A 50026-nucleotide genomic window follows, 5' to 3' on the forward strand; every position below is an offset into this window, starting at 1 on the left:
GAAATGGTGATGCCTGGCGACAACGTCTCGATCACGGTCGCGCTGATCCAGCCGATCGCGATGGAAGAAGGTCTGCGCTTCGCGATTCGCGAAGGCGGCCGTACCGTCGGCGCCGGCGTCGTGGCAAAGGTTATCGAGTAATTAAACCAGCCGCGGACCTTGGTCCGTTGCACCGCTCTTTGGATAAAACATGCAAAGTCAAAAAATTCGTATCCGCCTGAAGGCGTTTGATTATCGTCTGATCGATCAGTCTGCGCTGGAAATTGTGGAAACCGCAAAACGCACTGGTGCCGTGGTTAAAGGCCCCGTTCCTTTGCCCACCCGTATCGAGCGTTTTGATATTCTGCGTTCGCCGCATGTCAACAAGACCTCGCGTGACCAATTGGAAATCCGCACTCACCTGCGTCTGATGGACATTATCGACCCTACCGACAAAACGGTAGACGCACTGATGAAGCTGGATCTGCCAGCTGGAGTGGATGTAGAAATCAAGCTGTAATTCGGAATAGTAACCAGAAGAGCAGGTAAAATTGATGCGGTTAAACAAACGGTGTATACTTCACCGTTTTTTTAACCGTGCTTTTCTGCACCAAATGGCACCCCCCGACTTTCAATGCGCTAAAGCGCATGAGAGATCGTTTGCTGTTAAAACCGCCGGTCAATCGTAACCGGCCTTGTAAGAAGGATAATTGTGATGAGCTTAGGACTTGTCGGTCGCAAGATTGGCATGACCCGCGTGTTTACCGAGGACGGAACTTCCGTGCCGGTGACCGTTGTGGACGTGTCCAACAATCGCGTGACCCAGATTAAAACTCCCGCAACAGATGGTTATACCGCTGTTCAAGTCGCATTCGGCACACGCCGCAAGAGCCGGGTAACTCAACCTCTGGCTGGGCATTATGCCAAAGCAGGTGTTGCGGCTGGCCGTGTTCTCAAAGAATTCACGGTGACCGGCGAAGATGCTGCCAAGGTGAGTTTGGGCGGCGCTGTGGGTATTGACCTGTTCCAGGTCGGTCAAATGGTGGATGTAACCGGTACCACACAAGGTAAAGGGTTCACTGGCGCGATCAAGCGTCACCACTTCAGCTCGAATCGTGCCACTCACGGTAACTCGCGTTCCCATAATAGCCCAGGGTCGATTGGTCAGAACCAGGATCCCGGTCGTGTGTTCCCCGGCAAGCGGATGGCAGGCCACTATGGCGCCGTGAAGCGTACTACGCAAAACCTTGAAATCGTCCGTGTCGATACCGAGCGCCAGCTGCTTCTGATCAAGGGTGCGGTTCCCGGCTCCAAGGGTGGCGATCTGATCGTACGCCCGAGCGTAAAGGCAGGTGCATAATGGAATTGAAACTAATCAATGACCAAGGACAATCGACCGCCAGCGTCACCGCTTCGGATGATTTGTTCGGCCGCGAATTCAACGAAGCGCTGGTTCACCAGGTTGTAACCGCCTACATGGCTAACGCCCGCAGCGGTAACCGCGCCCAAAAAGACCGTAGTGAAGTCTCCCATAGCACCAAAAAGCCATGGCGTCAAAAGGGTACCGGCCGTGCACGTGCGGGTATGGCCTCCAGTCCTTTGTGGCGTGGCGGCGGTCAGATTTTCCCGAACAGACCTGATGAGAACTTCAGCCAGAAGGTCAACAAGAAGATGTTCCGTGCCGGCATCAGCTCGATTCTTTCCGAGCTGGCCCGACTGGGTCGGCTCTCGGTGGTGGAGAGCTTCTCCGTCGATACGCCGAAGACCAAGGCATTGGCTCAAAAGATCAAGAGCATGGGGATGGACAAGGTGCTGATCATCACCGACGAGATGGATGAAAATCTTTACCTGTCGGCCCGGAATTTGCCTCATGTGCTGGTGCTGGAGGCGCATCGCGCTGATCCGGTGAGCATGGTGCACTACCCGAATGTGTTGATGACCCGCAGTGCGGTGAAAAAATTTGAGGAGATGTACGCATGAACGCGCCCAAATTTAATCAGGAACGCCTGATGCAGGTCATTCTGGCTCCCCAGATCTCCGAGAAGAGCACCATGATTGCGGACAAGCATGAGCAAGTGGCTTTCCGTGTGGTGACGAACGCCACCAAGCCGGAAATCAAGGCTGCAGTGGAGTTGCTGTTCAAGGTGGAAGTGGACAGTGTCCAAGTGATGAACGTCAAGGGCAAGGTTAAGCGGTTTGGTAAAATTTCAGGCCGTCGCAAGGACTGGAAAAAGGCATACGTCGCCCTGAAGCCTGGCCAAGAAATCAATTTCGCAGCGGGCGAGTAGGAGAGCAACGATGGCAATTATCAAAGTTAAACCGACATCCGCGGGCCGGCGCGCTGTAGTAAAAATCGTCACGCCGGAACTGCACAAGGGTAAGCCTCACGCACCGTTGCTGGAAAGCCAGTCGCGCAATGCGGGCCGTAACCATCATGGCCGCATTACCGTTCGGCATCAGGGTGGCGGACACAAGCAGCACTACCGTGTGGTTGATTTCAAACGCGACAAGGATGGTATTCCGGCTAAAGTCGAACGGCTGGAGTATGATCCAAACCGCAGCGCGCATCTGGCACTGCTGTGCTACGCCGACGGTGAGCGTCGTTATATTATTGCGGCCAAAGGTGTGGGCGTGGGCACGCAGGTGGTGAGCGGTTCGGATTCTCCGATCAAGCCGGGCAACACGCTGCCCCTGCGTAACATTCCGGTGGGTACCATCATTCACTGTATCGAAATGCAGCCCGGCAAGGGTGCTCAGATGGCCCGCTCTGCCGGCGCTTCCGTGCAGCTGATGGCCCGTGAGGGAGCTTACGCCCAGGTGCGTTTACGCTCCGGTGAGGTGCGCAAAGTGCACGTGGATTGCAAGGCGACCATTGGTGAAGTCGGCAATTCCGAGCATAACCTGCGTTCCATCGGCAAGGCCGGTGCGATGCGCTGGCGCGGCGTTCGCCCGACAGTGCGCGGTGTTGCGATGAACCCTGTTGACCACCCGCACGGTGGCGGCGAAGGCAAGACTGCTGCAGGTCGTCATCCGGTCAGTCCGTGGGGCACGCCGACCAAGGGCTACCGTACTCGGAGCAACAAGCGCACATCCGGCATGATTGTGAATCGCCGTCCGTCGAATAAGAGGTAACAGATATGGCACGTTCTATTAAAAAAGGTCCATTTGTTGATGCGCACCTGATCGCCAAGGTGGATGCGGCACGCGCAACCCATGACAAGCGTCCGATCAAGACCTGGTCGCGTCGTTCCACGGTGATGCCGGATTTCGTTGGTTTGACGATCGCTGTACACAACGGCAAGCTGCATATCCCCGTATACATTTCGGAGAACATGGTCGGCCACAAGCTGGGTGAGTTTTCGCTGACACGTACCTTCAAAGGGCATGCGGCGGATAAGAAAGCCAAGAGATAAGAGAGGCTATGATGAGAGTTAGTGCTGTATTACGCGGTACCAGGCTGTCGGCGCAAAAAGGCCGACTGGTTGCCGATCAGATTCGTGGACTGCCCGTTGACCGCGCGTTGAACATCCTGACCTTCAGCCCGAAGAAGGGTGCGGTGATTATCAAGAAAGTGCTGGAGTCCGCGATAGCCAACGCCGAGCATAATGAGGGCGCTGACATAGATGAACTCAAGGTTGCGACCATTCTGGTGGACGAGGGCTCGACGATGAAGCGTTTCCGTGCACGTGCGAAAGGTCGAGGCGCGAGAATTCTCAAGCCTACCTGCCATATCACAGTCACTGTCGGAAACTAAGAGGAAAGAACATGGGACAGAAGATTCATCCAATCGGTTTTCGACTGAGTGTGCTCAAGAACTGGACATCGAAGTGGTATGCCAATAGCAAGAATTTTGCAGGCATGCTGGCTGATGACATCAAGGTGCGTGACTTTCTCAAGAAAAAACTTGCGCATGCTTCAGTGGGCAAGATCGTTATTGAACGGCCAGCTCGTAACGCCAGAATCTCGATCTTCAGTGCCCGCCCGGGTGTGGTGATCGGCAAGAAGGGTGAGGATATTGAGGCATTGAAATTCCAACTGCAGAAGTTGATGGGCGTGCCGGTGCACCTCAATATTGAGGAAATCCGCAAGCCTGAGATCGATGCGCAATTGATCGCCGAAAATATCGCGCAGCAGCTTGAGAAACGCATCATGTTCCGCCGTGCAATGAAGCGTGCGATGCAGAATGCCATGCGTCTGGGTGCTCAAGGTATCAAAATCGAAAGCGCCGGCCGCCTTAATGGTGCCGAAATCGCACGTACCGAATGGTATCGCGAAGGCCGTGTGCCGCTGCACACCCTGCGTGCCGATATCGACTACGGTACTGCCGAAGCGAAAACGACATACGGTATTATCGGGATCAAAGTCTGGGTCTACAAAGGTGAGACACCGGCCAAGGGTGAGACTCCTGTAGTTGCAGCGGTCGAGCCGGAACGCAAACCAAGAAAGTCGGGAGCAAAACATGCTACAGCCAGCTAGAAGGAAATTCCGCAAGGAGCATAAAGGCCGCAATACCGGCATTGCGACTCGCGGTAACAAGGTCAGCTTCGGTGAGTTCGGCCTGAAGGCAATTGGTCGCGGCCGTCTGACTGCACGCCAGATTGAGGCTGCTCGTCGTGCCATGACGCGTCATATCAAACGTGGTGGCCGGATCTGGATCAGGATATTCCCTGACAAACCGATCTCCCAAAAACCTGCTGAAGTGCGGATGGGTAACGGTAAGGGCAACCCGGAGTACTACGTGGCCGAGATTCAGCCAGGTAAAGTGCTCTATGAAATGGATGGTGTGGAAGAAACACTGGCGCGCGAGGCGTTTCGCCTGGCTGCTGCCAAGTTGCCGATCCAAACCACTTTCGTAACCAGACAGTTAGGTGGTTAATCATGAAAGCCAGCGAATTAAGAGCCAAGTCAACTGAAGAGTTGAGCAAGGAGATGGTGGAACTGCTGCGCGCCCAGTTTGGCTTGCGCATGCAGATTTCCACACAGCAGAGTACCAAAGTGGATCAGCTGGGCAAGGTACGCAAGGATATTGCGCGCGTACGCACGCTGATCAGTGAGAAGGCGAGACAAGCATGAGTGAAGATAAAGTTACACGCACGCTGACCGGGCGTGTGGTCAGCGACAAGATGGACAAGACCGTGACCGTGCAGGTTGAGCGCAAGGTCAAGCACCCCTTGTACGGCAAGGTGATTAGCCGTTCCAAGAAGTACCATGCCCATGACGAGAGCAATGAGTACCATGAGGGTGATCTGGTGACCATCGAGGAATGTCGTCCAATCGCAAAAACCAAGGCATTTCGTGTGACCGCCCTGGTTGAGAAGAGCCGCTTGGTATAAAGTGCTTGCGTTTCCCTCCGGGAAGCGCTAACATCTCGCTCTTTTTGGGCGAGCGGTCCGAATAATCGGGCCGAAGCCAAAACTGACCGTCGACTATCGCTGCGCTGATTTTACTTAGTGCAGCTGCAGGGCGGATTAAGTTGGAGAGATAAAATGATACAAATGCAATCTGTGCTGGATGTCGCAGATAACACTGGTGCACGCCGCGTTATGTGCATCAAGGTTTTGGGCGGCTCCAAGCGTCGTTACGCCGCCATCGGCGATGTCATCAAGGTCAGCATCAAGGATGCCGCTCCGCGCGGCCGCGTCAAAAAAGGCGACGTCTACAACGCAGTTGTAGTCCGTACCGCCAAGGGTGTACGCCGTCCTGATGGATCCCTTATCAAATTCGACGGCAATGCCGCCGTTCTGCTGAATAATAAATTGGAACCCATCGGCACCCGTATCTTCGGACCGGTGACTCGCGAACTTCGTACCGAGCGCTTCATGAAGATCGTGTCGCTGGCTCCAGAAGTTCTGTAAGGAGAATCGAGATGCGCAAAATTCGCAAAGGCGACGATGTCGTTGTGATCACTGGCAAAGACAAGGGCAGGCGTGGCCTGGTCCTGCGCATGCTGGACGATGGTCACCTTGTCGTTGAGGGTGTCAACAAGGTTAAGAAGCACATGAAACCTAACCCAGTTAAGGGCGTGACCGGTGGCATCGTCGAAAAGGAGATGCCGCTTGATATCTCCAATATCGCGCTGTTTAACCCCGCTACGCAAAAAGCTGACCGGGTTGGCATCAAGGTGCTGGAGGATGGACGTAAAGTCCGCTATTTCAAATCCAACGGCGAAGTGCTGGACGCGTAAGGAATGAACATGGCTCGTTTACAGCAGTACTACAAAGATACCGTGGTCAAGCAGATGATGGATCAGTTTGGCTACAAGTCGGTGATGGAAGTGCCGCAAATCAATAAGATCACGCTCAATATGGGTGTGGGCGAAGCGGTGGCGGACAAGAAGGTGATGGAGCATGCCGTCGGCGACATGAAGAAAATCGCTGGTCAGAAACCGGTGGTGACGATGTCCCGCAAGTCGATCGCGGGCTTCAAGATTCGTGACAACTACCCGGTTGGCTGCATGGTGACTTTGCGCCGCACTCATATGTATGAGTTCCTGGATCGCCTGGTTTCAATCGCGATTCCGCGTATTCGTGACTTCCGCGGCATTTCCGGCAAGGCATTTGATGGCCGTGGCAATTACAACATGGGTATCAAAGAGCAGATTATTTTCCCGGAAATCGATTACGACAAAATTGACGCGTTGCGTGGCATGAATATCTCGATCACGACGACCGCCAAGACCGACGAAGAGGCGCGTGCGCTTCTCGCCGCGTTTAAATTCCCCTTCAAGAACTGAGGTTGGCATGGCTAAGTTATCCTTGATTAATCGTGATAAGAAGCGCCGCGAGATAGTGAAGAAATACGCCGCGAAACGTGCGGAACTGGCAGCGGCGATGAACAATGTGAAGCTCAGCGACGAAGACCGCTATGCGGCCCGCCTCAAGTTTCAGCAGTTGCCACGCGACTCCAGTCCGGTGCGCTTGCGTAACCGTTGCGCCCTGACTGGACGGCCACGTGGTGTGTTCAGAAAGTTCGGCATGGCGCGTACCAAGGTGCGTGAATATGCAATGCGCGGTGAAATTCCCGGCGTAATTAAAGCCAGTTGGTAGCGGGAGAATAGTATGAGTATGAGTGATCCGATCGCCGATATGCTGACGCGTATCCGGAATGGTCAAAGTGCCACAAAAGTGAGCGTCAGCATGCCTTCCTCCAAGCTCAAGATGGCAATTGCCAAAGTGCTGAAGGACGAGGGTTATATTGATGATTTCGCAGTTCGCGACGAGTCCGGCAAGCCTTCGCTGGAAGTGCGCCTGAAATACTACGCAGGTCGTCCGGTGATCGAAAGAATCGATCGTGTAAGCCGCCCTGGATTGCGTATTTATAAAGGCAATGGCGAAATTCCAAAAGTCATGAACGGATTGGGTGTGGCGATTGTTTCCACCTCCAAGGGCGTGATGACTGACCGCAGTGCGCGTGCAGCCGGTATCGGCGGCGAAGTGCTGTGCGTAGTGGCATAGTGAGGTAAGCGATGTCCAGAATAGCTAAGAATCCGGTGATCGTGCCGGCCGGCGTGGAAGTGACACTAAGCGCCGATGAAATCACAGTCAAGGGGCCGCTCGGCACACTGAAGCAGCGGCAGAGCAGCGATGTGTCGGTGGTAAAAGAAGGCGACCAGTTGCAGTGCAAGGCAGCTAACGATTCGATGCAGTCCAATGCAATGTCCGGCACTATGCGTGCTCTGCTTGCAAATATGGTTCTTGGCGTGTCGAAAGGTTTCGAGCGTAAGCTGACCCTGGTTGGCGTGGGTTACCGCGCGAATGCCAAGGGAGATATGCTGGGTCTTTCGTTGGGATTTTCCCATCCAGTCGACCATAAAATGCCTGAAGGCGTCGTAGTTACTACGCCGACCCAGACTGAAATCGTTTTGAAGGGCGCTGACAAGCAGCGCGTTGGTCAGGTTGCCGCTGAAATTCGTGCGTATCGTAGTCCAGAGCCTTACAAGGGCAAGGGTGTGCGTTACTCCGATGAGGTGGTGATCCTGAAAGAGACCAAGAAGAAATAGGGGCAATAGTCATGGATAAGAAACAGTCACGCCTGCGTCGGTCACGCAAAACCCGTGCCAAAATCGCAGAACTGAAGGTGGTGCGTTTGTTGGTGCATAGAACCAATTGCCATATTTATGCCCAGATCATTGATGCGAGCGGCAGCAAGGTTTTAGCCAGTGCATCTACTGTTGAGCCAGAGGTGCGCAAGGATCTGCCGAAAGGTGGCAACAAGGATGCGGCCGCTTTGGTTGGCAAGCGAATCGCTGAAAAAGCGAAAATCGCTGGCGTAGAAACCGTAGCGTTTGACCGCTCAGGCTTCCACTACCATGGTCGTGTTAAAGCGCTGGCTGAAGCTGCGCGCGAAAACGGTCTGAAATTCTAAGCGGGGTTGATGATGGCTAAATTTGAGAAAAACCAGCAAGAAGATCGCGGCGACGGCCTGCAGGAAAAAATGATTGGCGTCAATCGTGTGACCAAAGTGGTCAAGGGCGGCCGGATCATGGCCTTCGCAGCCTTGACTGTCGTTGGTGATGGTAGCGGTAGTGTTGGCATGGGCAAGGGCAAATCGCGAGAAGTGCCGGTTGCCGTTCAAAAGGCAATGGAAGATGCGCGGCGCAACTTGATCAAAGTTAACCTGAAAAAGGGTACTTTGCACCACGCCGTGATCGGTCGTCATGGCGCTGCCAAGGTTTACATGCAGCCCGCTTCCGAAGGTACCGGTATTATTGCTGGTGGCCCAATGCGTGCGATTTTCGAGGTGATGGGCGTGCATAACGTTCTCGCCAAGTGCATCGGCTCGACCAACCCGTACAATATTGTGCGCGCCACCCTCAACGGCTTGAAGCAAATGAATACGCCGTCCGAGATTGCTGCCAAGCGCGGCAAGACTGTCGAAGAGATCATGGGGTAAGTGATGGTAAAGGCAAAAAAATCTACCAAGGTGAAGGTTACTCAGATCAAGAGTGTGATCGGCACCATAGAGTCTCACCGTGCTTGTGTGCGCGGTTTGGGATTGAAGCGCATTGGTCATACGGTTGAAGTTGAAGATACGCCATCGGTTCGTGGCATGATCAACACCGTTTACTATCTGGTGAAGTGCGAGGGCTAAATGCAACTGAATACTATCAAGCCTGCCGATGGCAGCAAAAAAGCAGCGAAGCGAGTGGGTCGCGGCATTGGCTCTGGCACTGGAAAAACCTGCGGTCGCGGGCATAAGGGTCAGAAATCGCGTTCTGGTGGCTTTCACAAGGTGGGTTTTGAAGGCGGTCAAATGCCTTTGCAGCGTCGCCTGCCTAAGCGTGGCTTCGTTTCTCTGGCCAAGGTCCGCGGCGAAACCGCCGAAGTGCGACTGTCGGAAATCAACAATCTGCCGGTAGACACGATTGATCTGTTGGTGCTGAAGCAAGCCAACGTGATTTCGGGTTCCGCGCTGAGTGTTAAGGTATTTCTGTCCGGTGAAATTACGCGTGCTGTAACGCTGCAGGGTCTGCTCGTCACCAAGGGTGCACGTGCAGCGATTGAAGCCGCTGGCGGCAAGATCGCGGAATAAGGGATACGATTTTGGCTCTTGGCAACCCAATGCTTAATGCAGCAGGCAAGTTTGGTGACCTGAAGAAGCGGTTGCTCTTCGTGCTGGCTGCGCTGGTCGTTTATCGTATCGGCGCCCACATTCCAGTGCCCGGTATCGATCCGGTGGCGCTGGAGTCGCTCTTCAAGTCCCAGTCGGGCGGCATACTCGGCATGTTCAACATGTTTTCGGGTGGCGCGTTGTCTCGTTTCACGGTGTTCGCGTTGGGTATCATGCCGTACATCTCGGCCTCGATCATCATGCAGTTGATGACGGTCGTGTCGCCTCAGCTTGAACAGCTGAAGAAGGAAGGCGAAAGCGGGCGCAAGAAAATTACCCAATACACCCGCTACGGCACGGTGTTTCTGGCCCTGTTTCAGGGTTTGGGAATTTCCATCGCGCTGGAATCCCAGCCCGGACTGGTGATTGATCCCGGCCTGCTGTTCCGTCTCACGGCGGTGGCAACACTGGTATCCGGAACGATGTTCCTGATGTGGTTGGGTGAGCAGATCACCGAACGCGGTATCGGCAACGGCATTTCGCTGATTATTTTCGCAGGTATCGCGGCCGGTTTGCCGCATGCGATTGGCGGCACGCTGGAGTTGACTCGTACTGGAGCCTTTTCTATACCGCTGGTGTTGCTGCTGTTTGTTGGCGCGATTGGAGTAACGGCCTTCGTGGTTTTCGTTGAACGCGGCCAGCGCAAGATATTGGTGAATTACGCCAAGCGCCAGGTGGGTAACAAAATTTATGGCGGCCAGAGCTCGCATCTGCCGTTGAAGCTGAATATGTCGGGTGTGATACCGCCGATTTTTGCCTCCAGCATTATCTTGTTTCCCGCGACGCTTGCCGGCTGGTTTGGCAGCAGCGAGGGGATGAGCTGGCTCAAGGATATCGGTTCGACATTGTCGCCCGGTCAGCCGTTGTACGTGATGCTGTATGCGCTTGCGATTGTGTTCTTCTGCTTCTTTTATACGGCGTTGGTGTTCAACCCGAAGGAGACTGCGGATAACCTGAAAAAGAGCGGCGCATTTGTACCCGGCATCCGCCCAGGTGAACAGACGGCGCGCTATATAGATAAGATCATGTCTCGGCTTACCCTGTCGGGCGCGGTGTACATTACGGCGGTATGTTTGCTGCCCGAGTTTTTGATTGTGAAGTGGAATGTACCGTTTTACTTCGGTGGCACCTCGCTATTGATTATCGTGGTGGTGACGATGGATTTTATGGCTCAGGTTCAGTCCTATCTGATGTCGCATCAATACGAGAGTTTGCTCAAAAAAGCGAGCTTCAAGGGCGGGATGGCCGGCCGCTAAGCATGTTGATAACAGGATAGAAATGTCGAAGGAAGAAACGATTGAAATGCAGGGGGAGATTCTTGAAACCCTCCCCAATGCAACCTTCCGAGTGAAATTGGAAAACGGCCACGTGGTACTTGGCCATATCTCTGGAAAAATGCGTATGCACTATATTCGCATTTTGCCGGGTGATAAGGTGACTGTTGAGCTCACCCCGTATGATTTATCCCGTGCACGGATCACTTTCCGCGCCAAGTAACAAAGCTTTATCAGGAGAAAACGATGAGAGTTCGAGCCTCAATTAAACGGCTGTGCCGCCACTGCAAAATGGTTAAACGCCATGGCGTGCTGCGCGTCATTTGTACAGATCCTCGCCATAAACAACGTCAAGGTTGATTGTGGCGCTCGAAACTGTTAAAATTTCCGACTTTTTCTAAATCAGTCATTTGCTGGGAGTAAGTGCATGGCCCGCATCGCTGGGGTAAATATCCCGAACCATCAACACACCGTTATCGCATTAACTGCGATTTACGGCATTGGCCGTACCCGCGCACAGAAAATTTGTGCGACGGCAGGCATCATTACCTCGACCAAGATCAAGGATCTTAGCGACACCGAGATGGAAAAACTGCGCGACGAGGTGGGTAAGGTTACGGTTGAAGGTGACTTGCGCCGTGAGGTTTCCATGAACATCAAGCGATTGATGGATCTTGGTTGCTATCGTGGTGTGCGCCATCGTCGCGGTTTGCCGGTTCGCGGTCAGCGCACTCGCACCAATGCTCGCACTCGCAAGGGTCCACGCAAAGCTGTTCGTGCAACCAAATAATATGGTTGCCACACGAGGAATAAATCATGGCTAAGACAAACGTCCGGATACGCAAAAAAGTTAAAAAGAATGTGGCTGAAGGAATTGCCCACGTTCACGCGTCCTTCAATAACACCATCATCACCATCACCGATCGTCAGGGCAATGCCTTGAGCTGGGCAACATCGGGTGGTGCCGGTTTCCGCGGTTCGCGCAAGAGCACGCCGTTTGCTGCGCAGGTTGCGGCTGAGGCTGCAGGTAAAGCAGCTCAGGAATACGGAGTGAAGAACCTTGAAGTCAAAATCAAAGGACCTGGACCAGGGCGCGAGTCTGCTGTGCGCGCACTGAATGCGGTCGGCTTCAAGATTACCTCCATTGCCGACGTAACCCCCGTTCCCCATAACGGTTGCCGTCCGTCCAAGAAGCGCCGCATCTAACCGCAGCGCCGTTAATATTTAGCAGGAGAGAAACCTTGGCTGTCAATCTTGATCCCAAATGCCGCCAGTGCCGCCGCGAAGGCGAAAAGCTGTTTCTGAAAGGCGAGAAGTGCTTTACCGATAAGTGTGGCATTGAACGCCGCAGCTACGCGCCAGGCCAGCATGGTCAGAAACAGGTGCGCTTGTCGGACTACGGCGTGCAATTGCGCGAGAAGCAGAAAGTGCGCCGGATTTATGGCGTGCTGGAGCGTCAGTTCCGCGGTTATTATGCGATTGCTGACCGCAGCAAAGGTGTGACCGGCGAAAGCCTGCTGCAGCTTCTGGAATGCCGTCTGGACAACGTTGTACATCGTATGGGCTTCGGCGTGTCCCGCCGCGAGTCGCGCCAGATCGTGCGCCACAACGGCATTTTGGTAAACGGCCGCCGCGTGAATATCCCGTCTTATCAGGTCAAGGCTGGCGACGTTGTTGAAGTTGCCGAAAAGTCGAAGACTCAGCTGCGCATCAAGGCTGCGGTCGAGGCCGCCGAGCAGCGTGGTTTTCCGGAATGGATCGAAGTGGATGTGAAGGCGCTGAAGGGCGTGTATAAAGCCAAGCCGCAGCGTGCCGAGTTGCCCTCAACCATCAACGAGCATCTCGTGGTTGAATTGTACTCGAAGTAATCACTGAACCACTTTTAAATAGAGGATCCAGCATGCAAAGCAGTGCTACCGAACTTCTGAAGCCACGTGTTGTAGATGTTGAAGCGGCGTCGCCCGTTCGCGCCCGTATTTCCATGGAGCCGTTTGAGCGTGGCTACGGCCATACTCTGGGCAACGCCCTGCGCCGCATTTTGCTGTCTTCGATGCCAGGCTATGCCATCACTCAGGTCAAGATCGAAGGTGTGGTGCATGAGTATTCGACCATCGACGGTGTGCAGGAAGACGTGGTCGACATCCTGCTCAACCTTAAAGGCATTGCACTGAAGCTGCATAATCGCTCCGAAGCCACCCTGATTCTGTCGAAAAAGGGTGAAGGCGTGGTGACGGCGGCTGACATCGAAACCGGTCATGATGCAGAGATCGTCAACCCTGATCATGTGATTGCTCACATTACCAAGGGTGGCAAGCTCGACATGGAAATCAAGATCGAGCAGGGTCGCGGCTATCAGCCCGTCACTGCACGGCGTGTCGCCGAAGAGGAGCGCAGTATCGGCACGATCCTGCTGGATGCTTCATTCAGCCCGGTTCGCCGCGTCAGTTATGCAGTGGAAAGCGCCCGCGTCGAGCAGCGTACCGACCTGGACAAGCTGGTTGTCGACATTGAAACCAATGGCGTGGTCGATCCCGAAGAGGCGATTCGTTATGCTGCGCGTATTCTGGTCGATCAGTTATCCGTGTTTGCCGAGCTGAAAGGCACGCCGGCCGAGATCGAGGCGCCCCGCGCACCGCAGGTTGACCCGATTCTGCTGCGTCCGGTGGACGATCTTGAACTCACCGTGCGTTCTGCCAATTGCCTGAAGGCGGAAAACATTTATTACATCGGTGATCTGATCCAGCGCACCGAGAACGAGTTGCTGAAGACCCCTAATCTGGGACGCAAGTCGCTGAACGAAATCAAGGATGTACTCGCCTCCAAGGGCCTGACGCTGGGCATGAAGCTGGAAAACTGGCCGCCTGTCGGTCTGGGTGAGCGTGCATAAATTAGTTCGTGGAATACGAAACACCACAAGGGTACTCCAACTTTCTATGCGCTAAAGCGCATGAAAGATTGTATGCAAAGGAAGGATAGATCATGCGTCACCGTTTAGGACTTAGAAAACTCAATCGCACCAGCAGCCACCGTTTGGCGATGCTGCGCAACATGACCAACTCGCTGTTGCGTCACGAAGCCATCACCACCACGCTGCCCAAGGCGAAGGAACTGCGCCGCGTCGCCGAGCCGATGATCACGCTGGGCAAGAAGCCTTCGCTGGCCAATCGCCGCATGGCGTTTGACCGTCTGCGCGACCGTGAAATGGTCGTCAAGCTGTTCGATACGCTCGGTCCGCGCTACCAGAACCGCAACGGCGGCTATCTGCGCATTCTCAAGTGCGGCTTCCGTCAGGGCGACAATGCCCCGATGGCGATCGTTGAGCTGATGGATCGTCCTGCTGCTGAAGCTGAGAGCACTGGCACCTAAACGCGTTCTCCGCATCAAATAAAAAAGCCAGGTTTTTACCTGGCTTTTTTTTATGTGTCATTCTCCCTATGCGAGTAGTCCGGCCAGGTACCGTCCGGTGAAGCTTGCCGGGGTATCGGCGACCTGCTCCGGGGTTCCCGTGGCGATGATCTGCCCGCCGCCCACGCCGCCTTCGGGGCCGAGATCGACGACCCAGTCGGCAGTCTTGATCACGTCCAGATTATGCTCGATCACCACCACGGTGTTGCCGCTGTCGCGCAGTCGATGCAGCACCTTCAGGAGCAACTCGATATCGTGGTAATGCAGGCCGGTGGTGGGCTCGTCCAGGATATACAGGGTGCGGCCGGTGTCGCGCTTGCTCAATTCGAGAGACAGCTTCACCCGTTGCGCCTCGCCGCCGGACAGCGTGGTCGCGCTCTGCCCCAGGGTGATGTAGCCCAGTCCGACATCGAGCAGCGTGGAGAGCTTTCTTGCCACCACCGGCACCGGGCTGAAGAATTCGTGCGCCTGTTCCACGGTCATCGCCAGGATTTCGTGGATGTTCTTTCCCTTGTACTGGATTTCCAGGGTCTCGCGGTTGTAGCGCTTGCCGTGGCAGACGTCACAGGGCACGTAGATGTCGGGCAGGAAGTGCATCTCCACCTTGATCACGCCGTCCCCTTCGCAGGCCTCGCAGCGCCCGCCCTTGACGTTGAAGGAGAAGCGTCCCGGCCCGTAGCCGCGCTCGCGTGCCTGGGGCACGCCGGCGAACAGCTCGCGGATCGGTGTGAACAGGCCGGTATAGGTGGCCGGATTGGAGCGCGGGGTGCGCCCGATCGGGCTTTGGTCGACGTCGATCACCTTGTCGTAGAACTCCAGGCCATGCAGCTCCTCGTAAGGTGCCGGCTCCGTTGCCGAGCCGTAGAGATGGCGTGACACGGCGCGGTACAGGGTGTCGTTGACCAGGGTGGATTTGCCCGAGCCGGATACGCCGGTGACGCACACGAACAGCCCCACCGGCAGATCCAGGGTGGAACTCTTCAGGTTGTTGCCGGTGGCCCCTGTCAGGCGCAGCATGCGCTTGGGGTCGGGTTTATGCCGAATTTTCGGTACCGCGATGCTGCGCTTGCCGCTAAGGTACTGGCCGGTGAGCGAGGCAGGGTTGGCCTTGATCTCGTCAGGGGTGCCTTCCGCGACGACTTCGCCGCCGTGTACGCCCGCGCCGGGGCCGATGTCTACTACGTGGTCGGCGGTCAGAATGGCGTCGGTATCATGCTCCACCACGATCACGGTGTTTCCCATGTCGCGCAGGTGCTTGAGGGTCGTGAGCAGACGGTCGTTGTCGCGCTGGTGCAGACCGATCGAAGGTTCGTCCAGCACGTACATCACGCCGGTTAGTCCGGAGCCGATCTGGCTCGCCAGACGAATGCGCTGCGCCTCGCCGCCGGACAAGGTATTGGCCGAACGGTCGAGCGACAGGTAATCCAGCCCGACATTGTTGAGAAAGCGGATCCGCGCCGCGATTTCCTTGATGATGCGCTCGGCGATGGCCTGCTTCTGGCCGTCGAATTCCAGCGTGGCGAAAAAGTCGTAAGTCTGTTTCAGCGGCAGGCGGCCGACTTCAAATAGCGCCTTGCCGCCCACCAGCACGTGGCGCGCTTCGGCGCGCAGCCGGGTGCCCTCGCAATCGGGGCAGAGGCAGTAATTGATGTATTTGGCCAGTTCCTCGCGCACCGTTGCCGATTCGGTTTCGCGGTATCGCCGCTCGAAATTGGTGATGATGCCCTCGAACGGATGGCTGCGCGCCTGCATCCCGCCTTTTTCTCCCAGGTACTGGAAACGCAGAGACTCTGTGCCGCTGCCGTAGAGGAGAATGTGCTGGATGGTTTCCGGCAGCTGCTCGAACGGGGTGTCGAGGTCGAAGCCGTAATGCAGCGCCAGGCTTTGCAGCATCTGGAAGAAGAACTGGTTGCGCTTGTCCCAGCCCTTGACCGCACCCGAGGCCAGGCTCAGGTGGGGGAAGGCGGCGATGCGCTTGGGGTCGAAGAAACTGACCTGGCCCAGGCCGTCGCACTTGGGGCAGGCACCCATCGGATTGTTGAAGGAGAACAGTCGCGGCTCGAGTTCCGGCAGGGAATAGCTGCACACCGGGCAGGAGAATTTGGCCGAGAACAGGTGCTCCTTGCCCGAATCCATCTCCACTGCCAGCGCTTTCCCGTCCGAGTGGCGCAGCGCGGTCTCGAACGATTCCGCCAGACGCTGCTTGGCGTCGGCGCGAACCTTGAGGCGGTCCACCACGATGTCGACGGTGTGCTTCTTGTTCTTGTCCAGCTTGGGCAGAGCATCGATTTCATGCACCTTGCCGTCGATCCGCAGGCGCACGAAACCCTGTGCGCGCAACTCGTCGAACAGGTCGACCTGCTCCCCCTTGCGGCCCACCACCGTGGGCGAGAGGATCATCAGTTTGGTGTCCTCGGGCAGCGCCATGACCGTGTCCACCATCTGGGAAATGCTCTGGGCGGACAGCAGGATATGGTGCTCGGGGCAGTAGGGGTCGCCGACGCGGGCATAGAGCAGGCGCAGGTAGTCGTGGATTTCAGTGACGGTGCCGACGGTCGAGCGCGGATTGTGGCTGGTGGCCTTCTGCTCGATCGAAATCGCCGGCGACAAGCCCTCGATCAGATCTACGTCGGGCTTTTCCATCCGCTGCAGAAACTGGCGTGCATAGGCAGAGAGCGACTCGACGTAGCGGCGCTGCCCTTCGGCGTAAAGGGTATCGAAAGCCAGCGAGGATTTTCCCGAGCCGGACAGGCCGGTGATGACCACCAGCTTGTTGCGCGGAATGTCGAGGCTGATGTTTTTCAGGTTGTGCGTACGGGCACCGCGGATTTTGATCAGGTCCATGAGTTTGTGCAGAGCAAAAGGCAACCTGCTACTATACGCAATTTTACCGTTCGACCTCAACTTTATATGCACATTCCCGACCAGATGACTCCTACCGAACTCCGTGCCAGCGTGGGGCTGGCCGGGATATTCGGTCTCCGGATGCTGGGCATGTTCCTGATCCTGCCGGTTTTCGCCATTTATGCCCATGGACTGCCAGGCGGCGACAGCCATATCCTGATCGGCCTGGCGCTTGGCGCCTACGGCCTGACCCAGGCCATGCTGCAACTGCCTTTCGGCATGGCATCCGACCGTTGGGGGCGCAAGCGGGTGATCTATTTCGGCCTGCTGCTGTTCGTTATCGGCAGCTTTGTCGCCGCTTCCGCCAGCGACATTTACATGGTGATCGTGGGGCGTGCCATTCAGGGTGCGGGCGCGATTTCCGCCGCCATCACTGCGCTGCTCGCCGACCTGACGCGGGAAGAGCACCGCACCAAGGCAATGGCGATGATCGGCTCCACGATCGGTCTGGCGTTTGCCGCATCGATGGCGCTGGGCCCGTTGCTGTATCAGGCGATTGGCGTGCCAGGAATATTCGAGCTCACCGGCGTGCTGGCGCTGGCGGCGATGGGCGTGATTTACGCAGTCATCCCCGACCCCAGGGCCAGTCATTTCCATTCCGATACCGAGGTCGTCCCTGCGCGCTTGAGCGACGTGCTGCGCGACGGCCAGTTGCTGCGCCTGAATTTTGGCATTTTCGCCTTGCACGCCGCGCAAATGGCGATGTTCGTGGTGATCCCCTTCGCCCTCAGGGAAACCGGCAACATGCCGGAAGCCCAGCACTGGAAAATCTACCTCCCGGTGATGCTGGGTGCATTCGCGTTGATGGTGCCGGCCATCATTTATGGCGAGAAAAAGGCGAAGCTCAAGCCGGTTTTCATTTTTGCCGTGGCCCTGCTACTCCTGTCGCAACTGATGATGACGGTGTTGATCCAGAGCTTTTGGGGCATCGTAATGATGCTGCTGCTGTTCTTCATCGCTTTCAACATTCTCGAAGCGAGCCTGCCCTCGCTGATTTCCAAGCTTGCTCCGGCACGTTCCAAGGGGACGGCCATGGGAGTGTATAATACGTCCCAGTCGCTCGGCTTGTTTACCGGTGGCGTGGCGGGCGGATTGCTTTCCCATTACGCCGGCCAGTGGTCGGTGTTCGCTTTCGGCGGCGCAATCAGCGGGCTATGGCTGCTGTTGGCCGCCAGCATGAAAACGCCGCCCGCAGTGCGCACCCGGATGTTCCATATCGAGCCGATGTCCGCTGAAGCGGCGCGCGAACTGTCACGCCGGCTGATCGGTCTGGACGGGGTGATGGAAGCGGTTGTCGATCCCGAGGAAGGCGCCGCCTACCTCAAGGTGGAAATGGCGGGTTGGGATGAAGAGGGCGTTACTAAATTAATTGAGGGAGGAGCGTGAAATGGCATCAGTGAACAAGGCAATTATTATCGGCAACCTGGGGAAAGACCCTGAAATGCGCTACATGCCATCGGGGGATGCAATCTGCAACTTCAGCCTTGCAACCACCGACTCCTGGAAAGACAAGAACGGCGAAAAGCAGGAAAAGACTGAATGGCACCGGATCTCGATGTTCGGCAAGCTGGCGGAAATCGCCGGGGAATACCTGAAGAAAGGCAGCCAGGTTTATATCGAAGGGCGCATTCAGACCCGCAAGTGGACGAACAAGGAAGGGCAGGATCAGTACACCACCGAGATCGTCGCCGACAAGATGCAAATGCTCGGTGGCCGCAGCGGTGGCGGTGGCAACAGCTTCGAAGTGGTGGAAAAACCTTCTGCTAGCGCTGGCAGCGCGAAACCGGCAGCAAAAAGCGGTGGCGACTTCGATAATTTCGAGGACGATATTCCGTTCTGAGAGACACCTGATTCAAGGTGAGAAAAAAGGCCAGCATTTGCTGGCCTTTTTTTTACGCGGCGAAACCGCTGCGATCCGCCCTCAGCCGCTATGCGCAGCCTCGTTGCGAACCATGCTCAAGGCCACGGCCTCGGCCACCTTGATGCCATCCACCGCCGCTGAAAGAATGCCCCCGGCGTAGCCCGCTCCCTCTCCCGCGGGAAAGAGTCCGCGCGTATTCAGGCTCTGGTAATCGTCGTTCCGCTTGATGCGGACCGGGGATGAGGTGCGCGTCTCCACGCCGGTCAGCACGGCATCGTGCATGGAAAAACCCTTGATCTGTTTCTCGAAGGCGGGGATGGCCTCGCGTATCGCCGCGATGACGTAATCCGGCAGGGCGGTGCTGAGATCGCCCAAATGCACGCCGGGCGTATAGGACGGCAGCACCGAGCCGAATGCCGTGGAAGGCTTGCCCGCCAGAAAATCACCCACCAGCTGTCCCGGCGCCTGGTAATTCCGGCCGCCCAGCTCGAACGCGCGCTCCTCCCAGTGGCGCTGAAAGTCTATGCCCGCCAGCGGATGGCCGGGATAGTCGGCCGGTGTAATGTCGACCACGAGGCCGCTGTTGGCATTGCGTTCGCTGCGCGAATACTGGCTCATGCCGTTGGTCACGACCCGGCCCGGCTCCGATGCCGCCGCCACCACCTGGCCGCCCGGACACATGCAGAAACTGTAGACCGAACGGCCGTTGCTGCAATGATGGACCAGCTTGTAGTCGGCGGCGCCCAGCAAGGGGTTGCCGGCGTTCTTGCCGAAACGGCAGGTGTCGATCAGCGACTGCGGGTGCTCGATGCGAAAGCCGATGGAAAACGGCTTGGCCTCGATATAAACCCCCCGGTCGTAGAGCATCTGGAAGGTGTCGCGCGCGCTGTGGCCGACTGCCAAGACGACATGATCGGCGGCGATGCGCTCGCCGTTGGCGAGCACCACGCCGCGCACCTGGCCGTTGTCGATTTCGAGATCGTCCACCCGGCTCTGGAAGCGGATTTCCCCGCCGAGCGATTCGATGGTCGCCCGCATTTTTTCCACCATCGATACCAGCCTGAAGGTGCCGATGTGCGGCTTGCTCACATAGAGGATTTCCGGCGGTGCGCCGGCCTTGACGAATTCCGTCAGCACTTTCTTGCCGTGGTGCATCGGGTCCTTGATCTGGCTGTGGAGCTTGCCGTCGGAAAAGGTACCCGCGCCGCCTTCGCCGAACTGCACATTGGATTCCGGATCGAGCTTGCCTTCACGCCACAGGCTGAAGGTGTCCTTGGCGCGTTCGCGCACCGCCTTGCCGCGCTCCAGAATGATCGGGCGGAATCCCATCTGCGCAAGTATCAGCCCGGCAAACAGTCCCGCCGGACCCGTGCCGATCACTACCGGGCGCGAAGCCAGATTGGCCGGCGCCTGCGCAACGAAGTGGTAGCGGGTATCCGGGGTGAGGGAAAGATGCCGATCTTTTTTCTGGCGCTTGAGTATCCCTGGCTCGTTCTTCACCTCGACATCCAGCGTGTAGACAAAAGTGATCGCCTCCGGCTTGCGGGCGTCATGGCCGCGCCGGGCGATCGAATAGCTGACCAGCTCATCGGCCGGAATGCCCAGCCGCTTGAGTATGGCGGCCTTGATCGCGCCTTCGGGGTGGTCGAGGGGGAGCTTAACTTCGGTCAATCGCAACATGCTGGGTATTCCGGAAAATTCTGCTGGGGAGCAGGCTGATGGGGTGTCATTCTACCCGACCCTGATTTTTCCTACGAGGGCTCTGAAAATGGCTGGCCCGGAAGCTTCGCCACGGCAAACATGACGTAGCGGTCGGCGCAGGGTAAAATAAGCTTTTGATAATTAGTTGATTACGTATGTCTATTAAGTGGTTCCCCGGTCACATGGTCTCCGCCCGCAAAAAGGCGGCCGAAACCATGGAGAATATCGATCTCGTCATCGAGGTGCTGGACGCCCGCCTGCCCGAGGCAAGCTGCAACCCGATGATCAAGGAGCTGCGCGTGCACCGCCAGCGCCCGTGCCTGAAAATCCTCAACAAGGCCGATCTGGCCGACCCCGCAATCACCCAGGCCTGGCTCAACTTCTACAACCGGCAAAAAGACGTCAAGGCCGTGGCGCTGTCCTGCAAGAAACCGGGCGACGTCGCCAAAGTGCCCGGCCTGTGCGAAGCGCTCGCCCCCCATCGCGGCACCAACCTCAAGCCCCTGCGCATGATGATCATGGGCATACCCAACGTCGGCAAATCCACCTTGATGAATGCGCTATTGAATCGCCGGGTGGCGGCAGTGGGCGACGAACCGGCAGTGACCAAAAACCAGCAGCGCCTGGAACTGAATTCGCGCATGTCGCTGGTTGACACGCCGGGCCTGATGTGGCCGCGCATCGAGCACGACAGCGACGGCTACATGCTGGCTGCGAGCCACGCGATCGGCCGCAACGCCGTCATCGACGAAGAAGTGGCCGCCTTCCTGGGCGACCTCCTGCTCGCGCGCTACCCCGCCCTGCTGACTGCCCGCTACGGCTGCGCGGTGGAAGGGCTGGACGGCGTCGGGGTCATCGAGGCCGTTGCCAAGAAGCGCGGCTTCCGCCTCAAGGGCGGCGACCCGGACCTGGAGAAGGCCGCGCTTATTTTGCTGAAAGACTACCGTACCGGCGCCTTGGGGCGCATCAGCCTGGAGTCACCGGAAACCCGCGCCGCCATGATCAAGGTTCATACGCCTGCGAATGCGAAAGGGAAAGAGCCGGAAAAAGAACCGGAGTCAGACCTGTCGTCATCTACTCCGCAGCCATGAGTACCGCACCCCTACGCATCTACCACAACCCCAGCTGCTCCAAGAGCCGCTCGGCCTGCGCGCTGATCGCCGAAAACGGCATTGCCGCCGAAGTGGTGGAATACCTCCATACGCCGCCCTCTAAGGAAGAGCTTCGCGCCGTGTTGAAAAAGCTGGGCATGAAGCCGGCCGAACTCGTGCGACAGGGGGAAGCGGAATTCAAGGCGCATTATTCGGGGCGGACGCTTACTGACGAGGAATGGCTGGATGCCATGGTGGCGCACCCGATTCTGATTGAGAGGCCTATCGTGGTTTGTGGGGATAAGGCTGTTGTGGCGCGACCACCGGAGAGGGTGCTGGAGTTGCTGTAGCGGGGAATGGGCTACGCTCGCCGGGCGAGTACCTCGTCGCAGCGCAAGATTTTGCCCTGTGTATTTGCAGCAAGAACCAATAGTGTCTGACCCCGTTGATTATGAATTCGTGCATGGCACTTTTATTTAGGGCTATGGGAGCCACCTGGTTAATCGGGCTACGTCTCTACATTCTTTACTTACTCTCGCGCAGTATCCTGAGATACGACCTGTCACCATCCTTGTTCTTCCAGGTTTCTGCGATATGTTCAGTTAATGCTGGTACATCAATTTCGAGGGTCGAGGGCCACATGCATGGGTTGTAGTCATAGACACGAAGCATATGGTCGATGTCAAAAATAGCGGCAGTTCCCTTGGCCCGAATCAGGCACACTGGTTTGTCGAACGCAATCCTCATGCCGAGTTCGAAGAGAACATTTGGATTGTGTTCAGTCAAGTCGACGATGACTAAGTCCGCCGAGTCAAGATCATTGACGATTGTAGATTGGATTACTTCGCTGCCGGCCTTCTTAGCTGTTCGCGCGTTGAAATTGGCTTTCACGGCAGCAGGTGTAATGAGGTGCTTAAGGACCTCATCAAAATAGCCTTTTGGATAGGCTGATGTTTTCTCTGAAAAGGGCATTGCGACAAACGCAACAAGTTTTCCCGCATTTGATGACTCACCAAGAATTATTGAGTTTCCAATAGCCTTTCCCTCAGAAGTCTTGGCTAGAGCAGCAGGAAGTTCTCCCTTCGACTTCAAATAAGCGAGGTTCTTCCGATAGAGGTCGTAGAAGTCGTCTTGGTACTGCTCTTCGACACCGAACTCTGTCTTAAGGGTGTTTTTGAGGTACTGAATATCGGGGAGGTTTTCTCCCTGATAGTAATCAAAGACGTTCTTGAACAAATCGACGTTGCGGAAAGCCTCTTGTATAGCTTCTGACTCTTCTTGTGGGCTCTTTGGGTAGACCAGCCGCCGCCCGAGATCAGATAACTCAATCTTGTCAGTATCACGTGTGCCAATAGTTAACTTGTAGTCTCTTGATCCCGCCGTAAGATAAAAAAAGTTATTGCTCATCCCCATCTCGAGGGTCGATGCTATGTCTTTCGGAGCCCACGGATTACCAGCGTTGAATTGCTTTATGGAATCCGCAATCTTTCGACACTCTTCGATAGAAACATGTGGAAACGTTCGCTTTGCTTTGCTGGAGGACGCAGATTTTGGCTTTTTCGGTTGCTCACTCACGGTTTTCGCGACTGCGGGCTTCGCATCTTGTTTTTTTATTTCTGCTTTCATCGCTGCTCCTGTGAATACATTTGCCTAGACGTTAAGTGTGCATCTTAAAAATGACTGATATTGCCGTCTCGTCTGCTTCGTCGAACTTGCTGGATTAGGTGCGTGGGAAGATTCAGTTGAAGCACTATGGCATTCGCACCGAATAAGTCTATGCCTATGGAATTAAGCGCTATATCTTGTATTTTGGCAAGCGCCACCAGCCCTTTTAGTACGCATTGCGCCGCAGGTTTTGTGTGCGCTACGCGCAGCTGCTTAGATGCCGGGGGCTGCCCGGCAGCAGGTTACTTTATTTTGCTTGCCCAAAATACAAGTAACCAAACAAAAGGGCACCCTGCCGCACCGGCCCTCCGGGCTACCTTCGGTTTGACGGGCAAATTGGGCGGCTGCGCAACTCGCCCTGACAGCTTGCACAAAACGCAAGCTGCTGCGGAGCTCGAACAGTGCTCGCCTTCATCCCAATTTGCCCGTCAAACCGAAGCGGCGCAGAAGGGGTTTTTAGGTTTTGTGGGCGGAGCCCGTGTTTGGGTGCCCTCCCCGCTGGGGAGGGCTGGGTGGGGCGGTTTTGTTGTTCTTTATGGTCCCCTTGGGCCGCCGCCGAGCAGCACAGCCGGGCCGGGGGAAGTCGGCGAGGACTGTCTGAGGCCCAGAGGGCCGAGTTCCGCAGCCGCCCGGTTCGGCGAGCAGCACAGGGAACCCGTAGCGTAGCGAAGGGCGGAGGATAGGGGCGGCTTTCTTTGGTTCCCTTTCTTTAGCCGTTTAAAGAAAGGAACCAGCCCGCCGGGCTGCCCCCGGCACCCAAACATCCGCGCAGAGCGCGTCATATGAGGCAAACCAAAGCCCGGATTAGCTTGCCACCCCAACCGATCCCATTCCAGCAGGGGTGAGCAGCAACCGCTCCCCAATACAATCGCTATCCCCCACCTGATAGTCACTGCAAATCATCGGCCGGCGCTCGTATATCGTGCACAGCATGGTGTCCCTGTCCAGGGCTGCGCACCAGCCGTCGTCAAGACGCGCCATGACCCATCCGCCCCACCGGTCCTGTTCCGTCAATTCGGGCGGAATGTCGTCGTCACCCATCAACATCACCTCTAACCGGCAGCAGCAGGCTTTGCACGAGCTGCACGAGATGATCGGGCCGTCGGCATTGCTTTCTGCAAGCACCTTCAAATTACCCCGCCTTCCTTCAGCTCGCTCTTGAGATAGGCATAATAAACCGGCGCCGCGACCAGCCCCGGCAGGCCGAATGCCGCTTCCATGGCGAGCATGGCGGTCAGCAGCTCCCAGGCGTTGGCCTTGATTTGCGAGCCGACGATTTTGGCGTTGAGGAAGTATTCCAGTTTGTGAATGCTCACCAGGAACAGCAGTGATGACATCGCCATCTGGAAGGAGTGGCCGAGGCTGACGATGACGATGGCGGTATTCGACAGGATGTTGCCGAGGATGGGGATCAGGCCGGCGACGAAGGTGACAATGACCAGGGTGCCGGCGAAAGGGAGTTTGACGCCGACCAGAGGCAGCACGACACCCAGGTAAATCCAGGTGAGGAAGGCGTTGACGGCGGCGATTTTCGCCTGGGCGAAGACGATGTTGCGGAATGCATCGCTGAATTTTACGGCTCGTTCTGCAAGGGCGGAAACAAAGGGTTTGCGGACTTCGATGGCAACCATTTCATAGAGTGAAAGCATGGCGCCGATGATCATGCCGATCAGGACATGGGCGAAGGTATGGCCGGCTTCCTTGCCCATGATTTGCAGTTCGCCGGAGTGCTCGCGCAGCCATCCTGCAATGTAAATTTTCAGTGCGTCCCCATCGTGGGGTAGGGCGCTATAAATCCAATCGGGCAGGGATGAGCGGGATGATTCCAGGATTTCGGCCAGCTTTGCCATGAAGGAGGCTGGCCCGCCACCCTCGGCGCGCAGGAGGGTAAGAATGCCGATGACGCTGGCGACGAGCAGGGTGATCACCAGCCCGGAAACCAGGACGACAGACAGGATCTTGGCATTTTTGCTGGAGAACCTGCCGATCGCAAGACGGGCGGCGATGAGGTGGATCAGGTGGTAAACCAGCAGGCCGACCAGCAGAGCGGGCAGCAGCTTGAGCTTGAGTATCAGGAACAGGGCAAGGGCGGCGAGCAGCCAGGCGGCTTGGCGATGGGTGATGGTCATTGTTTGTGCGTGCGCGACAGGGCTAATGATCGGCTATTATCGCCTGAAACGGCATAACTCGCACGGGGCCGCAGGTCTTTCCCTTGCAAAATGGGGAAATCACCCCATATTAAGCAGCGTCGTTTCAGAAGCATTTGAGATATAATCTTGTTTTTTGGAGGGTAGCATGCCAATTTACGAATATCGTTGTTCTTCTTGCGGTTTTCAGAAGGAATACATACAGAAAATGAGCGATGCGCCGCTCACCGCTTGCCCTGAGTGCAAGCAGGAAACTTTCGCCAAGATGTTGTCCGCCGCCGGCTTCCAGCTCAAGGGTAGCGGCTGGTACCAGACCGATTTCAAGGGTGGCTCCAAGCCCAAGGAAGAAGCCAAGCCTGCCGCGCCCGCCTGTTGCGCCGGCGGAACCTGTACCGGCTAAATGATCAAGCGTTATTTCCTCACCGGGCTGCTGATCTGGGTGCCGCTCGGCATTACCGTATGGGTGGTGAAGCTGCTGATCGGCAGTATGGACCAGAGCCTGCTGCTGCTGCCGTATAGACTTCGGCCGGAAAGCTGGCTGGGCATGTCCTTGCCGGGCTTGGGTACGATCCTGACGATAGGCGTGATCCTGCTTACCGGCATGTTGACCGCGAACATCGTCGGGCAGCGCCTGATCCGGTTCTGGGAAGGCGTGCTGGCGCGCATCCCGGTGGTGAAATCGATCTATTACAGCGTCAAGCAGGTCAGCGATACGCTGTTTTCCGGCAGCGGCGAGGCTTTCCGCAAGGTGCTGCTGGTGCGTTACCCCCACCCCGAGGCGTGGTCGCTGGCATTCCAGACCAATCTGCCGCGGGATGTCGGTTCCAGGCTGGACGGCGAATATGTCGGCGTATTCATCCCGACTACGCCCAGCCCGGTCAACGGGTTTTATTTTTTCGTCAAAAAGAGCGAGACCATCGAAGTCGGAATCAGCGTGGATGATGCGTTGAAGTACATCATCTCGATGGGGGTGGTGACGCCCGCCGAGAAGGATTCGCCCATTCGGGTCTATCCGGGCAATTGAAAAGCGCGTTCCCCGTTTTATTTTCCTTAAGTCAAAATTGGATTGAGCATGCGAACCCATTATTGCGGCGACGTTAACCGTAGCCACTTGCAGCAAACCGTTACCCTGTGCGGCTGGGCGCATCGCCGCCGCGACCATGGCGGGGTGATTTTTATCGACCTGCGCGATCGCGAGGGCCTGGTGCAGGTGGTGTGCGACCCCGACCGCGCGGCGACTTTCGCCACTGCGGAGTCGATCCGCAACGAGTTCGTGCTGAAGATCACCGGCCTGGTGCGCAACCGCCCGGAGGGGACGACCAACCCGAATCTCTCCACCGGCGAGATCGAGGTGCTGGCGCAGGAAATCGAAATCCTCAACGCATCGGCGCCCATCCCTTTCCAGCTGGATGACGAGAACCTGAGCGAAACCGTGCGCCTGACGCACCGTTACCTCGACCTGCGCCGCCCGGCGATGCAGAAGAACATGATGCTGCGCTACCAGGTGTCCAAGACCCTGCGCCACGCCCTCGACGATCAGGGCTTCATCGAGCTGGAAACGCCGATGCTGACCCGCTCCACCCCGGAAGGCGCGCGCGACTACCTGGTGCCGTCCCGCGTCCATCCCGGCCATTTCTATGCGCTGCCGCAGTCGCCGCAGCTGTTCAAGCAGCTCTTGATGGTGTCCGGCTTCGACCGCTACTACCAGATCGTCAAATGCTTCCGCGACGAGGACCTGCGCGCCGACCGCCAGCCCGAATTCACCCAGGTGGATATCGAGACCTCGTTCATGACCGAACAGCAGATCACCGATCTGGTCGAGGAAATGGTGCGCCGTTTGTTCAAGACCGTGCTCAATGTCGATTTGCCCGATTTCCCGCGCATGACCTATGCCGAGGCGATGCGCCGCTACGGCTCGGACAAGCCCGACCTGCGCGTGACGCTGGAGCTGACCGACCTCACCGACGTGATGAAGGACGTCGACTTCAAGGTCTTCAGCACTCCCGCCAACTCGCCTACCGGCCGCGTGGCGGCGTTGCGCGTGCCCAAGGGTGGCGAGATTACCCGCGGCGAGATCGATGCCTACACCCAGTTCGTCGCCATCTACGGCGCCAGGGGCCTGGCTTATATCAAGATCAACGATGTCGCCAAGGGCCGCGAAGGCCTCCAGTCGCCGATCGTCAAGAACCTCTCCGACGCTGCACTCAAGGCGATCATCGAGCGCACCGGCGCAACCGACGGCGACCTGATTTTCTTCGGCGCCGACAAGGCGAAAGTTGTGAACGAAGCGCTCGGCGCGTTGCGCGCCAAGATCGGCCACGAGCGCGGCTTTGCCGAAGGCGCCTGGAAGCCGCTGTGGGTGGTGGACTTCCCGATGTTCGAACGCGACGAGGAAGGCAATCGCTGGCAAGCCCTGCATCACCCCTTTACCGCCCCGGCAGAAGGTCACGAGGATTTGCTGTCCAGCGATCCCGGCAAGGCGCTGTCCAAGGCCTACGATTTCGTGCTCAACGGTTGGGAAGTGGGCGGCGGCTCGATCCGTATCCACCGCCAGGAAATCCAGTCCAAGGTTTTCCAGGCGCTCAACATCAGCGCCGAGGAAGCGCAGGAGAAATTCGGCTTCCTGCTTGAAGCACTGCAATACGGCGCACCGCCCCACGGCGGCCTGGCGCTCGGGCTCGACCGCCTGGTCACGCTGATGGCGGGTGCGGAATCGATCCGCGACGTGATCGCCTTCCCCAAAACCCAGCGCGCTTCCTGCCTGCTTACCCAGGCGCCGAACGCAGTGGACGAGAAGCAGCTGCGCGAGCTGCACATCCGTTTGCGCCAGCAGGTGCAGACCCAGGTGGAAGTGGAGAAGGTTGATTAAACCGCTGCGTCCTCTGCGCTGAAAGCGGTTGGTGAAAACGCATAAAATCCCCATCTCGGTTCTGGTGGTGATCTACACTTCAGATCAGCAGGTCCTATTGCTGGAGCGGGCCGATCATCCCGGCTACTGGCAGTCGGTGACGGGGAGCTGCGATCCGGGCGAGAGCCTGCGCCAGACCGCGGTGCGCGAAGTGCGCGAGGAAACCGGTCTGGATGCCGAGAAGTACGCGCTTACCGACTGGAACCTGCAGTATGAATTTGAGATCTTCGAAGAATGGCGCCACCGCTATGCGCCGGGGGTAACCCGCAACGCCGAGCACGTGTTCGGGCTGGAACTCCCGCTGCCTTTGCCGGTCACTCTGGAGCCCCGGGAGCATTTGAATTACCAGTGGCTGCCTTGCGGCGAGGCGGAGAAGAAAGTTTTTTCCTGGACCAATGCCGCCGTGCTGGAAAAGCTGCCTGAAATGACAAAAAAGCAATTTAGTCACGGATGACCAAAAGTAGGCGCCTCTAGGCGACACGGATTCCCATGGATAAAAGCCCGCAGTGATAATCCGTGTTAATCTGTGTTTATCCGTGGCCGATTTTAGATTTTTTTAAGAAACCCCATGAGCAACCCCATTCCTTTTTCCGAATATCGGAGCCTGTCCGACGAGGCTTGCCAGGCGCGCATTCTGGCCGCCAAGGCCAGCTTGGGCAAGCGCCTGGTGATTCTGGGGCATCATTACCAACGCTCCGACGTGTTCCAGCATGCCGATTTCACCGGCGATTCGCTCAAGCTGTCGCGCCTGGCGGCCAATTCCGCAGCGGACTACATCGTGTTTTGCGGCGTGCATTTCATGGCCGAGGTGGCGGACATCCTGTCGCGCCCGGAGCAAATTTCCATCCTGCCGGATCTGGCAGCGGGCTGTTCGATGGCGGACATGGCGACGCTGGCACGGGTCGAGCGCGCCTGGCGCGAGCTGAAAACGGTGTGTGACCCCGATGCGACCTTCACCCCCGTCACCTACATCAACTCGGCGGCCGACCTGAAAGCCTTCTGCGGCGAGCACGGCGGCATCGTCTGCACCTCCAGCAACGCACCAAAAATTCTGGAATGGTCGTTTGCCCGGCGCGACAAGGTGCTGTTCTTCCCCGACCAGCATCTGGGACGCTGGAGCGGCCACAAGATGGGCATCCCGCTGGAAGACATGGTGCTGTGGGACTGGGACCTGCCGCTGGGCGGGCTCACGCCCGAGCAGGTCAGGAAAGCGAAAATCATCCTGTGGAAAGGGTTGTGCTCGGTGCACCAGATGTTCACGCCGGCCAACATCCAGCGCTTCCGCCAGGAGCACCCCGACGGCCTGGTGATTTCCCACCCGGAATGCAGCTTCGAGGTGTGCGAGCTGTCGGATTACGTCGGCTCCACCGAATACATCATCAATACCATTGCCGCAGCCAAGCCCGGCACGCGTTGGCTGGTGGGCACCGAGCTGAATCTGGTCAGCCGTCTGGCGGAGCAGTTCAAGGCCGAGGGCAAGACCGTCCAGTTCATGTCCTCCACCGTGTGCATGTGCTCGACCATGGCGCGCATCGATCCGCAGCACTTGGCCTGGTGCCTGGAGAACCTGGTTGCCGGCCAGGTGGTGAACCGCATCAAGGTGCCGCCCGAGGAGGCCGAACTGGCCCGGGTGGCGTTACAGCGTATGCTGGATGCTTCTTGAAAAGTGATGAGTCAGGAGTGATGGGTGATGAGAAACCGGAGGAGGTTTTGTTTTTGACGTTACCCATCACCCATCACTCATTACCCCTTACGGATAAAAAATGACACAGGCGATTCGGATCGTCACCTACAACATCCACAAGGGATTTTCCCAGTTCAACCAGCGCATGGTGCTGCACGAGCTGCGCGACCAGTTGCGCGGCATCCATGCCGACCTGGTTTTCTTGCAGGAAGTCGTGGGCGCTCACGATCTTCATGCGGAGAAACACGAGAACTGGCCTGAGGCTTCCCAATACGAGTTTCTCGCCGACTCCATCTGGGAGGATTACGCTTACGGCAAGAATGCGGTCTATCCCGAAGGACATCACGGCAACGCGATTTTGAGCCGCTTTCCGATCGTCAGTACGGAAAATGTCGATGTCTCGGCCCACCGCTTCGAACAGCGCGGCTTGCTGCACGTTGAAGTGAGCATGCCGGGCTGGGATGAAACCCTGCATTGTGTGTGCGTTCACTTCGGACTGTTTTCCAAGGGGCGCCGTGTGCAGCTGTCGGCATTGCGCGACAGGATCGAGAGTCTGGTTCCGCCTCATGCGCCATTGATCATCGCCGGCGATTTTAACGACTGGCGCAGCGAGGCCTGCGACACCCTGGCCCACGAGATGCACCTGAAAGAGGTATTCGGGGCGACCAAGGGCAAGCCCGCCCGCAGTTACCCGGCGGCGCTGCCTATGTTCCGGCTCGACCGCATTTATGTGCGGGGATTGCGCGTGACGACCGCCGAGGTGCACAGCGGCAGGCCGTGGTCGAAAATTTCCGATCATGCCGCTCTGTCCGCCACCGTTCACCGAGCGCGGTCTTAGTGCAATGAACCTAAAAAAAGCATTTGAACCGCAAAGGCGCAAAGAACGCAAAGGAAAAACAATGTGTTACTGGAATCTGCCCAGTCACCCGATAGGAAAATCTCAGAGAGATTTTATGTCCTTGTTTTCTTTGCGCCTTCGCGTCTTTGCGGTTAATGAACTGCGATTATTGGGATGAACCTGATACCGGGCAATCGCCTGACTCTCCTCCAGAACGGCGTAGAATATTTTCCGGCCCTCGAAGCCGCCATCGACCACGCGCGTCGCGAAATATTCCTCGAATCCTATATCTACCAATACGATGAGACCGGCCGGCAGATCAGCGCAGCGCTGAAGCGGGCGGCAAGGCGGGGCGTGACCGTGCACCTGCTGCTCGATGGCTTCGGGGCGAGAACGTTGCCGAAAGCGGTGGTCGGTGAGATGCGTGCGGCAGGGATGCAGGTCATGTTCTACCGGCCCGATGTTTCGCTCCGTCTCAAACGCCACCGGTTGCGCCGCCTGCACCGCAAGATAGCGGTGATCGACACGCGTATTGCCTTCGTCGGCGGCATCAATATCATCGACGACATGGATGCGCCCGGCCAGATCCCGCCTCGCTTCGATTATGCGGTTGCGGTGGAGGGACCGTTGCTGGCTGAAATACACCAATCGGCAAGGCGCCTCTGGGCGCTGATCGGCTGGCTGCAGTTGCGCCGCCACCGCAGTCGCAGCCGGAGGCAGAGCGCGCCGTTGCGGATTGCGCCGCGCGGCAGCATCGCGGCCGCCTTCGTTCGGCGCGACAACATCCGTCATCGGGGAGACATCGAAAACGCCTATCTCGACGCCATCGATTCGGCCACGGATGAGATCATTATCGCCAACGCCTATTTCCTGCCCGGACGCCGCATCAGGCAGGCACTGGTCCAAGCCGCCGCGCGGGGAGTGCGGGTGGTGCTGTTGCTGCAGGGGCGGGTGGAATACTTTCTGCTGCACTACGCCTCGCGTGCCCTGTATGGCATGCTGCTCGGCGCAGGCATCGAAATCTACAGCTATCACAAGAGCTTTCTTCATGCCAAGGTAGCGGTGATCGACGGCCGCTGGGCCACGGTGGGCTCGTCGAATATCGACCCCTTCAGTCTGATGCTGGCGCGGGAAGCCAATGTCGTAGCGCTCGACGCCGACTTCGCGGGAACGCTGCGGGGCAGTTTGCTGCAGGCGATCAGCGAGGGTGCGCAGCAAATCATGGTAGATCACTGGAACCATCAGCCTTATTACCAGCGCTTCCTGGCGTGGGTGAGCTACGGCCTGGTACGCTTCCTGATGGGCATGGCCGGCTATGCGCGCCGTTATGAAGAAGCCTGATCGAACTTATCATTAAACAAAGCATTTGAACCGCAAAGGCGCAAAGAGCGCAAAGTAAAAACAACAACAGTTTGTCAGTGCCTGTCGAATTACTTGCTTTGCGGTCCTCTATGCTTTTCATCTTCTTGTTTTCTTTGCGCCTTCGCGTCTTTGCGGTTGATGAACTGCGGTTTTAAGGTTTATAAAGTAGGGCTGGAAATGCTAATATTCGTGTTTTGCAAAGAATACCGAGGGATTTATGGCCGGTCACAGTAAGTGGGCGAACATCAAGCACAAGAAAGCCGCGACGGATGCCAAGCGCGGCAAGATTTTCACGCGCCTGATCAAGGAAATCACCGTTGCTGCCAAGCTCGGCGGCGGCGACATCAGCTGCAATCCGCGCCTGCGCCTGGCGGTGGACAAGGCGTATGAGAACAACATGCCCAAGGATAACGTCGAGCGCGCCATCAAGCGCGGTACCGGCGATCTTGAAGGGGTGAGCTACGAGGAGCTGCGCTACGAGGGTTACGGCCCGGCTGGCGTGGCGGTGATGGTGGACTGTCTGACCGACAACAAGACCCGTACCGTGGCCGACGTGCGCCATGCCTTTTCCAAGCACGGCGGCAATCTCGGCACCGACGGATCGGTGGCGTTTCTGTTCAAGCATTGCGGGCAGATGCTGTTCGCTCCCGGCACGGACGAGGACAAGCTGATGGACGCGGCGCTGGAAGCCGGCGCCGAGGACGTGGTGACGAACGACGACGGCAGTTTCGAGGTGGTTACCGACCCCTACGAGTTCGCCGCCGTCAAGGAGGCGCTGGTCAAGGCCGGCCTGCAGCCCGAGCTGGGTGAAGTCACCATGAAGCCGGCCAACGAAAACGAGCTCACCGGCGACGACGCGGCAAAAATGCAGAAACTGCTCGACGCCCTGGAGAGCCTTGACGACGTGCAGGAGGTGTATACCACTGCCGTCATGGAGGAGGAATAAGCCATCCGCATCCTCGGCATTGACCCCGGTTTGCGAGTGACGGGTTTTGGGGTAATCGACAAGCTTGGCCAGCAGCTGGTTTACGTTGCCAGCGGCTGCATACGCACCCCGGCGGCGGAATTGCCGCAGCGGCTGAAATCCATTATTGACGGCCTGGGCGAGGTGATTGCCGCTTACAGCCCGGAGCAGGTGGCGGTGGAAAAGGTGTTCGTCAACGTCAACCCCCAATCAACTCTGCTGCTGGGGCAGGCGCGCGGCGCCGCGATCTGCGCCGCAGTTCTGAAGGATTTGCCGGTGGCGGAATACACGGCTCTGCAGGTAAAGCAGGCCGTGGTCGGCAACGGTCATGCGGCCAAAGAACAGGTGCAGGATATGGTCAGGCGCTTGTTGAAGCTCGAGGGTGACCCCCAGGCCGATGCGGCGGACGCACTGGCTTGCGCCATCTGCCACGCCCATGGCGGACAGGGGCTGGGCAAGCTGGCAACCGCCGGTTTCCGGATGAAGAATGGAAGGCTGGTTTAAATTCGTGATGGGTAATGAGTGATGAGTGATGAGAAAGGTATGGAATCTGGTTTTTACCCATCACCCATTACTCATGACCATTTTAAAACAGGTAGAACTGAATGATAGGCAGAATCGCAGGTATCCTGCTCGAAAAGCACCCCCCTCTGGTGCTGGTGGACGTGGGCGGCGTCGGTTACGAAATCGACGTGCCGATGAGCACCTTCTACAATCTTCCTGCCCTTGGCGAAAAAGTTGCGCTGCACACCCAACTGATCGTGCGCGAGGATGCCCATCAGCTCTATGGCTTCTCCACCCACGACGAACGCGCTGCTTTCAGGCAGCTGCTTAAAATCAGCGGGGTCGGACCGAAGTTGGCGCTGACTATCCTGAGCGGCATGTCCGTCGCGGAATTGTCCCATGTCGTCGCCGCCCAGGAAGTGGGGCGGCTGACCAAGATTCCGGGTATCGGCAAGAAAACCGCCGAGCGCCTGCTGCTGGAGCTGCGCGACAAACTGCCGGGTGCTGCGGCGGCCTTGCTGTCCTCCGGGACTGAACCCGGCCCGGCCATTCGCAATGACGTTTTGGATGCGTTGCTGGCGCTGGGTTATAATGAGCGTGAAGCGAGTTGGGCAGTGAAGCAACTGCCTGCCAACCTGGACGTGTCCGACAGCATCCGTCAGGCTCTCAAATTCCTATCCAAGGCATGATTCTGAAAAAACAGTCGAACCGCAAAGGCGCGAAGGCGCCAAGGAAAATCGTGGGTCTTTCGCTCTTTGGCAATCACCTTCTAGGTGAGTGCTCAAGTGGGTATAGATTGGCGTTTTCTTTGCGTCTTCGCGCCTTTGCGGTTAATGAATTGCAGCTCCCAAGATGATCGAAACCGACGACCTCAAGGCCGGCAGCCGCATTATTTCCGCTGCGCCGATTTCTTCCCAGGAAGAAGCGGTCGAGCGTGCCTTGCGCCCCAAGCTGCTGGAAGAATATGTCGGCCAGGAGAAGGCGCGCGAGCAGCTGGAAATTTTCATCCAGGCGGCGCGCGGTCGCAGCGAATCGCTCGACCACGTGCTGCTGTTCGGTCCGCCGGGGCTGGGCAAGACCACCCTGGCGCACATCATCGCCCGAGAGATGGGCGTCAACCTGCGCCAGACCAGCGGCCCGGTGCTGGAGCGGCCCGGCGATCTGGCCGCGCTGCTGACCAATCTCGAACCCAACGACGTCCTGTTCATCGACGAAATTCACCGTCTTTCCCCGGTGGTGGAGGAAATCCTCTACCCGGCACTGGAAGATTTCCAGCTCGATATCATGATCGGCGAGGGGCCGGCGGCACGGTCGGTTAAGCTGGATTTGCCGCCCTTCACGTTGGTCGGCGCCACTACTCGAGCCGGCATGTTGACCAACCCGTTGCGCGACCGTTTCGGCATTGTGGCGCGGCTGGAATTTTATACCCACGGCGAGCTGAAGCAGATCGTGGCCCGTTCTGCCCGGTTGATGAACGTCGAACTTTCCGAAGACGGTGCGGTGGAAGTCGCGAAGCGCTCGCGCGGCACGCCCAGAATTGCAAACAGGCTATTGCGCCGGGTGCGCGATTTCGCCGAGGTCAAGGCGGACGGCAAGGTGACGCGGGAGGTGGCGGATGCCGCGCTTTTCATGCTCGACGTGGACCAGGCCGGCCTCGACATGATGGACCGCAAGCTGCTGCAGGCCGTGCTGGAGAAGTTCGGCGGCGGCCCGGTCGGGGTGGAAAACCTGGCGGCGGCCATCGGCGAGGAGCGCGATACCATCGAGGATGTGCTCGAGCCCTACCTGATCCAGCAGGGCTATTTGATGCGCACGCCGCGCGGCCGGGTGGCAACGCAGACCGCCTATCTGCATTTCGGGCTGGCGCTGCCGTCGAAGAACCCGAGCGGCGAGCTGTGGGAGCAATGATGTTCCGCTGGCCGGTGCGCGTCTATTACGAGGACACCGATTCCGGCGGTGTGGTGTATTACGCCAATTACCTCAAGTTCATGGAGCGCGCTCGCACCGAATGGCTGCGGGCCAAGGGTTTTGAGCAGCCGGAGTTGCTGCGTGACCATTCTGTAATTTTCGTGGTGCGCGCAGTGCAGATAGAATACCTGCGCCCCGCGATATTTAACGACCTGCTGACGGTGACGGTGCGTTTTCATGAGGCAGGCCGCAGCTGGATCGAGCTCGATCAGACGGCGGAGCATCCGGAAAACGGCGTGCTGGTGAAGGCGCGCATCAAGGTGGTCTGCGTCAATGGGCAAACATTCAAGCCGGTGCAAATTCCCGCCCCGGTCAGAGAAAGAGTTGAATCTAGAAAAAGCTTTTAACCACGAATTTACACGAATGAAACACGAATATTCACTAATAATTATCAGATTAACATGGCTCAGCTTGGCTGATTCACCTGTTTGGCGGCGCGATGTTTGACTCTAGCTATTCGTGTTTATTCGTGAACATTCGTGTCATTCGTGGTTAATCGCCGTTTTAGGATTGAAAGGATACCGTGAACGTTACGCAAGACCTGTCTTTTTTGAGCCTGATCACCAACGCCAGCATCGTGGTGCAGCTGGTTCTGTTGATCCTGCTGCTGGCTTCGGGCTTGTCCTGGTATTTCATTTTCGGCAAGATGTTCGCCATTCGCGCAGCAATCCACGAGGCAGATGGTTTCGAGAGCGCTTTCTGGAGCGGGGTGGATATCAACAACCTGTACCAGCGCACCAATTCCGGCAGGACGCCGGTGGTGGGCATGGAGAAAATCTTCGAGGCGGGCTACAGGGAATTTCTCAAGCTCAAGCGCCAGGGGCGGATGGACATCGGTGTCGTCATGGACGGTACGCGTCGCGCCATGCGCGCGGCCTGCCAGCGCGAGCTGGATGCGCTGGAACGACACCTCGCCTTCCTCGCCTCGGTCGGTTCGGTGAGCCCTTATGTCGGGCTGTTCGGCACGGTGTGGGGCATCATGAATGCCTTCCGCGGCCTCTCCAACGTAGTGCAGGCGACCCTGGCGCACGTCGCGCCGGGTATCGCCGAGGCGCTGATCGCCACCGCGATGGGCCTGTTCGCGGCGATTCCGGCGGTGCTCGCCTATAACAGCTATTCCCATGACGTGGATCGGCTGGCGACCCGCTACGACAGTTTCATGGAGGAATTCTCCAACATCCTGCAAAGGCAGCCCAACCCTTGAGGAACCGTCGCCCCCGCCGTTTCATGAACCAGATCAACGTCGTGCCTTACATCGACGTGATGCTGGTGCTGCTGATCATTTTCATGGTCACGGCGCCTCTGATCAATCCGGGGCAGATCGAACTGCCCTCGGTCGGACAGTCGCTCAAGCCTCCGGTGGCGCCGCTGGAAGTGGAAATTCGCAAGGACAACAGCCTGCACCTGCGCGACCTGGAAAAATCGAATACGGCGCGTAAAGTCAGCCGGGAAGAGCTGGTCGACGCGGTCAAGGCGCAGCAAGAGCGCAATCCCGAACAGGCGGTGGTGATCTCGGCGGATAAAAGCGTGCGTTACGAGGAAGTGCTGAAGGTGATGGACGTGCTGCAGAGCAATCAGGTGAAAAAAGTCGGGCTCCTGGCCAAGCCCAAGGCGGGATAATGCCGCCAGCCGAACGGAAGGAGCCGGGCAGGAAATGGGCGCTTGTGCTGGCTGTCCTGGTGCATCTGATATTTGCCGCCGTGCTGGTGTTCGGCGTCGACTGGCAGACGAAGGAAGCCGCGCCGGTAATGGCGGAGCTGTGGAACAGCCTGCCGGCACCCGAGCCAAAGCCGGTGTCCAAGCCCGAACCGGAACCTGCGCCACGACCGGAGCCTAAGCCGCAACCCAAGCCCGTCCCCAAACCGGAACCCAAGCTGGAGCAACCCAAGCCGGTCAAGGCCGACATCGAGCTCAAGGACAAGGAAAAAGAGAAGGAAAAAAAGCGCAAGGAAGAAGCGCTGAAAAAGGCTGAAGCAGAGAAAAAAGCTGAAGCAGAGAAAAAGCTGAAAGAGCGGGTATTGAAGGAACAGCATGCCATGCTGGAAGCCGAACAGGAGGCACTGAACAAGCAGCGGGTAGCCGCAGAGGCCGCGCGCCAGCAGGTGGCCGCCCAGACAGCAGCCCAGCGCCTGATGAACGACGCGATTAGCCGGATCAGCAGCCACATCCGGCGTTTCATTATCATGCCGCCGGACGTGGCGGGGAACCCGCAGGCCGAGTTCGAGGTCTCTTTGATACCGACGGGCGAGGTGCTGAACGTGAAGCTGTCGCGCAGCAGCGGCAACCCGGCATACGATAACGCGGTGGAGCGAGCCATACGCAAGGCTTCGCCGTTGCCTCTGCCTAACGACCCTTCGCTGGTCGGGCGGTTCAGGGAGTTGAAGCTGAAATTTCGACCGAATGAATAAATTCGGAAAAACGATTAACCACGAATGACACGAATGAAACGCGAATGTTCACTAATAATCAATGAATTAACCATGCTTGGTCATTTCGTCAGTTTGGTGAGGCGAAATTATGTTCCAACTATTCGTGTTCATTCGTGTTTATTCGTGTCATTCGTGGTTGATTGCCGTTTTTAGGATAAATGGAGTACCTGGAAAAAATGAAATTTCTGAACAAGTTGGCGGCAGCACTTATTTTACTGGCGGGTTTCCCGATTTCAGCGGCGTATGCGGCGCTTACCATCGAAATCGTCGGCAGCGGCGCCAACCAGATACCGATTTCAGTCGTTCCTTTTGCCGGCGAGAACGCCCTGCCGCCGGGCATTACCGCTGTAGTTGCGGCGGATCTGCAGCGCAGCGGCCTGTTCAAGATCGTCGACCCCGCCGGGGTGAAGCCCGAGCCGCACGATCCGGCCGAGGTGAATTACCCGGACTGGCGCGCGCGCGGTGCTGACGCATTGGCGATCGGCAGCGTGTTGCCGCGACCCGACGGCAAGCTGGAGGTGCGCTTTCACTTGCTCGATGCGGTGAAACAGGTACAGCTCGACGCTTACAGCTATGTGATCGATCGCACCCTGGCGCGCGCCACGGCGCACAAGATCGCCGATCAGATTTACGAGAAACTCACCGGCGATGTCGGCGTGTTCAGCACCCGTATTGCCTACATCGTCAAGAGCGGCTTGCGCTACGAGTTGCAGGTGGCCGATGCGGACGGCTACGGCGCTCAGACCGTGCTGGCTTCCAAAGAGCCGATCATTTCCCCGTCCTGGTCGCCGGACGGCACCAAGCTGGCTTATGTTTCGTTCGAGCGGAAAAAGCCGATCATTTACGTTCAATCGCTGGTCAGCGGCCAGCGCCAGGTGCTGGCCCAGTTCAAGGGCAACAACAGCGCGCCGGCCTGGTCGCCGGACGGCAAGCAGTTGGCCATTGTGCTGACCAAGGATGGCAGTTCGCAGATTTATCTGATCAACGCCGACGGTAGCGGTGTGAAACGCCTGGGCTACAGCTCAGGCATCGATACCGAGCCGTCCTTTTCGCCGGACGGCGCCGCGATCATATTCACTTCGGACCGGGGCGGCAGCCCGCAGATCTACCGTATGACTGTTAGCGGCAGCGGCGTGCAGCGCCTGACTTTCGAGGGCAATTACAACGTTTCCCCTCGCTTCAGCCCGGACGGCAAGAGCTTCACCTTTGTCCAGCGCGTCAACGGTTCTTCCTTTCATGTCGCCCTGCAGGATCTGGCGTCGGGCCAGATGCAGGTGCTGACCGATACGCGCATGGATGAAGCACCCAGTTTCGCACCCAATGGCAAAATGTTACTATATGCCACTGAAATTGGGGGGCGGGGAGTCCTGGCTGCGATTTCGAGCGATGGGCGTGTGAAGCAGCGGCTGTCCACCCAGGCCGGAGACGTGCGCGAGCCCGAGTGGGGGCCGCTGTTGAAGTGACGGATCGGTAAGTTTCTCAAGTAAGTTCAATTTAATCGGGAGTCGAAAAGATGAAAAAAGTATTGTTCAGCGCTTTGTTGGTTAGCTTGTTGGCAGCTTGTGCCGGCCAGGATGTGAAGGACCAGCCCAAGGCGGCGGTCGAGGATAGAACGGCGACTCAGGCTGGCGCGGATGCCAAGTCTGCCGGTCAGCAGTCGGTGACGGCCAATCCCCTGAAAGATCCCAGCAACATCCTTTCCAAGCGCAGCGTTTATTATGACTTGGACAAGTCGGACGTAAAGGCTGAGTACAAGCCGATGGTTGACGCTCACTCCAAGTACCTGACCAGCCACAAGGATGCCAAGGTGGCGGTGCAGGGCAACACCGACGAGCGCGGCAGCCGCGAGTACAACATCGCCTTGGGCAACCGTCGTGCCGACAGCGTGAAGAACATGATGAACGCGTACGGCGTGTCTAACAGCCAGATCGAGACTGTCAGCTTCGGCGAGGAAAAGCCCCGCGCTACTTGTCAGGAAGAATCCTGCTGGAAGGAAAACCGTCGCTCCGATATCGTTTACCAGGGCGAGTAATCCATGAGGCGGCTCGCGCTTTTCCTGACCTTGTCTTTGGGGTGGGCCTCTTTGAGTACCGCTGGCCTGTTTTCGGACGACGAAGCCCACCAGAAAATTACAGTGCTGCAGCAGCAAATTCAAGGAATGGAGGAGCGCGTCGTGCAAATGGAAAACACGGCGCGCTCTCAAGGGGTCGGGATGCTATCCCAACTGGACGCGCTTAAGGCCGAATTGGCCACATTGCGCGGACAGATCGAGGTGCATGCCCACGACATTGAAACCACGCAAAAGCGGCAGCGCGATCTTTATGTCGATCTCGACAGCCGCCTGCGCAAGCTGGAGAATGTCGGCGGGGTTGCTGCGGATACGCCGGGCCAGGCGGATTCCGGCAAGCCGGCTTCCTCCGATCAGACCCCGGTTGGCGCGGTCGTCACCGACGAACCCAAAGCGTATGACGCCGCCTTGGGCTTATTCAAGGCGGGCAATTATCAAGGCGCCATCGACGGCTTTCAGAGCTTCGTCAGTGCCCATCCCAACAGTCAGCTTGCCCCCAGTGCCTACTACTGGATCGGCAACTCCTACTTTAATTTGCGCGATTACAAGAATGCGATCACCAATCAACAGAAACTGGTAAGCCAGTATCCAAGCAGTCCCAAGGTGCCGGATGCTCTGCTGAATATCGCCAGTTGCCAGCAGGGCTTGGGGGATGCGGCTGCGGCGAGGAAAACGCTGGGAAACATCGTGGCGAAATATCCGCTCAGCAATGCCGCGGAACTGGCGAAGAAGCGTCTTGCCAGTACCAAATAGCGCAGTACCGCAGCTTAGTCTGCGGATCAATGAGATCTTCTATTCTCTTCAAGGCGAAACCAGCCGCGTCGGATTGCCTACGGTATTCATCCGCCTGACCGGTTGTCCGTTGCGTTGTACCTACTGCGATACCTCTTACGCTTTTCAGGAAGGGGAAACCCTGACGTTGCCGGAAATACTCGACAAGGCGGCGCAATTTCACACCCGCTATGTCACCGTGACCGGTGGCGAACCGCTGGCCCAGAAGAATTGCCTGCCGCTGTTGCAGCAGCTTTGCGATGCGGGCTATTCGGTGTCGCTGGAAACCGGCGGGGCGATGGATATTTCCAAAGTTGATCCGCGTGTTTCCAGGATATTAGACATTAAAACGCCAGGTTCGGGCGAGGCCGGGAAAAACCGCTGGAAAAATCTGGAATTGCTGACATCGCAGGACGAAGTGAAATTCGTGCTGTGCGGCGAAGAAGATTACCTGTGGGCGAAACAGGTGCTGAGCGAGAAGCGTGTCGCCGACCGCTGCCCGGTGCTGCTTTCAGCCTCTCAAGGCCAGCTTGAGCCAACCAGGCTGGCGGAATGGATGCTGCGCGACAACCTGCCGGTGCGGCTGCAAATCCAGTTGCATAAGCTGCTGTGGGGCGAGGGGCGCGGGAAATGAGTCCTGAAATGTTGGTTGGGTTACGGCGCAAAAAACCGCGCCTAACCCAACCTACATAACTTCACTAATCGGGGCTACACCCTCAGCGATCCGTTTCTCGATGTGGGCCAGTGCGGCATCCACCGCGTCGATGAGGATCAGGCACAGGTCACCGGGTTCCAGGCGCGCGAGGGCGGTGTCGATGGCCAGGAATTCACCGCGGATTTCCTCAATCGCAGAGGCACGGCTGGCATGTTCCAGGCCCTGCTGCAGGAGCGCCAGCACCTCACCGTCGGCCCGCCCGCGCTGGCACTGATCCTGGTACAGGATCACAGCGTCGAAAGCCTCCCCCAGAATCTGAGTTTGCTGGCAAATATCTTCATTGCGCCGGTCGCCCGCGCCGCTGATTACGACCATGCGCCGCTTCGCCGGCATGTGCTCGATGGCCTTCACCAGCGCCTGAATGGCATCCGGGTTGTGCCCGTAGTCCGCGATCAGGGTGGCGCCACGGTAGTCGAACAGGTTGAAGCGCCCAGGCACGGTTGCCGCATCGCTCACAAATGAGGCAAGTCCGGCGTGGACGATTTCCCAGTCCAGACCCAACGCCCAGGCAGCGGCGATCGCTGCCATCGCGTTCTCGACCTGGAAACCGATCGAGCCATTCCGGGTGAGAGGAATTTGCGCCAGTGCGATGCGATGCTCGAAACTGCCCTCGGCGGCCACAATGGCATCTCCGTCCACGTACACCACACGCAGGCCACGCGCGCGGTGTGTGGCCATGACCGGATGATGCGGGTCGCTGGTGAAGAATGTCACCGAACCTGGACAGGCATCGGCCATCTTCACCACGATCGGGTCTGCCGCGTTGAGAACCGCAACGCCGCCAGGTGCAACGTTCTCGACGATAACCCTTTTTACTACGGCCAGATCATCGACCGTGCTGATATAACTGAGGCCGAGGTGATCCCCCATGCCGATGTTGGTGACTACCGCCACGTTGCAGCGGTCGAATGCCAGCCCCTCACGCAACACGCCTCCACGCGCGGTCTCGAGCACCGCGGCATCGACATCGGGATGGCGCAGCACGGTACGTGCGCTCTTGGGGCCGCTGCAGTCACCGGTGTCGATGCGCCGCCCCTCGATGTAGACGCCGTCCGAGTTGGTCATGCCAACGCGCAAACCCTTCTTGCCGAGGAGGTGAGAGATCAGGCGCACGGTTGTCGTTTTCCCATTGGTGCCGGCAACCGCCACCACCGGTATGCGGCCATCTTCACCTTCGGCGAACATGCTCGAGATGATCGCTTCGCCGACTGCGCGCCCCTTGCCAAACGAGGGGGCGAGGTGCATGCGCAGGCCTGGAGCGGCGTTGACTTCAATGACGGCACCGCCTTGTTCCTCAAGCGACCTGTGTACGCTGTCACACACCACGTCCACGCCGCAGATGTCGAGTCCGATCATCTGGGCTGCTGCCACTGCACGTGCCGCCACTTCCGGGTGAACGTCGTCGGTCACATCGGTCGCCGATCCGCCCGTGCTCAGGTTTGCATTGTTCCGCAGCATCACGCGCGCGCCCTTGGTGGGTACTGAATCTGCGGCGTGGCCCTGCTTGGCGAGTGTCGCCAGGGCAATGTCGTCGAAGTGGATTTTGGTGAGTGAGGTTGCATGCCCCTCGCTGCGCAGGGGATCGCTGTTGACCTGATCGACAAGTTCGCGGATGGTATGAACGCCGTCGCCGATCACTTGGGGAGGGTCGCGGCGTGCCGCTGCGACGAGATGATTTCCCACCACCAGCAGGCGGAAGTCATAGCCGGGAATATAGCGTTCAACCATGATCTCGGAGCTGACTTCGGCGGAGGCGGCATAGGCCGCCAGCACGCTTTCACGGGTCTCGATATTGACGGCAACGCCTTTGCCCTGATTGCCATCCTGGGGTTTTATCACCACCGGGCCGCCGATTTCACAGGCTGCCACCCAGGCATCCTCGGCATTCGACACGGGCCGCCCGTGGGGTATCGGAACCCCGGCCGCATCGAGCAATATTTTGGTCAGTTCCTTGTCTTGGGCGATGGCCTCTGAAATGGCGCTGGTACGGTCTGTCTCGGCGGCCTGGATGCGGCGCTGCCGGCTACCCCAGCCGAACTGCACCATGCTGCCCGAAGTCATGCGCCGATAAGGGATTCCGCGCGTCACTGCGGCCTGAACGATGGCCCCGGTGCTGGGCCCGAGGCGCTCGTCCTCATCCAGCTCGCGCAGGCGTGCCAGTGCATCGGCGAGGTCGAATGGCGTGTCGTTCACTGCTGCATGGCATAGCGTTTGCGCGAGCTCGAACGCGAGTCGACCTACCTGCTCCTCGCTGTATTCGACCACGACCTGGAATACCCCTGCCTCAGTCGTTGCTGCAGTACGGCTGAAGGTCACCGGACATCCGGCCTGCACCTGCAGCCCAAGGGCGGCGAACTCCAGGGCGTGCGCTATGGAAATGGATTCTTCGTGACCCGCAGGCTTCAAGGAACCGATTTCCGGGAACCGTGCGCGCAGTCTGGCTTCGAAGTCGGGCATATCACCGATCAGGCATTCACTGCATGTCACAATGGCTTCAATCGTAGTGCGTCTACTCCACAGATTGGGGCCGCGCAACGCCCGGATGCGTGATACTTCCATTTTGTTTCCCCAAGTTACCCGGCCAGCTATGCCGCGGTAGGATGTTTATCCTAAAATAAGCTATTTAACCGCAGAGGACGCAAATAAATTCAAATGGTTAGCGTAACAAGCTTATTCACCCAGCGGGTGACTCAGCACAACTTGCCAAGGTCTTGTTTTTGCGAGTTGGGCGACAAGTCGCCCATCCCTGCCTACCCCGTTACCTCTGCGTCCTCCGCATCCTTTGCGGTGAAACGCCGTTTTTTATGTTTATTGGTCGGCCCTAAAGGTTTCGATTCCGGCGCGGATCAGTTCCAGAGGCAGGCCGAGTGCCCATGCCGCCCCGGCCGCCGCCAGAACATTCTCGATCTGCAGCCCTGCAACACCGGCGCCTGCCAGCATAATGCCGGACACTTCGACAAGTCGTGCTTCTTCATTGCCCGTAGCGAATGCCACGAAGCCGTCGCGTACCAGCACCGCTCGCTTCCCCTGTGTCAGGTGGTCAGTGATGGCCGGAATATCAGGGCAAGCGCCGAAGAGGATGACTTCGCCGTCGCATAGCGGCGCCATTTCCGCCACCATCGGGTCGTTGCCGTTGAGCACCGCCACCCCTTCCGGAAGCACTACGTCGACCTGGGTGCGCAGTACGTTGAATACCTGATCGGGTGTCTCAATGTAATATTTTCCAAAGTGCCGGACCGGGTCAATATCGGTGACGACGCCGACCTGGCATCGGTCGTAGGCCAGACCCTCGCTCAGGATTATATCGCTGCCATTCTCGAACACGGCTGCCTCGGCCACCCGGTTCAGCAGTACCTTGCGAGCGGCTGCCCAGGTCGCACGGTTCCCTTTTTCAACCAGTCGTTGATCATGATAGAGGCCGTCACTACATGCCAGGCCCACGCGCTTGCCGCTGAGGTGAAGCAGGAACGCCACCAGCCGTGCGACCAGATTGGTCCCGTTGGTTCCGGTGATGCCGACAATGGGGATGCGGCCGTTCGCACCTTCGGGGAACAGGCTGTCGACAATGGCCCGGCCAATGGGACGGGGTTCGCCGCTCGCCGGCTTGAGGTGCATAAGCAGACCGGGTCCGGCGTTGACCTCGACGATCGCGCCCCGCTGCTCATCGAGGGGACGCGAGATATCCTCGGCGACCAAGTCGACCCCCGCAACATCCAGCCCCACGATACGGGCCGCGAGAGAGACGGTTGCCGCCACATCCGGATGGACGAGGTCGGTCACGTCGAAAGCGACGTTGCCGTTGCGCTGGATCATCACTTCTGCGCCCAGTGGCGGTATGGCGTCGGGGGTGAAACCCTGGCGCGTGATTTCGAGCCGGACGGCCGGGTCTTTATCCACCAGAACCAGATTGAGCGGGTAATCCTCGGTCGTACCGCGCCGTGGGTCGGTATTGATCTGGGTATCGATAAGCTCAATGAGGGTCGAACGGCCATCGCCCACCACGGATGCAGACTCCCCGCGAGCCGCCGCCGCCAGGCGTCCGCCCACGACCAGCAGCCGGTGTTCGTTGCCGCGCACGAAACGCTCGACAATGACGGCGCTACCCTCGGCGAGCGCCAATTTGTAGGCGGCCTCGACCTCTTCGCGCGTCATCAGTTCGGTGGAGACTCCGCGGCCATGGTTGCCGTCGCGGGGTTTGACCACAACCGGAACGCCGATCTCCTCGGCGGCCTCCCACGCGTCTTCCGGGCTATCGACGAGGCGTCCTTCGGGAACCGGCACGCCGCAAGCCTGGAGCAGGTTCTTGGTCAGATCCTTGTCGCTCGAAATACTTTCGGCAATAGCGCTGGTCTGGTCGGTTTCGGCGGTCCAGATGCGGCGGCTCCGGACGCCGTAGCCCAATTGCACCAGGTTGCCTTCGGTCAGCCGGATAGCCGGAATGCGTCGATCCGAGGCTGCATCGACGATGCATGCCGTGCTGGGGCCGAGGCAAAGTGCATCGGCCAGATCGCGCAGGCGGGCAACCGTGGAGGGCATGTCGAACGGGCGATCCTCGATCGCCGCCATGACGAGATCGCGAGCAGCATACAGGCAGGCGCGGCTCACTTCTTCGTGGCGCGACCGCACAACGACTTTATAAACGCCCCGCACCGAGGTGCTGCGCGCTTTTCCGAAACCGCTCTGCATGCCTGCCAGGTTCTGCAACTCCAGGGTGACATGTTCGAGAATGTGTCCCGGCCAGGTACCCTCGCGCACCCGCTGCAGGAAGCCGCCTCGCTCGCCGACGCCGCAGCGGTGTTCGATCAGCGAGGGCAACCATGATGACAGGCGCTCGTAGAAACCGGGGATGGTATTGGAAGGCGAATCCTCCAGGTCTCCGATGTCAACCCATGCTTCGAGAACTGGACGGTATGTCCATATATTCGGTCCACGCAGAGGCACGATTTTGAGAAATTCGATTTTCTTTTCCATACAAATACTTAAAAGCCTCTCAGTGGATCCAGCCATTGGCGGGCCGAGCGGCAGAGCCGACGTGTTCTTTGGGATAACCCAGAAGGATAGGGTGATTTGAGCATATTGCGTTGTTGCTCGCAACTAGTCTGGAATAAACAAAAGGCGCCGTTTGCGTCGGGCACCATGCTCAAATCGCTCAGTGGCATATGGCTTGCAAATCTGTTGAGGGCTCTTGAGGTTAGGTGTGTCACAGGTAATTTTTACTTAGAAAAAGTTTTTAACCACGAATTTGCACGAATAAAACACGAATGTTCTGGAATAATCAGTTAGTTAGCCTGATTTACCTGTTTGGCGACACGATGATTGTCTTTAACTATTCGTGTTTATTCGTGAACATTCGTGTCATTCGTGGTTAATCGCCGTTTTTTAAACAACAAACAACTGGGAATGTTAACGCTGCATGCGGCAATCCGTTTACCGCAGGGGGCAGAAGATTTTTTGAAAATGGTCGTGTGGCGGGTGCTGTACTCTTGCTTTCAAGGCAAGTAAACTGCATTCCAGTGTGGCCCCCGGTGAGGCCATGAACCCCCAAGCAAAGATCCAAGGTAGATTTGTGAAAACCATCCCCTCTCTTCTTTCCGTGCCAACCGGCAAGTCTTTGCCCGATACCTGGCGCGCCGAGGTGGAGTCTCAGCTGGCCAACGAAGAGGAGATTCTGGCGTGGCTGGAGATCGATCTCGATGTGCGCCTGCATTTTACCCTGGGCCTGGTGGTCGTGACCAACCGTCGATTGCTTGCCAAGGGACTCGAAGAGACCGCATGGCGAGATTGGACTTACCGGAAAGGGCTAGTCCTCCAGCGTCACGATCATGCCGGGGTGGGTAGCCTGGAGCTGCACGACGACGAGGCGCGCCTCGCCTGCTGGCGCTACACTCTGGGCCATAATAGTGTCGCACTGCGGCTGGTCGAACACTTCGAGCAGCAACTTGCCGGCTTTCTCGCCGGGCATCCTGTCAGCCTCCCGGCAGAGGCTGTTTGCCCCAGCTGCAAGGCCCCGCTCATGCCGGGCCAGGAAGAGTGCCCCATCTGCACCAAGGAAATCCATGTCCCGCCCTCGACGTGGACGTTGTTCCGCCTGTGGCGCTTTGCCAAACCCTATAACGGACAGCTGCTTGCCGGCTTCCTGCTGACGCTGGCATCCACTGCCGCCACCCTGGTGCCACCTTACCTGACCATGCCATTGATGGACAAGGTGCTGATTCCCTACCAGAACGGCGCCCCCATCGATTACGGCACGGTGGCACTCCTGCTCGCGGGGCTGCTGGGGTCGGCGCTGGTGGCATGGAGCCTGGGCTGGGCACGCACCTACATCCTCGCCCTGGTGAGCGAGCGCATCGGGGCCGACCTGCGCACGACCACCTACGAGCATTTGCTGCGGCTCTCCCTGGAGTATTTCGGCGGCAAGCGCACCGGCGACCTGATGACCCGTGTCGGTTCCGAGACCGACCGCATCTGCGTGTTCCTTTCGCTGCACCTGCTGGACTTCGCCACGGACGTGCTGATGATCCTCATGACCGCGGCGATCCTGTTTTCGATCAATCCCTGGCTGGCGCTGGTGACATTGCTCCCGCTGCCCTTCATCGCCTGGATGATCCATGTGGTGCGCGACAAGTTGCGCACCGGCTTCGAGAAGATCGACCGGGTCTGGTCGGAAGTGACCAACGTGCTGGCGGATACCATTCCCGGCATCCGCGTGGTCAAGGCCTTCGCCCAGGAAAAGCGCGAAGCGGCGCGCTTTCGCGAGGCCAACCAGCACAACCTCGCGGTCAATGACCGGCTGAACAAAATCTGGTCCCTGTTCACGCCTACCGTGACCCTGCTGACCGAAGTCGGGCTGCTCGTGGTGTGGGCCTTCGGCATCTGGCAGGTCTCGCGCAACGAGATTACGGTGGGCGTGCTGGTCGCCTTCCTGGCCTACATCAGCCGTTTCTATACGCGGCTCGACTCGATGAGCCGCATCGTTTCGGTGACGCAGAAGGCCGCTGCTGGAGCAAAACGCATTTTCGATATTCTCGATCACGTATCCAGCGTTCCGGAGCCAACCACCCCGGTTCACCTCGAGCAGGTGCAGGGGGGGATCGAGATTCGCAACGCCGGTTTCCGCTATGGCAACCGCACGGTTATCCGGGGAGTCGACCTGACCATCGCCCCCGGCGAGATGATCGGCTTGGTGGGGCACAGCGGGTCGGGCAAGAGCACCCTGGCCAACCTGATTTGCCGTTTTTACGACGTGTCCGAGGGCTCGATCCGCGTCGACGGGGTGGACATCCGCTCCCTGCCGATATCCGAATATCGGCGCAACATCGGCCTGGTGCTGCAGGAACCTTTCCTGTTCTTCGGCACCATCGCCGAGAATATCGCTTACGGCAAACCCGATGCCACGCGGGCGGCAATCGTTGCCGCCGCCCGTGCCGCCCACGCCCACGAGTTCATCCTGCGCCTGCCGCAGGGCTATGACTCTCTGGCCGGCGAGCGCGGCCAAGCCCTGTCGGGTGGTGAGCGTCAGCGCATTTCCATCGCCCGGGCGTTGCTCATCGATCCGCGCATTCTGATCCTCGACGAGGCGACCTCGTCGGTCGATTCAACCACCGAAAAGGAAATCCAGAAAGCCCTGGATAACCTGGTTCAAGGGCGCACCACCATCGCCATTGCGCACCGGCTTTCGACCTTGCGCCGCGCCGACCGGTTGGTGGTTCTAGATCGCGGGCGGATTGCCGAGGTGGGCAGTCATGACGAGCTGATGGCCCGCGAGGGCGCCTATTTCCGCCTCTATCAGGCGCAAGCGCGCAACGTGGATACGGACATGGACGAGCAGGAACCGGATGTCGAGAATAACGGGAAGCCGCATGAAAAAGTCGAATGATTTCCAACTCACCCGCAATGCCTTCGGCAGGCTGGTTTTTACCGGGGCCGACGGCGAAATTCATGATGGCGTGGTGCCTGTACATGCCTTTCCCATCGCCGCCCCTGCGGAGGGAATCTCACTGGTCACTGCCGACGGGCACGAACTGGCCTGGATCGATAGACTGACGGATTTGCCGGACGAATCTCGTCTTCTTCTGGAAGAAGAGCTGGCGAGCCGGGAATTCATGCCGGAAATTCGCGGCATCCTCAGCGTATCCAGCTTTGCCACGCCCAGCGCGTGGCAGGTGGAAACCGACCGTGG

Annotated in this window: 61 protein-coding genes and 1 pseudogene; 55 read left to right on the top strand and 7 right to left on the bottom strand. The window is 58.1% G+C overall.

Annotated elements, in window-relative coordinates; all coding sequences use genetic code 11:
• The 30 genes and pseudogenes from tuf to rplQ form a co-directional block, all read left to right on the top strand.
• A pseudogene (gene tuf / locus VMV64_RS14830) lies at nt 1–141 on the top strand (elongation factor Tu); the annotation flags it as partial.
• Between the two features lie 49 nt (nt 142–190).
• Entirely contained in the window at nt 191–499 is a 309-nt protein-coding gene (gene rpsJ, locus VMV64_RS14835; RefSeq protein WP_009206586.1) for a 30S ribosomal protein S10, read from the top strand.
• A gap of 195 nt (nt 500–694) precedes the next feature.
• Complete coding sequence (rplC, locus tag VMV64_RS14840; RefSeq protein WP_325331717.1) at nt 695–1339, top strand: 50S ribosomal protein L3; 645 nt, start codon at nt 695–697, stop codon at nt 1337–1339.
• Nucleotides 1339–1959 carry a 50S ribosomal protein L4 gene (gene rplD, locus VMV64_RS14845; protein WP_325331719.1) on the top strand — a complete coding sequence of 207 codons (621 nt, stop codon included), beginning with the start codon at nt 1339–1341 and terminating at the stop codon, nt 1957–1959. Before rplC ends, rplD begins: the two co-directional genes overlap by 1 nt.
• Nucleotides 1956–2267, top strand: a complete 312-nt coding sequence (gene rplW / locus VMV64_RS14850) for a 50S ribosomal protein L23 (RefSeq protein WP_325331721.1) — start codon at nt 1956–1958, stop codon at nt 2265–2267. Before rplD ends, rplW begins: the two co-directional genes overlap by 4 nt.
• Nucleotides 2268–2277: 10 nt before the next feature.
• Entirely contained in the window at nt 2278–3111 is an 834-nt protein-coding gene (rplB, locus tag VMV64_RS14855) for a 50S ribosomal protein L2 (RefSeq protein WP_325331723.1), read from the top strand.
• A 5-nt stretch (nt 3112–3116) separates the two neighbouring features.
• Entirely contained in the window at nt 3117–3392 is a 276-nt protein-coding gene (rpsS, locus tag VMV64_RS14860) for a 30S ribosomal protein S19 (protein ID WP_325331725.1), read from the top strand.
• Between the two features lie 11 nt (nt 3393–3403).
• Nucleotides 3404–3733 (top strand): 50S ribosomal protein L22, encoded by a 330-nt coding sequence (gene rplV, locus VMV64_RS14865; RefSeq protein WP_041673647.1) that lies wholly within the window; start codon nt 3404–3406, stop codon nt 3731–3733.
• Nucleotides 3734–3744: 11 nt separating this feature from the next.
• A complete protein-coding gene (gene rpsC, locus VMV64_RS14870; protein ID WP_325331727.1) occupies nt 3745–4455 on the top strand; it encodes a 30S ribosomal protein S3 in 711 nt (236 codons plus the stop codon).
• Nucleotides 4439–4855 (top strand): 50S ribosomal protein L16, encoded by a 417-nt coding sequence (gene rplP, locus VMV64_RS14875; RefSeq protein ID WP_009206578.1) that lies wholly within the window; start codon nt 4439–4441, stop codon nt 4853–4855. The genes rpsC and rplP overlap by 17 nt, the downstream gene beginning before the upstream one ends.
• 2 nt (nt 4856–4857) lie before the next feature.
• Entirely contained in the window at nt 4858–5052 is a 195-nt protein-coding gene (gene rpmC / locus VMV64_RS14880) for a 50S ribosomal protein L29 (protein WP_325331729.1), read from the top strand.
• Nucleotides 5049–5312 (top strand): 30S ribosomal protein S17, encoded by a 264-nt coding sequence (rpsQ, locus tag VMV64_RS14885; protein WP_325331731.1) that lies wholly within the window; start codon nt 5049–5051, stop codon nt 5310–5312. Before rpmC ends, rpsQ begins: the two co-directional genes overlap by 4 nt.
• Before the next feature lie 153 nt (nt 5313–5465).
• The gene (rplN, locus tag VMV64_RS14890; RefSeq protein ID WP_009206575.1) at nt 5466–5834 is read left to right on the top strand and encodes a 50S ribosomal protein L14; all 369 of its coding nucleotides are present in this window, start codon (nt 5466–5468) and stop codon (nt 5832–5834) included.
• 11 nt (nt 5835–5845) lie between these two features.
• Nucleotides 5846–6163, top strand: a complete 318-nt coding sequence (gene rplX, locus VMV64_RS14895) for a 50S ribosomal protein L24 (protein ID WP_325331733.1) — start codon at nt 5846–5848, stop codon at nt 6161–6163.
• 9 nt (nt 6164–6172) lie between these two features.
• Nucleotides 6173–6712, top strand: a complete 540-nt coding sequence (gene rplE / locus VMV64_RS14900) for a 50S ribosomal protein L5 (RefSeq protein WP_325331735.1) — start codon at nt 6173–6175, stop codon at nt 6710–6712.
• Nucleotides 6713–6719: 7 nt separating this feature from the next.
• Nucleotides 6720–7025: a 30S ribosomal protein S14 gene (gene rpsN / locus VMV64_RS14905; protein ID WP_325331737.1), complete on the top strand. Its 306-nt coding sequence runs from the start codon at nt 6720–6722 to the stop codon at nt 7023–7025.
• A gap of 12 nt (nt 7026–7037) precedes the next feature.
• A complete protein-coding gene (gene rpsH, locus VMV64_RS14910) occupies nt 7038–7433 on the top strand; it encodes a 30S ribosomal protein S8 (RefSeq protein ID WP_325331739.1) in 396 nt (131 codons plus the stop codon).
• An 11-nt stretch (nt 7434–7444) separates the two neighbouring features.
• Nucleotides 7445–7978, top strand: a complete 534-nt coding sequence (gene rplF / locus VMV64_RS14915) for a 50S ribosomal protein L6 (protein WP_325331741.1) — start codon at nt 7445–7447, stop codon at nt 7976–7978.
• Nucleotides 7979–7989: 11 nt separating this feature from the next.
• A complete protein-coding gene (gene rplR / locus VMV64_RS14920; RefSeq protein WP_325331743.1) occupies nt 7990–8343 on the top strand; it encodes a 50S ribosomal protein L18 in 354 nt (117 codons plus the stop codon).
• 12 nt (nt 8344–8355) lie between these two features.
• Complete coding sequence (rpsE, locus tag VMV64_RS14925) at nt 8356–8871, top strand: 30S ribosomal protein S5 (RefSeq protein ID WP_325331810.1); 516 nt, start codon at nt 8356–8358, stop codon at nt 8869–8871.
• A gap of 3 nt (nt 8872–8874) precedes the next feature.
• Nucleotides 8875–9069, top strand: coding sequence for a 50S ribosomal protein L30 (gene rpmD, locus VMV64_RS14930; RefSeq protein WP_325331745.1), 195 nt, complete (start codon nt 8875–8877; stop codon nt 9067–9069).
• Nucleotides 9070–9510, top strand: coding sequence for a 50S ribosomal protein L15 (gene rplO, locus VMV64_RS14935; RefSeq protein WP_325331747.1), 441 nt, complete (start codon nt 9070–9072; stop codon nt 9508–9510).
• 29 nt (nt 9511–9539) lie between these two features.
• Complete coding sequence (secY, locus tag VMV64_RS14940) at nt 9540–10844, top strand: preprotein translocase subunit SecY (RefSeq protein WP_325331812.1); 1305 nt, start codon at nt 9540–9542, stop codon at nt 10842–10844.
• Nucleotides 10845–10866: 22 nt separating this feature from the next.
• Nucleotides 10867–11085 (top strand): translation initiation factor IF-1, encoded by a 219-nt coding sequence (infA, locus tag VMV64_RS14945; protein WP_009206564.1) that lies wholly within the window; start codon nt 10867–10869, stop codon nt 11083–11085.
• Nucleotides 11086–11108: 23 nt separating this feature from the next.
• Nucleotides 11109–11222 carry a 50S ribosomal protein L36 gene (gene rpmJ, locus VMV64_RS14950; RefSeq protein WP_084607421.1) on the top strand — a complete coding sequence of 38 codons (114 nt, stop codon included), beginning with the start codon at nt 11109–11111 and terminating at the stop codon, nt 11220–11222.
• A gap of 67 nt (nt 11223–11289) precedes the next feature.
• A complete protein-coding gene (gene rpsM / locus VMV64_RS14955; RefSeq protein ID WP_325331749.1) occupies nt 11290–11652 on the top strand; it encodes a 30S ribosomal protein S13 in 363 nt (120 codons plus the stop codon).
• Between the two features lie 26 nt (nt 11653–11678).
• Nucleotides 11679–12068 carry a 30S ribosomal protein S11 gene (gene rpsK, locus VMV64_RS14960; protein ID WP_325331753.1) on the top strand — a complete coding sequence of 130 codons (390 nt, stop codon included), beginning with the start codon at nt 11679–11681 and terminating at the stop codon, nt 12066–12068.
• A 35-nt stretch (nt 12069–12103) separates the two neighbouring features.
• Nucleotides 12104–12730, top strand: a complete 627-nt coding sequence (gene rpsD / locus VMV64_RS14965) for a 30S ribosomal protein S4 (RefSeq protein ID WP_325331755.1) — start codon at nt 12104–12106, stop codon at nt 12728–12730.
• 32 nt (nt 12731–12762) lie between these two features.
• On the top strand, nt 12763–13749 hold the full coding sequence (locus VMV64_RS14970) for a DNA-directed RNA polymerase subunit alpha (protein ID WP_325331757.1): 987 nt from the start codon (nt 12763–12765) through the stop codon (nt 13747–13749).
• 92 nt (nt 13750–13841) lie between these two features.
• Nucleotides 13842–14228 carry a 50S ribosomal protein L17 gene (gene rplQ / locus VMV64_RS14975; RefSeq protein WP_325331759.1) on the top strand — a complete coding sequence of 129 codons (387 nt, stop codon included), beginning with the start codon at nt 13842–13844 and terminating at the stop codon, nt 14226–14228.
• A 66-nt stretch (nt 14229–14294) separates the two neighbouring features.
• Here the strand turns inward: rplQ and uvrA are convergent, their stop codons facing one another.
• The gene (uvrA, locus tag VMV64_RS14980) at nt 14295–17111 is read right to left on the bottom strand and encodes an excinuclease ABC subunit UvrA (RefSeq protein WP_325331761.1); all 2817 of its coding nucleotides are present in this window, start codon (nt 17109–17111) and stop codon (nt 14295–14297) included.
• Between the two features lie 66 nt (nt 17112–17177).
• Here uvrA and VMV64_RS14985 point away from each other — a divergent pair, with 66 nt between their 5' ends.
• Nucleotides 17178–18557 (top strand): MFS transporter, encoded by a 1380-nt coding sequence (locus VMV64_RS14985; RefSeq protein WP_325331763.1) that lies wholly within the window; start codon nt 17178–17180, stop codon nt 18555–18557.
• Between the two features lies 1 nt (nt 18558).
• Nucleotides 18559–19011, top strand: coding sequence for a single-stranded DNA-binding protein (locus tag VMV64_RS14990; protein ID WP_325331765.1), 453 nt, complete (start codon nt 18559–18561; stop codon nt 19009–19011).
• A gap of 81 nt (nt 19012–19092) precedes the next feature.
• Here the strand turns inward: VMV64_RS14990 and VMV64_RS14995 are convergent, their stop codons facing one another.
• Nucleotides 19093–20712, bottom strand: coding sequence for an NAD(P)/FAD-dependent oxidoreductase (locus tag VMV64_RS14995; RefSeq protein WP_325331766.1), 1620 nt, complete (start codon nt 20710–20712; stop codon nt 19093–19095).
• 176 nt (nt 20713–20888) lie between these two features.
• On the opposite strand from VMV64_RS14995, the gene ylqF reads away from it, so the two are divergent.
• Both ylqF and arsC read left to right on the top strand, forming a co-directional pair.
• Nucleotides 20889–21824 (top strand): ribosome biogenesis GTPase YlqF, encoded by a 936-nt coding sequence (ylqF, locus tag VMV64_RS15000; protein ID WP_325331767.1) that lies wholly within the window; start codon nt 20889–20891, stop codon nt 21822–21824.
• Entirely contained in the window at nt 21821–22174 is a 354-nt protein-coding gene (gene arsC / locus VMV64_RS15005) for an arsenate reductase (glutaredoxin) (protein WP_325331769.1), read from the top strand. The genes ylqF and arsC overlap by 4 nt, the downstream gene beginning before the upstream one ends.
• Nucleotides 22175–22349: 175 nt before the next feature.
• Here the strand turns inward: arsC and VMV64_RS15010 are convergent, their stop codons facing one another.
• The 3 genes from VMV64_RS15010 to VMV64_RS15020 form a co-directional block, all read right to left on the bottom strand.
• Nucleotides 22350–23450: a hypothetical protein gene (locus tag VMV64_RS15010; RefSeq protein WP_325331771.1), complete on the bottom strand. Its 1101-nt coding sequence runs from the start codon at nt 23448–23450 to the stop codon at nt 22350–22352.
• Nucleotides 23451–24293: 843 nt separating this feature from the next.
• A complete protein-coding gene (locus VMV64_RS15015; protein ID WP_325331814.1) occupies nt 24294–24614 on the bottom strand; it encodes a YkgJ family cysteine cluster protein in 321 nt (106 codons plus the stop codon).
• A gap of 2 nt (nt 24615–24616) precedes the next feature.
• The gene (locus tag VMV64_RS15020) at nt 24617–25618 is read right to left on the bottom strand and encodes a hypothetical protein (protein ID WP_325331772.1); all 1002 of its coding nucleotides are present in this window, start codon (nt 25616–25618) and stop codon (nt 24617–24619) included.
• A gap of 166 nt (nt 25619–25784) precedes the next feature.
• On the opposite strand from VMV64_RS15020, the gene VMV64_RS15025 reads away from it, so the two are divergent.
• From VMV64_RS15025 to queE, 19 genes are all read left to right on the top strand, one after another.
• Nucleotides 25785–26036 carry a zinc ribbon domain-containing protein gene (locus VMV64_RS15025; RefSeq protein WP_325331774.1) on the top strand — a complete coding sequence of 84 codons (252 nt, stop codon included), beginning with the start codon at nt 25785–25787 and terminating at the stop codon, nt 26034–26036.
• 3 nt (nt 26037–26039) lie between these two features.
• Nucleotides 26040–26660 (top strand): DUF502 domain-containing protein, encoded by a 621-nt coding sequence (locus VMV64_RS15030; RefSeq protein ID WP_325331816.1) that lies wholly within the window; start codon nt 26040–26042, stop codon nt 26658–26660.
• Between the two features lie 48 nt (nt 26661–26708).
• Nucleotides 26709–28505: an aspartate--tRNA ligase gene (gene aspS / locus VMV64_RS15035; RefSeq protein WP_325331776.1), complete on the top strand. Its 1797-nt coding sequence runs from the start codon at nt 26709–26711 to the stop codon at nt 28503–28505.
• A gap of 31 nt (nt 28506–28536) precedes the next feature.
• The gene (nudB, locus tag VMV64_RS15040) at nt 28537–28998 is read left to right on the top strand and encodes a dihydroneopterin triphosphate diphosphatase (protein WP_325331778.1); all 462 of its coding nucleotides are present in this window, start codon (nt 28537–28539) and stop codon (nt 28996–28998) included.
• 114 nt (nt 28999–29112) lie between these two features.
• On the top strand, nt 29113–30207 hold the full coding sequence (gene nadA / locus VMV64_RS15045) for a quinolinate synthase NadA (protein ID WP_325331779.1): 1095 nt from the start codon (nt 29113–29115) through the stop codon (nt 30205–30207).
• A 100-nt stretch (nt 30208–30307) separates the two neighbouring features.
• Nucleotides 30308–31066, top strand: coding sequence for an endonuclease/exonuclease/phosphatase family protein (locus VMV64_RS15050; protein WP_325331781.1), 759 nt, complete (start codon nt 30308–30310; stop codon nt 31064–31066).
• A gap of 174 nt (nt 31067–31240) precedes the next feature.
• Entirely contained in the window at nt 31241–32407 is a 1167-nt protein-coding gene (gene clsB / locus VMV64_RS15055) for a cardiolipin synthase ClsB (protein WP_325331783.1), read from the top strand.
• 238 nt (nt 32408–32645) lie between these two features.
• Nucleotides 32646–33374, top strand: coding sequence for a YebC/PmpR family DNA-binding transcriptional regulator (locus tag VMV64_RS15060; RefSeq protein WP_325331785.1), 729 nt, complete (start codon nt 32646–32648; stop codon nt 33372–33374).
• A gap of 3 nt (nt 33375–33377) precedes the next feature.
• Entirely contained in the window at nt 33378–33896 is a 519-nt protein-coding gene (gene ruvC / locus VMV64_RS15065; RefSeq protein WP_325331818.1) for a crossover junction endodeoxyribonuclease RuvC, read from the top strand.
• A gap of 101 nt (nt 33897–33997) precedes the next feature.
• Nucleotides 33998–34585, top strand: a complete 588-nt coding sequence (ruvA, locus tag VMV64_RS15070; RefSeq protein WP_325331787.1) for a Holliday junction branch migration protein RuvA — start codon at nt 33998–34000, stop codon at nt 34583–34585.
• Nucleotides 34586–34748: 163 nt separating this feature from the next.
• Complete coding sequence (ruvB, locus tag VMV64_RS15075) at nt 34749–35804, top strand: Holliday junction branch migration DNA helicase RuvB (protein WP_325331789.1); 1056 nt, start codon at nt 34749–34751, stop codon at nt 35802–35804.
• A complete protein-coding gene (gene ybgC / locus VMV64_RS15080) occupies nt 35801–36211 on the top strand; it encodes a tol-pal system-associated acyl-CoA thioesterase (RefSeq protein ID WP_325331791.1) in 411 nt (136 codons plus the stop codon). The genes ruvB and ybgC overlap by 4 nt, the downstream gene beginning before the upstream one ends.
• A 176-nt stretch (nt 36212–36387) precedes the next feature.
• On the top strand, nt 36388–37068 hold the full coding sequence (gene tolQ, locus VMV64_RS15085) for a protein TolQ (RefSeq protein ID WP_325331793.1): 681 nt from the start codon (nt 36388–36390) through the stop codon (nt 37066–37068).
• Between the two features lie 23 nt (nt 37069–37091).
• On the top strand, nt 37092–37484 hold the full coding sequence (gene tolR, locus VMV64_RS15090; protein WP_325331795.1) for a protein TolR: 393 nt from the start codon (nt 37092–37094) through the stop codon (nt 37482–37484).
• Complete coding sequence (tolA, locus tag VMV64_RS15095; RefSeq protein ID WP_325331797.1) at nt 37484–38272, top strand: cell envelope integrity protein TolA; 789 nt, start codon at nt 37484–37486, stop codon at nt 38270–38272. The genes tolR and tolA overlap by 1 nt, the downstream gene beginning before the upstream one ends.
• A 197-nt stretch (nt 38273–38469) precedes the next feature.
• Nucleotides 38470–39756, top strand: coding sequence for a Tol-Pal system beta propeller repeat protein TolB (tolB, locus tag VMV64_RS15100; protein ID WP_325331799.1), 1287 nt, complete (start codon nt 38470–38472; stop codon nt 39754–39756).
• Nucleotides 39757–39806: 50 nt separating this feature from the next.
• The gene (gene pal / locus VMV64_RS15105) at nt 39807–40325 is read left to right on the top strand and encodes a peptidoglycan-associated lipoprotein Pal (protein ID WP_325331801.1); all 519 of its coding nucleotides are present in this window, start codon (nt 39807–39809) and stop codon (nt 40323–40325) included.
• Between the two features lie 51 nt (nt 40326–40376).
• The gene (ybgF, locus tag VMV64_RS15110) at nt 40377–41114 is read left to right on the top strand and encodes a tol-pal system protein YbgF (RefSeq protein WP_325331802.1); all 738 of its coding nucleotides are present in this window, start codon (nt 40377–40379) and stop codon (nt 41112–41114) included.
• Nucleotides 41071–41766 (top strand): 7-carboxy-7-deazaguanine synthase QueE, encoded by a 696-nt coding sequence (queE, locus tag VMV64_RS15115; protein WP_325331804.1) that lies wholly within the window; start codon nt 41071–41073, stop codon nt 41764–41766. The genes ybgF and queE overlap by 44 nt, the downstream gene beginning before the upstream one ends.
• Nucleotides 41767–41817: 51 nt before the next feature.
• On the opposite strand, the gene cphA (VMV64_RS15120) is transcribed toward queE, so the two are convergent.
• Nucleotides 41818–44406, bottom strand: a complete 2589-nt coding sequence (cphA, locus tag VMV64_RS15120; RefSeq protein WP_325331806.1) for a cyanophycin synthetase — start codon at nt 44404–44406, stop codon at nt 41818–41820.
• A gap of 249 nt (nt 44407–44655) precedes the next feature.
• Complete coding sequence (gene cphA / locus VMV64_RS15125) at nt 44656–46818, bottom strand: cyanophycin synthetase (RefSeq protein WP_325331807.1); 2163 nt, start codon at nt 46816–46818, stop codon at nt 44656–44658.
• 595 nt (nt 46819–47413) lie between these two features.
• Here cphA (VMV64_RS15125) and VMV64_RS15130 point away from each other — a divergent pair.
• Nucleotides 47414–49723, top strand: a complete 2310-nt coding sequence (locus VMV64_RS15130; RefSeq protein ID WP_414718905.1) for an ABC transporter ATP-binding protein — start codon at nt 47414–47416, stop codon at nt 49721–49723.
• Nucleotides 49707–50026 (top strand): DUF1854 domain-containing protein (locus VMV64_RS15135; protein ID WP_325331808.1); only part of this gene is annotated, 320 nt, incomplete at its 3' end. The genes VMV64_RS15130 and VMV64_RS15135, both read left to right, overlap by 17 nt.

It is taken from the genome of Sulfuricella sp., from assembly GCF_035531155.1.
GTDB lineage: Bacteria > Pseudomonadota > Gammaproteobacteria > Burkholderiales > Sulfuricellaceae > Sulfuricella.

Coding starts and splice junctions, on each gene's coding strand:
- rplF (WP_325331741.1), top strand. CDS start 7,445: ATGTCCAGAATAGCTAAGAATCCGGTGATCGTGCCGGCCGGCGTGGAA.
- rplQ (WP_325331759.1), top strand. CDS start 13,842: ATGCGTCACCGTTTAGGACTTAGAAAACTCAATCGCACCAGCAGCCAC.
- rplB (WP_325331723.1), top strand. CDS start 2,278: ATGGCAATTATCAAAGTTAAACCGACATCCGCGGGCCGGCGCGCTGTA.
- rplW (WP_325331721.1), top strand. CDS start 1,956: ATGAACGCGCCCAAATTTAATCAGGAACGCCTGATGCAGGTCATTCTG.
- VMV64_RS14990 (WP_325331765.1), top strand. CDS start 18,559: ATGGCATCAGTGAACAAGGCAATTATTATCGGCAACCTGGGGAAAGAC.
- ylqF (WP_325331767.1), top strand. CDS start 20,889: ATGTCTATTAAGTGGTTCCCCGGTCACATGGTCTCCGCCCGCAAAAAG.
- VMV64_RS15010 (WP_325331771.1), bottom strand. CDS start 23,450: ATGAAAGCAGAAATAAAAAAACAAGATGCGAAGCCCGCAGTCGCGAAA.
- VMV64_RS15025 (WP_325331774.1), top strand. CDS start 25,785: ATGCCAATTTACGAATATCGTTGTTCTTCTTGCGGTTTTCAGAAGGAA.
- ruvA (WP_325331787.1), top strand. CDS start 33,998: ATGATAGGCAGAATCGCAGGTATCCTGCTCGAAAAGCACCCCCCTCTG.
- rpsK (WP_325331753.1), top strand. CDS start 11,679: ATGGCTAAGACAAACGTCCGGATACGCAAAAAAGTTAAAAAGAATGTG.
- rplN (WP_009206575.1), top strand. CDS start 5,466: ATGATACAAATGCAATCTGTGCTGGATGTCGCAGATAACACTGGTGCA.
- rplR (WP_325331743.1), top strand. CDS start 7,990: ATGGATAAGAAACAGTCACGCCTGCGTCGGTCACGCAAAACCCGTGCC.
- VMV64_RS15050 (WP_325331781.1), top strand. CDS start 30,308: ATGACACAGGCGATTCGGATCGTCACCTACAACATCCACAAGGGATTT.
- VMV64_RS14970 (WP_325331757.1), top strand. CDS start 12,763: ATGCAAAGCAGTGCTACCGAACTTCTGAAGCCACGTGTTGTAGATGTT.
- rplC (WP_325331717.1), top strand. CDS start 695: ATGAGCTTAGGACTTGTCGGTCGCAAGATTGGCATGACCCGCGTGTTT.
- infA (WP_009206564.1), top strand. CDS start 10,867: ATGTCGAAGGAAGAAACGATTGAAATGCAGGGGGAGATTCTTGAAACC.
- cphA (WP_325331807.1), bottom strand. CDS start 46,818: ATGGAAAAGAAAATCGAATTTCTCAAAATCGTGCCTCTGCGTGGACCG.
- tolA (WP_325331797.1), top strand. CDS start 37,484: ATGCCGCCAGCCGAACGGAAGGAGCCGGGCAGGAAATGGGCGCTTGTG.
- ybgC (WP_325331791.1), top strand. CDS start 35,801: ATGATGTTCCGCTGGCCGGTGCGCGTCTATTACGAGGACACCGATTCC.
- rpmJ (WP_084607421.1), top strand. CDS start 11,109: ATGAGAGTTCGAGCCTCAATTAAACGGCTGTGCCGCCACTGCAAAATG.
- rpsE (WP_325331810.1), top strand. CDS start 8,356: ATGGCTAAATTTGAGAAAAACCAGCAAGAAGATCGCGGCGACGGCCTG.
- rpsQ (WP_325331731.1), top strand. CDS start 5,049: ATGAGTGAAGATAAAGTTACACGCACGCTGACCGGGCGTGTGGTCAGC.
- rpsJ (WP_009206586.1), top strand. CDS start 191: ATGCAAAGTCAAAAAATTCGTATCCGCCTGAAGGCGTTTGATTATCGT.
- aspS (WP_325331776.1), top strand. CDS start 26,709: ATGCGAACCCATTATTGCGGCGACGTTAACCGTAGCCACTTGCAGCAA.
- pal (WP_325331801.1), top strand. CDS start 39,807: ATGAAAAAAGTATTGTTCAGCGCTTTGTTGGTTAGCTTGTTGGCAGCT.
- rpsM (WP_325331749.1), top strand. CDS start 11,290: ATGGCCCGCATCGCTGGGGTAAATATCCCGAACCATCAACACACCGTT.
- rpsC (WP_325331727.1), top strand. CDS start 3,745: ATGGGACAGAAGATTCATCCAATCGGTTTTCGACTGAGTGTGCTCAAG.
- clsB (WP_325331783.1), top strand. CDS start 31,241: ATGAACCTGATACCGGGCAATCGCCTGACTCTCCTCCAGAACGGCGTA.
- VMV64_RS15020 (WP_325331772.1), bottom strand. CDS start 25,618: ATGACCATCACCCATCGCCAAGCCGCCTGGCTGCTCGCCGCCCTTGCC.
- tolB (WP_325331799.1), top strand. CDS start 38,470: ATGAAATTTCTGAACAAGTTGGCGGCAGCACTTATTTTACTGGCGGGT.
- VMV64_RS15060 (WP_325331785.1), top strand. CDS start 32,646: ATGGCCGGTCACAGTAAGTGGGCGAACATCAAGCACAAGAAAGCCGCG.
- arsC (WP_325331769.1), top strand. CDS start 21,821: ATGAGTACCGCACCCCTACGCATCTACCACAACCCCAGCTGCTCCAAG.
- rpsH (WP_325331739.1), top strand. CDS start 7,038: ATGAGTATGAGTGATCCGATCGCCGATATGCTGACGCGTATCCGGAAT.
- rplV (WP_041673647.1), top strand. CDS start 3,404: ATGAGAGTTAGTGCTGTATTACGCGGTACCAGGCTGTCGGCGCAAAAA.
- VMV64_RS14995 (WP_325331766.1), bottom strand. CDS start 20,712: ATGTTGCGATTGACCGAAGTTAAGCTCCCCCTCGACCACCCCGAAGGC.
- rpmC (WP_325331729.1), top strand. CDS start 4,858: ATGAAAGCCAGCGAATTAAGAGCCAAGTCAACTGAAGAGTTGAGCAAG.
- tolR (WP_325331795.1), top strand. CDS start 37,092: ATGAACCAGATCAACGTCGTGCCTTACATCGACGTGATGCTGGTGCTG.
- rplP (WP_009206578.1), top strand. CDS start 4,439: ATGCTACAGCCAGCTAGAAGGAAATTCCGCAAGGAGCATAAAGGCCGC.
- ruvB (WP_325331789.1), top strand. CDS start 34,749: ATGATCGAAACCGACGACCTCAAGGCCGGCAGCCGCATTATTTCCGCT.
- rpsN (WP_325331737.1), top strand. CDS start 6,720: ATGGCTAAGTTATCCTTGATTAATCGTGATAAGAAGCGCCGCGAGATA.
- queE (WP_325331804.1), top strand. CDS start 41,071: ATGCCGCGGAACTGGCGAAGAAGCGTCTTGCCAGTACCAAATAGCGCA.
- uvrA (WP_325331761.1), bottom strand. CDS start 17,111: ATGGACCTGATCAAAATCCGCGGTGCCCGTACGCACAACCTGAAAAAC.
- secY (WP_325331812.1), top strand. CDS start 9,540: ATGCTTAATGCAGCAGGCAAGTTTGGTGACCTGAAGAAGCGGTTGCTC.
- rplO (WP_325331747.1), top strand. CDS start 9,070: ATGCAACTGAATACTATCAAGCCTGCCGATGGCAGCAAAAAAGCAGCG.
- VMV64_RS14985 (WP_325331763.1), top strand. CDS start 17,178: ATGCACATTCCCGACCAGATGACTCCTACCGAACTCCGTGCCAGCGTG.
- rpmD (WP_325331745.1), top strand. CDS start 8,875: ATGGTAAAGGCAAAAAAATCTACCAAGGTGAAGGTTACTCAGATCAAG.
- rpsS (WP_325331725.1), top strand. CDS start 3,117: ATGGCACGTTCTATTAAAAAAGGTCCATTTGTTGATGCGCACCTGATC.
- rplX (WP_325331733.1), top strand. CDS start 5,846: ATGCGCAAAATTCGCAAAGGCGACGATGTCGTTGTGATCACTGGCAAA.
- rplE (WP_325331735.1), top strand. CDS start 6,173: ATGGCTCGTTTACAGCAGTACTACAAAGATACCGTGGTCAAGCAGATG.
- cphA (WP_325331806.1), bottom strand. CDS start 44,406: ATGGAAGTATCACGCATCCGGGCGTTGCGCGGCCCCAATCTGTGGAGT.
- nadA (WP_325331779.1), top strand. CDS start 29,113: ATGAGCAACCCCATTCCTTTTTCCGAATATCGGAGCCTGTCCGACGAG.
- rplD (WP_325331719.1), top strand. CDS start 1,339: ATGGAATTGAAACTAATCAATGACCAAGGACAATCGACCGCCAGCGTC.